Origin of the sequence: Thermoactinomyces sp. DSM 45891, assembly GCF_900119485.1 — a bacterium.
Classification (GTDB): Bacteria; Bacillota; Bacilli; order Thermoactinomycetales; family Thermoactinomycetaceae; genus Baia.
On record NZ_FPJZ01000008.1, the window covers coordinates 55,076 to 95,453 of the forward strand.

Genomic DNA, 40,378 nt, shown 5'->3' on the forward strand with positions numbered 1-40,378 from the left:
GCCGATGTCGATGGCTGTTGTTTATATTTGTCCTTCTTGTGCCCACCAAATACCGAACCAATCCAACCAATGTTCTACTTGTGGTCAAAGATTTTATTAGAAAAATAAATAATTGTAATAGTGTTAAATATTTCCTTTTTTTATGTAGTCATTTTTGCTACAATATGGAGGAAACTTGTAGAAAAAACGGAAATAAATATGAGATATGTCATCCTTCTAGTTGAATATGGAGAAAGGGGTGCTTGACATTGAACCATCGTTCTGTAGCAATAACGATTACCAGCGGAAAAGGTGGAGTAGGAAAGTCAACTACTGTTGCATCCGCTGGTTTAGGTTTGGCTCAGTTAGGCTATCGGGTTTGCTTGGTGGACACGGATATTGGTCTTCGTAAGTTAGATTTGATGCTAGGACTTGAAAACCGCATTGTGTATGATTTGGTAGATGTTGTAGAAGGGCAATGTAAGATCAGACAAGCTCTAGTGCGCCATAAGGAGTACCCAGATTTGGCATTGTTACCAGCGGCCCAAACCCGCTATAAAGAAGAAGTCGTTCCACAACAGATGGAGCAATTGATTCATGAGCTTCGAAAAGAATTTGATTATATTCTAATTGATTCACCAGCTGGAATTGAAGGTGGATTCCGTAATGCGATTGTTGCTGCTGATCGTGCCATTATTGTCGTAAATCCAGAAATCCCGTCTGTACGGGATTCAGATCGGGTTATTGGCCTTTTGGAATCAGCTAATATAGGAGAGATTGACCTTATTATTAATCGGGTCCAATCGGATATGGTAAAGGATGGTGATATGCTTAGTGTAGAACGAGTGCAAAACCATTTAGCCATCAACTTACTGGGAATCGTACCAGAAGACAAGCGGATTATCCGTTCGTCCAATACAGGGGAGCCAGTCATTTTAGACGAGAAATCAATGGCTGGAAAAGCATATGCCAACATTGCTCGTCGTCTCTCTGGTCATGACGTTCCATTCCTAGAGTTAGAGTCGGATACATTGATCTCAAAAATCAAACGCTTGTTTCATATAGCATAGGGGGCGCGAGTGGAATATGACATTTTTAAATATGTTTGGTAGTAAAGAAGAGCCGACCGCTACCAAGGCAGATGATCGTTTATCCTTAGTTTTAAGCTACCAGCGTTCTGATATAGATGAGAGAAAGCTAAAGTTCTTTCAAGCTAGATTGATTGAACTTTGCGACGAATTTGACTTTGATGTTGTGGGACAAGTTACGATAATTCCTCAATCCAAGGAACGAACGACGATTATTAACGCCAGTATTCCCGTTCGCAGAAAAGAAAATGGGTAAAAAGCACGATCCATTCTGGTTCGTGCTTCTGTCCTCCTTATAGAAAATGCCGATGTTGTAAACGACTGGACAAAAAATCTGCCACGATGTTGGGGAAATTTTTGTCCTCTTCTAATGTCAATAAGGCGATTGAAACGCGAGTGCATCCATACTGTCTCATTAATCTAACTAATTGATCTTTTGTTGCGGGAGTAGATCGACCGTATCGATCTTCGAACGTTTTTAAAATTAGTGATTCTTCAAACGAAGGATGTGCTTTTTGGAGTGTGGCTCGATTCAATTGCCAGTCTTGTAGTTGTCGTCGTTTGCGGGGACGTTGCTCTGGAACGAACGAGAACTTTTCTGGATTTTTTCGGCGTAATGTATAGATTCTTTGATAAATAGCACCTTGAGTCCGAGATAGTTTTGACTCTAATTCCGTAATGGCAGTGGAAAGAGACTTTCCTTCTTTCAAAAAACGATTTACTGTAGCGATTACTAGATCTTCTTCTTCCTCTTCCCAACTGTTTAAGCGAAATGTGGTAAGGTCCCCGTCGTTTTGGATAAATCGATGGGGATTTTCTGCACGTAGTTTTCGAACATGAGACATAATCCCAGCGTATCCTCTATTTAAATCCAATGAGATTTGCTTTAATAAATCTCGATCCCGCTTACCTGCTGCAGATCCTTTATTTATAGCCTCTATGATATAGGTATTTTCTTCCTCTGTATACTTCCCTTTTTTTGGATCATACATTTTCCGAACTCCTTTCTCCATAAAATCTGGATACTTTATATTTATTAATATAACAGAAAAGACAGTCATTTTTCTACGTAGGTATAAAAAGGGAGATTAATGACGATACACATTAATAGGTTTTATTTTTGGAAAAAGGAGGAAATGAAGATGAATTCTTTAACTATAAAAGAAATTAGCTCCTTCCTATCGACACGAAAACATTTTCCAAAGAAGTCCCCCACAGAATCACCACCACATAAAAACTGGGATTCTTCTGCGCGTGCTGCTATTGTCATTTTATGGGGGCTTCTTGTTTATCCTCAATTAGATAAAGATCTTCAACAAAGAAGACAGAAAAAAATCGTTACGATTGCTGAATTACAACGGCTATTTTTTGAATATCTTGGCAGTAAAGAACAATGTATGCAAATTTTATTATTGCTAAAGAATCATGATTACATACGAATGGATGAAGAACAAACATCGATTTCTGCGGGCACAGAACTTTATAAAGCAGTAGACGCATTAAAGATGTATCGATTGTTTCGTGATTCGATCATCTCTCGTTCCTTTTATCAACAAAATCAATGAAACCAGCTTGATATTTCGCTAAGCTGGTTTTTTATGTATTTATTCTTTATTCTCTGTATCAAGCAATAGATCAATTTCATGGCGAATTTTAATTAAATCTTCTGTTGAGAGTTTAGAAAGATCACGGATCATGATTTCTAGTTTCATGGATCGGAATTCTTCCAGAAAGGGTGGCATATAATGGTTCTTAACTGACATAGGAAAAACTCCTTTCGATTAAATAGTTATATTTAGCGTAGTTTCTATTTTATCAAAATCAAGAATGGATTGTGTGTGTGAATAAGAACGGTTGGTTAAGAGTTACTATTGTTATTCGCCCAAAAAAATGTACTTTGTGGTTTTGATTTCCGTAATTGGGGTATATAAGGTTTTAATCCCTTTTACTTGTCTCTAAAATAAAAGATAAGAGGTGCTGGAGATATGCAAGAAAAACTACATGCACTGGAAGAGCGGTTAAACCAATTGGAGCAAGAATACTTATTAGCAAAAGAGCGTCATGAGTTCTTGCAACAGTACGATTTGTACGAAGAGATGAAGCAGATTTGGAAAGAACGTCGTGACCTTAAAAAGCAAGCAAAGCTTTGCAGTTGAAGATAAAATAGCAAAAAGCAGATGTCTCCCAAATGAGATATCTGCTTTTTTATTTATTTGTTTACAAAATAAAAAGTACCAAAATTTCCTACACATGAAAAACTTATTTCGACACAATATAAGAGTACAAACAGCGAGGAGGTGAAACAAAATGGCTCGTAACTCTAACTCATTGGTTGTAAACGGTGCAACTCAAGCTCTTGATCAAATGAAGTATGAGATCGCTTCTGAGTTTGGTGTACAACTTGGCGGTGAAACTACTTCACGTGCTAACGGTAGCGTAGGTGGAGAAATCACTAAGCGTCTTGTTGCTTTGGCTGAATCACAACTTGGCGGATTCCGTGGTTAATTGAATACTTGGTTAGAAAGGCAGTGGTGATCCCACTGCCTTTCGTCATTTCTTTTGTTATAATGAGAGAAACCTTTCTTATGAAAAAAAGGAGTTTTTTATGAAAACATTCGGTCACGGTAGTAACCTCAATGGTCACATGTCCACTATTGAGATGATAGCTGATACATTTAGCCCTAGAGTAAATACATATTTAGAGATGTATGATGAAGTAATAATAGGTACTCTAGATTTTGATCAAAATAAGATTTATCAATACGGACTTTTAACATCATTTGCGATTAATGAAGAAGAAGACCAAGTGCAATTCTCTTTTGAGACCTTACATGAGAAGAGCTTCCAGTCCCTAACGGAGAACTATCAAGACTTATATCTGACCCATGAGGGAGTTTTCGATCTACTTTTTCCTACGGATGATCATACGGATCAGCAGGTAGAGTATAGAGTGTTATTTTTGACTTGGGTTGATTTTCATTCAGGAGAAGAGAAAACGTATTTTATCGCACCTAATCATATCGTCCCAGAACCCCTTGCCTGTGTAGCGGAATTTTGGCCATTGGTAAGTGAGATCGGGAGAGATGTTGATTTTCAGAAAACGGGATGTCATGCCAATGAGATGAAAGAAATCCTAAAGCGAGTCAAACAACAATCGGAAAAAGAATAGTTAGTAGAAGGGTAGAAGTCCAAAAACTTCTGCCCTTTTTCTGTGTGATTGGGTATTGACATAGACAAAGTGTAGCATGGACACATACTTCTAAGGTATCACGAGAGAAACTAATTACTTCTTTTTCTTGCGAGAGCTAAGCACTGTTTTCACTAAGTCGTTTAATCCAGGGGAGTTGATCAGGTTAAATAAAGAGTCAGTCTTGTCTATATCTTCTGAGATGGTCTGTTTCTCTTCTTCATCTGAAGCCTGTTTTGTGGGTTTGTCCTTTGGAGAGGGCTTTGGTTTTAGCTGCGATTGGTTTAGTTGTGATAAGGCCCCGATCATTTGTTTAAAAGCACCTTGATCTTTAAATGCCCGAGAAAAGGATTGAAATGCTTCGATCATTTGTTTTACATCACTTGATTTCTTAGAAAAGTTTCCTGCAAGTCCCTCCAGTTTCTTCATGGATTCCATAAAGTTAAGTCGAACCGATTTACTTTTAGTTTGGGGATGGGTAGAAATTGTTTTCCCTCTTGTGGATCGAGTGGATTTACGTGATGAAAAAGTCGTGTTGTTTATAAATGGACGTTTGTGGGACTTGGGCTTTCTTGATTTCATGATATAACACCTACCTACAAAGCCCAGTTTACCTATTTATATTCACTTACCATCCTGTTAGTGAAGGGGAGTGGCAAAATGACACAGAGCTGGTGGACCCCTTCGAATTCCTCTAGGCGTGTGAAGAGGTTGAGAAGAATTTATAATCTGAAAGAAGGCTCTCAACTTGATCGCTATATTAGGGAAATGCGCCAACTCGGGGTTCGGCCTGTTCGTTTTTTAGCTGAAATTGGAATTGTGATTGGCGAGTATACGCCTGACCATCAGTCAGAAATTAGATTAGGGAAGCATCCAGATGTAGAATTAGTGGAACCTGATCTTCGAATTACGATTACAGAGCCCTATTTAAATTCAAACTCTACTTCTTTTGCTTCTCCTTATGTGACCGTTCCATGGGGGGTACAACGCGTAGAAGCGGAGAAAGTTTGGAATAGGACTAGAGGGAAAGGGATTAAAATAGCTGTAATTGATACGGGAATCGATGGTGAACATCCAGCCATTAAGCCGAATTTTCGCGGTGGGGTGAATATCTTATCCCCTAATTCCACCCCGATGGACTACAATGGACACGGGACGCATGTAGCCGGAATTATCTCAGGAAGATCGAGTGAGATGGGGATTATTGGAGTAGCTCCAAAAGCGAGTATCTATGCAGTAAAGGCATTTAATCGGAAGGGAAGTGCTAATCTTTCTGATTTATTAACAGCTATTAACTGGTGTATCGAAAATAATATGAATGTTATTAATATGAGCTTCGGAATGGAAAAAGTAAGTGAATCATTGCGGCATGCCATTCAAGTTGCTCATAAAAAAGGGATTGTGATGATTGCAGCATCAGGAAATCAGGGACTGAATGGTAGAATTGATTATCCAGCCAGATTTCCAGAAACGATTGCGGTTATGTCGGTTTCGATGGATAATGACATTTCTTCCTTTAGTAATCGAGGCAAAGGGGTAGATATAGCAGCACCCGGGGAAAAAATCCCTTCTGCATGGCTGAATCAAACGAGGAAAGAAATGAGTGGAACATCTATGGCGGTGCCTCATGTATCTGGCATTGTAGCACTCATCCTTGGGTTAGATAATACGCTGAATCCTGAACAGATTCGGTACCTATTACTTCGTACATCGCGGAGAATAGATGCAGAAGAAATTGGGTTGGTGAATGCGGTTCAGGCTTGTAAGTCACTACAGAAGGTGACACGACGTTCTCTATAATAAAATTGGTTACTTAGAAATGGATGTTTCTAGGTAACCAATTGGGCTCGTTACATAAAATTATGGATTCAATCTGCTGATCATTTTGTGGTAAACTTAACGTTACATAATGAATAACACCCCACTCCGGTGTATTGGGTTGGAGTGGGGTTGAATCTGTCCAACTAGTTTTGTTGATTTTTGTTCATTTTAGCCCGTGCTTGCATGTTATTACCAGCACTGTTTTCAGAAGCAAACTCAGTGTCCATGCTTTGCATGTTGCTATCCGCAGAAGCGGCATTGGCAGCTACAGAATTAGCGGCACTAGATTCAGAAGCGAACTCAGTGTCCAAGCCTTGCATATTGCTATTAGCAGAAGCGGCATTGGCAGCTACAGAATTAGCGACACTAGATTCAGAAGCGAACTCAGTGTCCAAGCCTTGCATATTGCTATTAGCAGAAGCGGCATTGGCAGCTACAGAATTAGCGACACTAGATTCAGAAGCAAACTCGGTATCTCGCTCATTGTTCATTGCATTTGGACCTTGTGGCGCGTTCATTTTTGATTTTCCTTGTGAAGAGTTGTTATTATTCATGACTTCTTCACCTCCTGTGCTCATAGTCTGCCCCTATAGAGGCTAATTAATTACATGTAAACATTTCCTTTTTTAATAAAATTTTCGGAGGTTCAAATGAAAGATTCGTTATATCGTGTATTATGGAAAGCAATTCCTACGCGCGGCGTCTCAAGAATTACGGGAGCTTTTGCAAAGCATCCGATTAGTAAAAAAGTGATACCATCTTACATTAATCATTTTCAAATTGAATTAGAGCCAGTAAAGAAACCGTTAGATCAATTTGATAGCCTACTTGATTTTTTTGTAAGGGAATTAAAACCAGAAGCTCGTCCCATTGATACCAATTTAGATCAAGTTGTAAGTCCTGTAGATGGTGCCGTTTCCCAAATAGGTGTGATTCAAGAAGGATCTTGTGTCTATGCGAAGGGAGAAGAGTACTCTCTTGCTGAACTGCTCGGAAACGATCCCCAGTACGTGGAGAAATTCCAAGGTGGAAAATTTGTCACTTTATATCTAAGTCCCCGTGACTATCACCGAATTCACATGCCAGTAGAGGGTGATATTGAAGGGTACACGTACCTTCCAGGCCCACTCTATCCGGTCAATCCTTTGGGAATGAGGTTGTTTCCAGAGTTGTTTGCAGTGAATGAACGACTCGTGACCTACGTTCGCTCATCAGCTGGCCTTGTTGCAGTAGTAAAGGTTGGGGCAACGAACGTAGGAAGCATTAAGGTAACGTATGATGAAGTGAGCACAAACAAAGGACACAGAGAAAATAAGCAAGTTCGATATCGAGAGGAACCTCATTTGTCAAAAGGTGACGAACTGGGGAGATTTGAGTTTGGTTCCACTGTTATCCTATTATTTGAACCGAACCGTATCGAGTGGACGATTCCAGAGGAAATAGGAACACCAGTTACCATGGGTAAATCTATTGCTAAGATAGTGGAATAGAGAAGGAACCTTAGAAGTGAGCACAAAAACCTTTTTAGACGAAAAAGTACGCTTTTTCATCTAAAAAGGTTTTTCTCATAAGGAGTTGCTTTTTGGAGCAGGCTAATATTGGGTGAAGGCTATGAAGCAATTGATACATACCAAGCGTTTAGATCGAGAGGCTTGGTACCTCCTTACCATTAGCGCCTTACATGCAGTTTCGTTAGCGCTGTCCAATACATTTTTAAACGTATATTTATGGAAGTTAAAGCAAAATTTTCTGCTGATTGGTTGGTATAATTTAACCTATCATGTCTCTGTAGCGATAACGTTTATATTTGCTGGTTGGCTCACGAAAAAGGTCGATCGTGTGATTGCCATTCGATTAGGGGTGGCAATTCAGGCGTTGTTTTATTTGACTGTCTTATTTTTAGGAACGAGCGCGGCAGATTATGTGGTGTTGCTTGGTTTCTTTATCGGTGTGGGAAGTGGATTTTATTGGTTAGCTTTTAATGTTCTTTACTTTGAGATTACAGAACGTGAAAATCGAGATTATTTTAATGGGATTAGTGGACTTACGAATTCCTTAGCTGGGATTATAGCTCCTGTATTATCGGGATGGATTATTACACGAATCAATCATTTTACAGGTTATCGAATTATTTTTTGGATCTCGCTAGGGATTTTTATTGTGGCTGTTATTATGAGTTTCTTTTTGAAAGCACGAAGTTCACGAGGGAGTTATCGTCTAAAAGAAGTTCTTCGTATTGCAAGGAATAGAGGAACCAAATGGCACTGGATTAATCTGGCGATGTTGGTTCAGGGGGTACGAGAAGGTGTCTTTGTCTTTATTACAGGATTATTGGTTTATCTAACGGCACGTAGTGAATTTACACTAGGGACATTTTATACTGTCTGTAACCTAGTCTCGTTGATTGCTTATTATTTTGCAGGAAAATGGATGACTCCGGAACGTAGAATTAAGGCCATGTTTGTGGGGGCTATAGCGCTTGGATTATGCTTTTTGCCCTATTTGTTCTTGTTAAATACATGGTCGATGTTCGTATTTGGAATAGGCATCTTTTTGTTTTTCCCCTTTTACTACAATCCGATTTTATCCATCGTGTTTGATGTGATTGGAGAGAAGGATGAGAATGTAGCCTTACGGGTGGAATATGTTGTTTCAAGAGAGCTGGCTTTAAATATGGGTAGGATTATCAGTGTGCTTGGCTTTATCATATGGGTTTCATATTATCCAGATCTCATTCATCTTAGATGGTATTTGTTGCCGATTGCTTTTATGCAGGTGCTAACTTGGTGGTTAATCCGTAAGGCAGCAAATGAAAAAGGAGTGGCTTCCACATAAAAGGAGGTCACTCGTTTTTGGATGAAAAAGGGTAATGAGGGAATGGAACATAGTATACTAGAAACAGAGATTGATCCCAAAATTCGACTCACCAGTTGACTAGATGAATGGAGGAAATGGAGTGTCATACCGAGAGTTATTAGAAGCACAGCGAAAACATTATCATTCGGGAGTTACAAGAACCTTATCATTTCGCCTTGAAATGTTAGAACGTTTGCGCTTTACTGTCAAAGAGTTTGAATCGCGGTTGTTTACAGCTCTACAGAAGGATCTAGGGAAAAACGAATATGAAGCTTATCTGATGGAGATTGGGATGGTTTATAAAGAAATTAGCTTTGCTAAAAAGCATCTTAAATCGTGGATGAAACCAGTAAGGGTAGCAAATCCAATTACCCTATTCGGGGCCAAAAGCAGGATTTACTCAGAGCCGTTCGGGGTTTCCCTTATTATCGCTCCGTGGAATTATCCGGTACAGCTATTATTAAATCCTCTTATCGGTTCGATTAGTGCTGGAAACTGCTCCGTGTTAAAACCATCCGAGTATACACCTCATGTTTCACAAGTTCTATCTCACCTAATAGAAGGGGTGTTTCCTTCAGAATATATTGCTGTAGTTGAAGGAGGAGTGGAGACTAGTAAGGAGTTATTGGAATTGCCATTTGATCATATTTTCTTTACGGGAAGTACGTCTGTAGGGAAAGTCGTGATGAAAGCAGCTGCAGAGCATTTAACGCCTGTGGTGCTCGAGTTAGGGGGGAAAAGCCCTGTTATTGTCGAAAGAGATGCAAACCTAGACTTGGCGGCGCGCCGGATTGTATGGGGGAAATTTAGTAACTCAGGCCAAACGTGTGTAGCTCCAGACTATTTGTTGGTTCATGAAGAGGTGAAGTCTGAGCTAATTCAATTGATCCAGAAGCATATTTCGATTGTATATGGAGAGGATCCACTTGCGTCAGATAATTTCGGAAGCATTGTTAGTCAGCGTCATTTTGAAAGGCTAAGAGAGTTTCTTCGTGATGGTGAGGCTGTTGTAGGTGGGAAAGTAGCGGAGGGCCAGCTACGGATTTCGCCCACTATACTTGACCAAGTATCATGGGACTCGCCTATCATGGAGGATGAAATTTTTGGACCGATATTACCTGTTTTTACATATCAGTCTTTATCAGAATGCATAAAACGGATTCAGCAGTATACTAAGCCTCTAGCGCTCTATCTTTTTACTGAAGATAATGAGATAGTGGAAACCGTTTTGCATAACGTATCATTTGGTGGTGGATGCGTGAATGACACAGTGGTTCATTTGTCAAATATTCATCTTCCATTTGGAGGGGTCCAGCATAGTGGACAGGGAGCGTATCATGGTAAGTTTAGTTTTGATGCTTTCTCGCACAGAAAAGGAATTGTCCACCAAACAACACGATTTGATCCGAACATTCGTTACCCTTTAAAAGGGAATAAGATTTCTTTATTACGGTGGTTGTTTAGATAGAAAAAGCAGGATTTTTATGGCGGGGGAAGAATATTAAAAGCAGAAAATAATTTTATTCCCCCACTTGGATGATAGGACTCTTTGTGCTAATATAGTCGGCAGTGTAACTTGACATGAGTAAGATGGCGTGATATAAGAATACCATTGATATTTTAGAGAGCGTTTTCTAATGCTCTATAGTCCCTTGGATCAAAAATGGGTAAACTTAATACCTTTACATTTTGCATAAACAGTTAAAATGGAACATATGCATGGGACGTGAAAAAAATCCGGATCTATAAGCTAGAATAGAAAAACGATCATGATTTAGGAGGAATTAATCATGTCCATTCAAAAAGAGGTACTCCTGACTGAAGAAGGACTCGAAAAAACGAAACAAGAACTAGAATACTTTAAAACAGTGAAACGCCATGAAGTAGCAGAGCGTTTAAAAGAAGCGATTGCTCAAGGTGACTTAAGTGAGAACTCCGAGTATGATGCAGCGAAGGAAGAGCAAGCGTTTATCGAATCAAGAATTATTACGCTTGAAAATATGATTCGTAATGCCAAGATTATTAGTAGTGACCAAGTTACGAAAGATGTTGTGGGTGTAGGATCTAAAGTGACGATTCAAGAGGTTCCAGATGGGGACTTTGAAGAGTATGCGATCGTAGGGAGTGCTGAGACAGATCCAGATTCAGGTAAGATTTCGAATGAATCTCCAATCGGTGCTGAATTGATTGGTAAAAAGGTTGGCGATCTGCTAAACGTACCTGCTCCAGATGGAACGATTCAGTTTAAAATTGTAAAAATTTCTTAACACCTTTAACGGAGTAAAGATAAGAGCCGACGACTACGTAGTCATCGGCTCTTATCTTTACTAACGAGGTTGCATGGTATTCCAAGCAGTTAGTTGATTGACAAAAATACTAAGGGTTCGATGCGTTTTATATTCGATCCATTGATTTTGCTGGTTTTTAATTAATAGATGGTGTTCATCCCAAGCGTTGCTAGGTAATGTGACAATGATCTCATCGATAGGATGTCTTACGGGTGAGAAGAGAGATAAAACAACGGGAGTGGGAAAGTGAATATGGTAGTAAGAGGAAGGTAATTGTAGCGAATTGAGTCCAGATAGCTGATAAACCTCCGATAAAACCATACTTACTTCTTGTCTCATTGTGGAGCTAACCCGTAGGGGGGTGTCACCCTGTTCATGATGGTAAACGGCTTGCATCGAAGAAATGGGGATGGGCTCATGAGAGAGGGAAGAATCTCCAGTAACTTTATTACAAGGTAAAAGAAGGAAATAACAGAAAACCAAGAGAATTATTCTTCTTACGGGAACCATATTGATCTCCTCTTTCTAGGAATCTCCTATGATAGTTTCAGTTTGCCTAGCTTATACGGGATCTATTCAAGTAGGGAGTATAAATTTGACAAGGTGGACAAGTCTGTAAGGAGGATGAAATGAAGAAAATAGAGTGGTTGCATACGGCTGATTTGCATCTGGATCGACCTATAGCTGGATGGAAAGGGACTGCGGACCAGTTGATGGTGCGTTATGAGGAGCATCGTGATACGTTTCGTCGAATTATTTCTTTTGTAGAGGATCGCAAGCTCCCGCTCTTGTTTATAGCGGGTGACTTTATTGAGCATAGTGCTGCAACCAAGTCGACCATTCGATTTGTCATTGAGCAATTAGAGAGAATTCCTTCTACTCAGGTGTTTATTGCTCCAGGGAATCATGACCCTTATATGGAGGGGTCTTATTATTTGCGTTCTTCTATATGGCCAAAACATGTGCATATTTTTGGTGGTGAATGGGAGGAGCATGTGGACAGTTCGCGCAAGCTTTTAATTTCGGGGAGAGGCTTTACTAGTTTTTTAGAAACGCAATCGACTCTTCCTAGGTTACATAACAACATGGAATATAATATTTGTGTTTGTCATGGAGATCTTCAAGCACCGGGTCAGGGGAGTCAGTACTTTCCGTTGACTGAACAGGACTTCTTTGATCAAGCATTTGATTATGTCGCACTAGGTCATATCCATAAAGCAGGGCAAGTCCAATTAAAAAATAAGAAAAAGACGATCATTCGTTACGCGGGTTCTCCGGAGGCTCAAAATTGGAAAGAACTAGGCAGGCGCACGGTAACTTGGGGCAAGTTGCGCTCAAAAGGAGTTCAATTAGAGGAAGTTTCGTTACATAGTCGTACGTATGAAAAAGTGGAAATCGATATTACTTTCTGTCAAACCAGACAGGAAGTGCTGGAATGTATGTTGGCAGAGATTAAAAAGCTATCAAAAGAGTCCTATTACCGCATTCAGTGGGGTGGGAGAAGGGATTTGGAATTGTCACTTGAACATGAAAAAACTTGGTATAGTAACCTCTTAGCCGAACAGGGATTTCAAAATGTATGGTTGGAAGATGAAACGGTTCCCGATTTTGACTTAGAGCAATATCGGCAACAAAGCGGGCTAGTATCGTTATTCATTGAGCGGATGGAGCTAAATTTAAAGCAAGAACAGGATGAAGAGTGCCGTCAGCTTATCAAGCGGGCGATGTATAAAGGATTGGAAGCACTATTAGTAAAGGAGCTTGCGCATCTATGAAGATCAAACGGGTAAAATTTCGCGGTTTCGGTCGGTGGATTAACCAAGAATTTGAATTTCAAGATGGGATGAATCTCATAGAAGCTCCTAATGAGGCAGGAAAGTCTACCTTGCTTCATGGAATTTATGGATTGATGTTTGGTGAGAAAAAAGAAGGACTGAAAAAGCGAAAAGAAGCGGATTGGTATGATTCATTTAAGCCATGGCAAAGTAGCGAATACGGTGGGGAAATTGATTACGAGTACCAAGATCAACTTTTTCGGCTATATCGTTCCTTTGCATTCCCGGACTCAAAAGAACAGCTAGTTGATCTTAAAACAGGTGAAGATCTCTCTACCTTATATACGATGAATAAGCAGAAGGATCGGCAGTTTGTAGAGAAGCAGATTGGGCTAAGTGGTGAAACCTACCGGCGTGTTGGGATTTTTACATCAGGCATGTGGACGCAAATATCAAAGCGAAAAGAAGAGGATCATTCCTTTCATCGGAAGATGGTGGAACGAATGACTAAGTTGTTAAAAAATGGAGCGAATCCAGACGGTTTATCTGCCTTGCAGATTCTTGATCAACAGCTTGAAGCGATTGGAAAAAGTGAATATGCACGCCACAAGCCATACGGCATTGAATGTGAGAGGGAACGTACATTAAATCAAGAAGTGATTACTCTTCAAGAGATACGCCACCAGCTTGAAATCAATTACGGACAACGTAGTGATATCATCAAGCAACTTGAGGTAAGTCAGCATCAGGTGAATGAATGGGTTCATCAGATCGAACAGATTAGACAAAAAGTAGCGGATCTTCGTGTGATAGAAGCAGATGTTCAGCAACTCGAATATCTTCATCAATCGAAGGCGCAGCTAGAGCAACGATTAGATCAATGGAGGTTACTAGAGCAACAGATTTTAGATTGGCGTAAGGAACAGCAGGAGGTTGCTGCTACTCGCGAAATATCAACGGAGCTGTTTCATGAGATTCAACTTTTATATAAACAGAGTGAAGAACTACGTAAGAAATTGGCGCAAGCTCGTGATGAACTCAGTAAGGTAAATGAGCATTTGGAAGTTGCCCGTACAAGGAAGGAACAGGTGGAGTGTGTGGAGAAAGATCGCGCCTCTATTATGATTTCAAAGCTAGATGATTATGAGGCGGGAGAGCTGAGGTATCAAGCACTTCAATATGTAGTGGAAGAAGAGGAGCAACAAAAGTTTACCCAGATCAGTCATGATTTAGAGCAACTAGGCATTTTACAGGATGAGCAAAATCAATTGCACGAGAAGAAAACGATTGCTCATCAAGAGTTTTTGAAAATGAAGACCCAACATGCTCAGAAGAAAGGGAGTTCTGTACCTTGGTTGATCGCTTCGATTGTGACGATAGCGATTCCTGGAGGGTTTGCTTTTTTTCATTGGAGTTTAGGTCTTGGAGCTCTGGTGATCCCTTTCCTTTTATTGTGGCAATATAGACGGATCTTAGTTCAAGATCGATCGCGTAAGAAAACGGAACAACATCAAAAGAAGAGAATGCAAGTGGTATTAGAAGACCTAGATCATCAACTCCAAGTAAATACACAACAACAGAAGCAAATCACGCAAGTATGGCGTGTTAGGAGCCTGACAGATTTGCTATTAAAACGAGAAGAAATTCAGGGTGGATTGAATCAATCGATGGTTCAAACGATTGAGCGTCGTAATTTAGAGCTGCAACTAGAGGAACGAAAGAAAGAGATTGAAGAATGGATGAAGAAGCACATCCGCCCTGTTCCGGAGTTCTCCGTTACTTCTTGGAAAGAATCGATTCGTAATCTTCAAAAACAAGAGCAACGTGCGGAAGATCAATACCGCCTCTTCGAGATGAAATCAGAGGCTTTGAATCGGGAAATTACGGAGAAAAGTGAAGAGAGAGAACAGATTGAGCTTTTATTAGAAAAAAAGTATCTGGAGTTCGGAGTTAGTACCTTCGGAGAGCTAGAAAACTGGTATGAACGCCATAAGCATCTGATTCAATTACATTGGCAAATTCAAGAGGCTGAGAAACGTTATGAGGATTGGAGCAAGCAAATCCAAGAGGAAAATTGTCTCGACCAATTGAAGAATCAGCGGATTCAGATACGTGAGATACAGTCGAAATATTTAGGCGCAGTAAGTTACTTACAAGACCGTCATCGGGATTGGGAGTATGAATTGGCAAAAGCGGAAGAACATCTGAGGGATCGTGAACAGGTGAGAGAGTCTCAGCAAATGGAGTTGGTGAGACTTGATAAAACGTTAGAGGATTACGAAGAACAACATGCGAGGTTACCTCTTGTCGAGAGTGAGTGGGAATGTTCTAAGAATCGGATTTTGGAATTAGAGAAAGAGCGGACGATTCTTGAACTGGCTAGGCAGGCTTTGGAGGAGTCGTCTCGTCAGTTCCAAGAGGATTTATCTCCACGCCTAACCCCCTATGCTTCGAGATGGATTCGCACCATTACACAAAATCGCTATCAAGCTTTAAATATTGATCCGAAAGAAGGAATCCAATTAAGTGTATTTGTCCCCGAGACTGGGGAACGGAAGTCTGTGGAATATCTAAGTACAGGGACGATAGATCAGATGTACCTGGCGTTACGATTTGCTTTACTACAATTTTATTCTGAGATGACACAGACAAGACTCCCCTTAATTCTAGATGACTGCTTCGTTCATTTTGATCAAGACAGACTTTCGGAAACGATGCAATTATTACATCAGTTTTCACAGGAGCATCAGGTTATTCTCTGTACTTGTCAAACTCGCGAGCGAGAACTATTAAACACGTTTGAGCTTCCGCATCATTCCATTACATTATCGTTGTGATGAAATATATTAGATCCGGGCACTCATGTTTTCCATGACGATTTCCCTCCTGTGATTGACTATTAAGAAGCCTTTGGCTAATCTAGAACATGAATAGCGATTATCCAATCATTATTTTAATGTAGGATAATCATGGGAGGGAATTTTTTTGATGTCATTGGCATTATTTCTTCATTTGTTTGGTCTAGTGGTATGGATCGGAGCGAGTATTACCATCGGTGTTCTTTTGCTTTCGATTTGTAAGCTCGATTCTTCAGCTAGCCGAAACCAAGTATTGACAGGGATTTTAAAGAAGTCTTATATGTTGATTCACCCAGCTGGAACAGTGGTTCTTGCTTCAGGATTCTACATGCTGTTTGCTGGCTGGCAGAATCTAGTAAGCCAAGGTACACCAAAGCCGTTTTGGTTAACTTTTATGCAACACGGTGGTACGCTCGCGGCTGTATTATCCTTGGTTGTTGCATCCATTTTGAGTGGAAAAGCAATGAAACAACTTACGCAGAAGGATGCTCAAACAGGGATGTTAAAAGCATATGTAGGGGTTACTTTTGCTACGGTGTTATTTTCACTGGTGATTTTGTACTTCGCGGCAGCAAAACCGTTTTAATTTGGTTTATTAGTAGAATTTCGTACAAAAAGCCACTATCCTGTTTGCAATTCTTTCACTCAGGCTAGTGGCTTTCGTATATCGTGTTATCATTACTCTACTTTTTCTTGCTCTGCCCCATCTACATCGCCAGACTGGCTATACGCACGATTAATGGCTGCTTGTACAAAGTTTTCTCCCTCTGACTCTTGCATCCCAAGAAGTTCATTGGAGAATTCCGCTTCATACTTTGTTTGTTCTTTTTGATTTCTCGGTTGTTTCATAATAGACCACCTCCAGGATTTGAATATAACGTTTCACTAATTCGACTAGGCTATACTGGAATAATAAGGATGGAGGGATTTAGATGTCCGGAATGATTACTCTTCACCCCATCGAACGAACGGGACGTTTAGCGACCTTCGCAAAGGAATATATGGAAGCAAAGCGTATAACGTATGTGTTTCCTAGTAGTGAACTAGTATCTCGTTATCGTTCTGAGATTTTCTCTAGCTCCATTCAAGTAATGACCATGGATCAAATGGTGATGCGAATGGGTGAACATAGTCGGGAGATGAAGAGCTCACACTTTCGATATAAATGTATCGAAACCTGTATGAACGAAGGGATTCAGGAGGGCTGGTTTACACAGTGGCAAGAGCTTACCGTTGAATCCTTTTCTTGGATTATGAAATTGGAGAAATGGATTGGGGAAGTGAAGAGGGCGGGTGTACTTCCCGTACGCTTAAGGAGAATATTACCTCAGGAAAATCAGTTAGCTCAAGGACTCGTGAGCTTGTATGAACGATATCAGCAAAAATTGAAACAATATAACTGGTTAGATCAAGAACAAGCGTATTTGACATTATTAGAAGGACTAAAAGAATGCGACCTAACAAGAGAAGTCTTTATTTTTGAGCAATTCAATGATCTACACTATATCCAAGAAAGCTTGCTATCAGGGTTGGTTTCTTGTAATGCTACGGTTGAATTCCATCTCCTATATGACCGGAAACGAAAGGGCTTTCGATCGATAAAAGCTACGTTACAGCGTTTGAAGAATGTTGGTTTTCAGATCATTGACTACACAACCGGCAAGGCTTACGTCTTATCTACAGATATAAATGCAGAAACCGCACTACAACATCTAAAGAAATCACTCTTTGTCTCGAATCGAACGGTACAACCCTTCGTGAAATCTGATGACAGCGTACAAATCTGGCAGGCCAACCACAAGGTATTGGAGGTTCGACGGGCGATTCGACAAGTGAAGGAATGGATGCTTCGTAACCATATACCAGGGGATCAAATGGTACTCGTGACAGAGCAATGGGATCTATACGCACCTCTGGTAAGAAGGATAGCAACGGAAGCAGGAGTTCCGTTTCAGTTGCCACGTGTTCAATCTGGGATGGAACAATGTATGGGACAAGTAATACGTTCTGCTTTTGCTTGTAGAGATGGTGATGTAACGGTGATTCCTTTTTTATCACGTTCTGCTGGCATTGTGCTAACTTCTTTGGACGAATTTCAGCAATCTTGGAGGAAAACCTACTATACTGATGAAATGCTGCAATGTTGGCTAGAAGCAGCAGAACCACAATATGCAGAACAGGTCTTGGAGTTATGGAGATGGATCGGACAAATTCCGGAAGCAAATCGAGAGTTAGATTGGTATTCATGGTTCGGGTCATGGGCGGCTGTTCGTCTACGTCCGAACGTTACGGTTTTTCGAGATGATGAATCATTACAAGGTTGGATCGAAAATAAGCGCCTGTGGATGAAGATAGAGCAGTGGTGTCAGGAGATGAGTGAGGGTGAGACGAACAGCCGCCCATCCATCTGGAGTTTCCGTGATTTTGCCCAAGAGGTGACAAATTGGCTATCCAGTATTCAATTAGTGATTGATCCAGAAGAAAATGGTGGGGTACGTTTACTAGCGGCTAATATGATTTGTGGCCAGCCTTTTACCAAAGTTATTTTACTTGGATGTGAAGAGAAGAACTGGCCCGGAGCTTACCAAGATGATTGGTTATTTCCAGATCAATTACGTAGGGAGTTGAATACAGAATCAATCTGGCTACTCGCATCGGACCATATCAGAGAACGACAGAAATTATCGTTTCTTATGGCGGTTATGAGTGCTCAAGATCAGGTTGTTTTCTCTTATTCCGTACGTAGCGACACGGGTGATCTACTTAATCCATCTCCTTTTATTAAAGAAGTGATTCAATGCTTGCCAGAGTACGATGATGAATCGAAGTCAAATCAGCACATGTTATCTCCCTGTTGCTGGATTCGCTCCAAGGATATGGTGTGTGCCATCGCAAAAGAATCGGTCTACAAACCAATTGCATGGTTGGATCGAATCGGATCAGAATTGAAAGAGGAGATTCGAATTGCTCGATCAAGGAGTGCCCAGATGCCTTCACCATGGTTTGGATTGCTAGACAGCGATGAAGAGAATCTGCTTTCCCGTGTGCTGGCGACAAAAGTATGGAGCGCTTCTGAGCTCGATGTGTTGATGAGTTGCCGATTTCGATATCTGTCTCAGAGGGTCTGGAATGTGAAATCACGCGAGCAACAAGGTAGAGGATTGTCCAGAATGGTTGCGGGTAATGTGATACACACCTTTTTACATGCATTGTTCAAAAGATTCCAAGAACAAAGGGAGGGTTGGGAAGCCTTTGCCTTTTCAAAGGCTGATGTGGAGGTCTTATTCGATGAAATATTAAAGGACGAGCTTCAACACTATCCACCACTCGTCAGAGAAATCGAGAAGAGAAAAGAAATAAGGAGGCTTATGCAGTTTATTGGACTAGAAAAAAAAGGACGAAAGGGGGAAAGGGAGAAGCACCCGCTTCAACCCACATTCCTTGAATTGTCATTTGGCCTTCCCATGGATTCAATGGAACATGTGGATCCTCATTCAAAAAGGGAACCCGTTACACTCTCGTTGACTGAGGATATGAAGATACAGGTCAGAGGGAAGATGGATCGAGTGGATATGGACGAAGAACATCTTGTTGTATATGACTATAAATCGGGTAACAATCTCCCTACACTTCAAGAGCTGTATGAAGGAAAAGCAGTTCAGCTTCCACTCTATCTATGGGTATTGCAGGAGGGTTTTGGATATTCAGAGGAACAAATGATAGGAGGGGCGTTTTATACATCAGAAAGAAGGTCTTTGGGGATATGGAAAGCAGGTTTTGCCCAGCAGAAAGCAAACATTCATCGATCTGTTAAGGGATTAGATACACAGCGATGGTCAGAGGTGCATCATCATATAAAAAGTATGTTAGCTAAACAGATTCAGGCGTTACGCACCGGAGAAGTGGAGGTGAAGCCAACTTGGAGCTGTCCGTCATATTGCGCAGCAAAGCGATTTTGTCGATATCGAGACCCAAAATAGGAGAGTGGGAGGAGGATACGATTGGAAACGTGGATAGAGGAACTCATCTGTGAATCACTGTCAGAGGAACAGAAGGAAGCAGTGCTCAGCAAGCAGGATCGGTGTGTTGTCATGGCAGGGGCTGGTGCTGGGAAGACTCGTGTGCTGGTGAAACGCTTTGTGTATACTTTGTATCAATTTGGTATGAATCCATCTAATCTTCGTAAAATAGTGGCTATCACATTTACGAAAAAAGCGGCGACGGAGATGCGGGATCGCTTACGGAAAGAGATGGATCGGATCATCGAACGATTAGGTAAAAAAGAAGACGACGAAGAGGTTCAATCATGGAATGAAGTTCGTCAATGCTTAGATGAAGCTCACATTTACACCATTCATTCATTTTGCCAATTGATTTTGTCGGCAGAACCCGTTCAAGCAGGCGTAGATCCATTTTTTCAAGTGCTAGAAGAATGGGAAGCCAATCGACTTTTGGAACAAGCAGTTGTCCATGTTCTTTCCTCATCTGACTTGCTTCATCAGAGAAGTACGATCGAACGTGAGTGGTGGATATATTACCTCTCGTTAATGGGATGGACAAGGGCAGAAGCGATGCTAGTGGAGTTGTCTCGGAAGTGGAGGAATCAGGGATGGGCATTCTCTAAATTGGTAGACTGTACGACAGAGAGCCTCCAACGATTTAACCTTGATCACTCAGAAGAAAATGAATTAAGTAGGGAGTCGGAAGAAATGATTACTCGAATCCTACTGTTCTACTTGCAAGAGATTCATGTATATTATCAGCTCCTAAAAAAGCAGAAGGCACGATATGACTATCAAGACTTGGTCCAGATGGTGGTTGAAGCGCTAGAGAAAGACACATCATTTCGCATGCGTATAAAAAAACAGATTCAATCTTTAATGATTGATGAATATCAGGATACAGATGGTCTCCAGAAACGATTGGTGGATTTTATCATGGCGGAACCATTAGGTGCGAATAGGCATTTATTTGTAGTAGGAGATCCGAAGCAGTCTATTTATCGTTTTCGTGGTGCGGATGTCTCGATTTTTATCAAAACACAAAAAGAATGGTTGAGCCAAGGGGATCGGAATCTGTCCCTAACACATAACTACCGTTCTCAGTCTGGGATTGTTCAGTTTAGCAATCAATTATGTCAACATGCTTTTCCAGTTGATGAGTTCCGCTTGATTCAAGCTTCTAGATCCGACCAAGATAGAGACGATCCTGTTCAATTGATCTCCTTTTCTAGTAAGGATTTAGATAACGAGAAGCTAGTTGAGCGAGAGGCGATTCTCATAAGTCATCAGATTAAGAGATTGCGGTCTGATTTTCAGTATGGTGATATGGTACTTCTATTAAGGAAAATGAATGATGCGACTTTATATGAACAAATTCTTCGATCGCAAGGGCTCCCTGTCCGGATCGTAGGAGGAAGTGGTTTCTATGAGACTCAAGAGATTCAAGATTTTCTCTATCTTTTTGCTACTGTTTTAACGCCTGCTCATGCAGAAAATTGGGTAGGAGCTTTGCGTTCGCCTTTTGCCCATCTAAGTGATGAAGGGATTACCAGACTTGCCCTTAAAACAGGATGGAAGGGGGTGCCACAAAGTTGGCTTGATCAATCGATTTTAAGCGAAAATGATCAGTTGCGATTACAAACGTTTTGTTTTTTATATGAGTCTCTTAGGCGAATGAGTTTCCGGCGTACACCCGGCCAATTGATTCGATGGGTTATAGAGCATAGTAACTATACGACGATTCTCTGGGGATTACCAAACGGGGCACAGGCTGTTTTTAACTTAGAGAAATGGTGCCAAGTATGGGAGAAGGAATCCGATCCCACTCTCCTTACACTGGAAGGATTTCTAGAGAAAATGGAACAGTACCAATCTAAAACCAATCAAGAACCAGAGGAGGAGATTTGGGATGAAGGTGAAGATGTTATTCGAATTATGACGATTCATAAATCCAAAGGGTTAGAGTTTCCAATCGTTTTTCTGCCTAATCTATGGAACGCTTCGCCTGTCTCTGTTAGTCGTGACTCGTCGTTAATTCATCCTACGATGGGTTTAGTAATAAAAGGATTTAATCATCTTGAGCAGCAAAGTTACACGAAGACGAAAATCGAATTTCCTCGCTGGAAAGAAGCTGTCTTTTATGAAGATGAATTAGAATGGAAAGAGTTGATGCGCTTACTTTACGTAGCTGTAACTCGGGCAGAGGAATATTTATTCCTTAGTTTCCCAGAGCATCAGGGGAAGGCTACACCTAAAAAGGACTTAGCTTCTTGGCTTAAACGAATCCTCAAAATGGAGGAAGCTGAGCCGAGAGAGTTTGTTTTATTTGGCTGTGATTCTCTACCTATTCTTTATGAGGATACGCTTTCCGCTCCTCCTCCACTTGTAGAGGATTCTCGGAGATCAGATACCTTTGATCCATCAGAAACTCCATTTACTGTGCCGATCCCTCTCGGGAAATATAATCATATTCTAATTAGTGTGACGGATTGGAAAGAGTTGGTTCATTGTCCTAGGAAATATTATTATCATCGTATTTTGCAGGTGCCCACCCCCGATGTTGAAAGAGGAGAAGAGAAGCTAGCTGTTCCTTCCATCTCAGGAAATCGACGAGGTGAAATCGTTCATTATCTCTGTGAGAAAACAGTTTCTTCAACTGAGCGGCTCTGGCTACAACCAGATTGGTTTGATCAAATTGTCTACATATTTCGCCTGAATTCTCGTGAAATAGAAGGTTTAAAGCCAGATTTGGAGCAGATTCGAATCAGGTTTTTAGATAGCTATGTGGTTCAGAGGATTGCAGAGTCTAAAAAGGTATTAACAGAAGAATCGTTTCAATACGTGACACCTGGATTTCGGATAAGTGGCCAAATTGATTTGTTATTACAAGACCAGCATCGTGGTTGGGAGATTATTGACTTTAAAACGGATCGCATGAAAGTGGAGGATATTGCAGAGAAAAGAGCCTTTTATCTACCGCAATTACAACTTTACTCGTTAGCGTGGCGTGCGCGAGGGATGGAGATAAACGGCGTTACGCTCTATTTTCTCGATTGTAATCATGAAGAGAAGATAAAGATCGATACAAAGTGGTGGCATCATGCGGAGAGTCTCCTTGAAAATACACGTTCCTTTTTTCAATTAGAAAGAAAAATGTTTAATTGGCCGACGAAACCAAGCAAGAATTGTTCATACTGTGAATATAACGTGCTGTGCGATAAAATAAGCACAAATTCGTGAATAGTCGTCTCTTGCGTTGAAATATGCAAAAAAGTCACGGATAATGAATGGTATGTATGATTTAAAGGAGAGTCGTCGTTTTGTCAATGATTACCGATTTTTTTCAGAACTTACTAGCAGGATTCGCATGGATTATCATTTTTTCGCTCGTTGTTTGGATGGGCGGTTTAGTTGTACTATTAATCATGGAGTTGTTTTCTCCTAATGAATTATTCATAAAAGAGTACCTCTGGAAAGTATGGAAGATGTTCCGGACGATCTTCGAATGGTCTTCCTACGGAGGAATCATAGCGGGTCTAGTCATGACTCAAACGACTGATGAAGTTTATTCAAACGTTATGATTTCCTTGGCCGCAGTGATTTTAAGTGTATTCCACCTCTCATGGAGAAAGCAATCTAAGCCGATCCGAGATGTCACATAGATAGAATAAGGTTATAAAAAAGATCTGAAATATTCTCTCCAGATCTTTTTTATATACAAATATCACGAATCTTCAGCCATTAACCCTCCTTTACATTTACAAGTGGATATAAGATAATGATAAGCAAACTATTTCGGGAGCGTGGTGATGACTGGATGAACCTACTTAACCCGTTGATGGACCTAGGAAGAACCTATCTTGCTGAAGAAGACCTAGTCCATATAGAACGAGCGTATCGGTTTGCCGAGGAAGCGCATCGAGGTCAGATGCGAAAATCGGGAGACCCTTTTATCATCCATCCAGTCGCTGTAACAGAGATTTTAATGGGGCTGAAGATGGATCTGTCTACCCTCATCGCAGCGCTGTTGCATGATGTGGTGGAAGATACAGACGTAGAATTAGAAGAAATTCAAGAGCAGTTCGGTGATGCGGTTGCTCTTATTGTGGATGGGCTAACCAAATTAAAGCGTAGTTTTAAATATATGTCTAAATCAGAACATCAGGCTGAGAACTATCGCAAAATGTTTATTGCGATGGCGAAGGATGTTCGTGTAGTGATTATCAAGCTAGCGGATCGGTTGCATAATATGCGTACTGTTCAGCATATGTCGGAGAAGAAGCAGATCGAGTATGCAGAGGAAACGTTGGAGATATTTGCTCCTTTGTCCCATCGTCTCGGGATTTCTAAGATTAGATGGGAGTTAGAAGATCTTTCCCTACGCTATAAAGAGCCGCAAGCTTACTACCGAATTGCTTCTCTCATGAAGAAAAAGCGAACGGAGCGGGAACATTTTTTAAGCGAGATTATCGAAACGCTAAAAGGAAGATTCGAGAAGTACCAGATTCCTCTTGAGGATATCTCAGGCAGGCCTAAACATATTTATAGCATCTATCGTAAAATGACTCTCCAACATAAACCATTTAATGAGATCTATGATTTAATGGCTGTTCGAGTGATTGTGGAGTCACTGCGGGATTGTTATGCTGTACTCGGGATTGTTCATACAATGTGGCGCCCGATGCCAGGACGTTTTAAGGATTATATTGCGATGCCGAAAAACAACCTATATCAATCCCTTCACACTACGGTGCATGGCCCAAGGGGCGAGCCAATTGAGATTCAGATTCGAACGACAGAGATGCATAAGACAGCAGAGTTCGGGATCGCGGCTCACTGGGCATATAAAGAAGGGACAAGCGTTGAGAAAGAGCAAGATTTTAACGAAAAGTTAACTTGGTTCCGTGAAATGATGGAATTACAAAACGACTCCAATAATGCACAGGAGTTTGTGGAGAGCATTAAAGGAGATTGGTTTAAAGATACTGTTTTCGTCTTTACGCCTAAATCGGATGTCATTGAGCTACCGGCAGGTTCAGTGCCACTGGACTTCGCGTACCGAATTCATACTGAAATCGGTAATAAGTGTGTTGGCTCTAAGGTGAACGGCAAGATTGTTCCTCTCGATTATAAACTGCGAACTGGCGATCAAGTACAAATTATTACGAGTAAACATAGCTTTGGTCCAAGTAGAGACTGGCTCAAGTTAGTAAAATCTTCGCATGCACGAAATAAAATTCGCAGTTGGTTTAAGACACAGCGCAAAGAAGAAAGTATCGCCAAAGGGCGAGAGATGATCGAAGCGGTGCTGAAAAAGAATCACTTCGAATGTAATGAAGTATTAAAGAATGACCGTCTACTTGAAGTGAGTAAAAAGTTTAATATGAATGAATCAGATGATCTTTATGCTGCAGTGGGATATGGTGGTATTTCGGCTCATGAAGCATATAGGCGCCTCACACATGGATTACGGGAAGAGGAAGCTCCAACGATCGCGGAAGCCATCGCGAACCTACCCGAAATGAAGCCGAAAAAGTTTTATCGTTCGGGGCCGGGTGTAACCGTTGTAGGTGCTGACAATGTGATGATTCGGCTCTCTCGTTGCTGTAACCCAGTCCCAGGCGAAGAGATCACCGGCTTTATTACTCGGGGAAGAGGCGTATCGGTGCACCGTCTAGAGTGCCCGAATATCCAAACGATTGAACCAGAACGGGGGATTCAGGTTATCTGGGAGACGGATGATCCGAATCGAACGTATCAGGTGGACATTGAGATCTCAGGGTTTGATCGGAGTGGTCTTCTCAATGATGTCTTGCAAGCTGTTTCTGAGCAAAAAGCGGACTGTTTCGGAGTTGTGGCTAGGGTGCACCGCAAAGGCTTTGCCGCGATTCACCTAACCGTTTCCATTAAAAACAGCAAACACTTGCGAAACGTAGTGGAAAAAATCAAGCGTGTCCCAGATGTAATTAGCGTGCAGAGAATGTTCCAACAAGGGTGAGGGATTTTATGCGAGTTGTCATACAGCGTGTTTCAAAGGCGAGCGTTACTGTCGACGATCAAATAGTAGGGGCCATCGATCAGGGGCTCCTACTGCTTGTTGGTATTACTGAAAATGATGGTGAAGAAGAGATTCAAACGTTAGCAGAAAAAGTGGTTCGTATGAGAATCTTTGAAGACGAGAAAGGGAAGATGAATAGATCCTTACTCGATCTAGGTGGTGCCATCTTATCAGTGTCTCAATTTACTTTATACGGTGATTGTCGAAAAGGTCGGCGCCCTAGTTTCATGGCCGCGGCTAGACCTGAGTTAGCCAATCTCTTATACGAGAGATTTAATGAACAACTTCGTAGTTATGGAGCTGAAGTGAAGACAGGCATATTTGGTGCGATGATGGATGTATCGCTACATAATGACGGTCCTGTGACAATTTTATTAGATAGCCATGATCTTGTGAAAAAGAAATTAAGTTGATAATGGATATGGGAGCTTAGCGTGAGTTAAGCTAAGAGTAGAGTTTTAACAGTTACAAGGAGGTTGTCTGACTTGACAACAAATCATATTGATGTACATACGATTAATACCATTCGATTGCTTTCGATTGATCAAATTGAGAAAGCAAACTCAGGGCATCCCGGATTACCAATGGGAGCTGCCCCAATGGCATATGCTTTGTGGAATAACTATTTAAATCAAGATCCAAAAGATCCGAAGTGGATGAACCGAGATCGCTTTGTTTTATCAGCAGGTCATGGTTCTGCACTACTCTATAGTTTGCTACATCTTTATGGATTTGACGTATCGATCGAGGACTTAAAGCAATTCCGTCAATGGGGAAGTAAAACGCCCGGGCATCCTGAAGTCGGACATACTCCAGGCGTAGAAGCTACAACAGGACCACTGGGTCAAGGTATTTCGACCGCTGTGGGAATGGCGATGGCAGAGGCTCATCTAGCAGCACGTTTTAATCAAGATGGCTATCCAGTGATGGACCACTTTACCTATGTAATTTGTTCCGACGGTGATTTAATGGAAGGGGTTGCTTCCGAAGCATGCTCCATGGCTGGACATATGAATCTCGGTAAATTAATTTGTCTTTATGATTCCAATGACATTTCGTTAGATGGCGAACTAAATCATGCCTTCTCTGAAAAGACATTACAACGTTTCGAGGCATATGGTTGGCAAGTGATTCGTGTTGAGGATGGCAATGATACAGAAGCGATATCAAGGGCGATTGAAGAGGCGCAAGCGGACCTTAGACGTCCAACCATGATCGAAGTACGAACCGTGATTGGTTATGGTAGTCCCAATCGCGCAGGCACTTCCGAAGCACACGGGAAGCCACTCGGAAAAGAAGAGATTGCTGGGACTCGTAAATCGTACAATTGGGAGCATGAAGAAGATTTTCATGTGCCACAAGAGGTGCGGGCTCATCTGGCTGAAACGATGGAACGTTATACAGCAAAACATGCTGAATGGAAGAAGATGTACGCGAAGTATCAGTCGGAGTTTCCAGAGCTTGCTAGGGAATTAGAGGCAGCATTTGCAGGGACACTTCCTGCTGGATGGGACCAATCTCTCCCTACTTATCAGGTGGGGGATAAAGCACTTGCGACTCGGGTTGCTTCTGGAAATGCGCTACAAGGTCTTGCGAAATCTGTGCCTACCCTAATCGGTGGTTCTGCTGACTTGAAATCTTCCAATAATACCGAGATGAAAGGCGCTGGAGTGTTCCATGTTGAAGATTACGCAGGCCGTAATGTTTGGTTCGGCGTTCGTGAACATGCAATGGGAGCAGCTATGAATGGCTTAGCACTACATGGTGGTGTAAAAGCATTTGGGGCTACATTTCTTGTATTCTCTGACTATCTACGTCCAGCTATTCGTCTGGCCGCCCTTTCTAAGTTGCCGGTTACCTATGTATTTACACATGATAGCATCGCTGTTGGGGAAGATGGACCTACCCATGAGCCTGTGGAGCAAGTTCCATCCCTTCGTCTCATCCCAGGCCTAAAAGTGATTCGTCCTGCTGATGCTAACGAAACCTCGGCCGCATGGGCTTATGCCGTAAGCCAAACAGAACATCCAGTCGTTCTGGCTTTAACGCGCCAAAACCTCCCGATTTTAGAAGGATCTGTTGGAAAAGGTAAAGAACTGATTGAAAAAGGCGCTTATATCGTGTCAGAAGCAAAAAATGGAACACCAGAGGGAATTTTAATTGCAACAGGCTCAGAAGTAAGCCTTGCGATTGAAGCACAAGAGCAATTAGCACAAGAGGGTGTTCATGTACGGGTGGTCAGCATGCCTTGTCGTGAAAACTTTGATCTTCTATCTGCTGATGAGAAAGAAGCGATCTTACCATCAAACCTTCGTGCCCGTGTGGCGATTGAAGCAGCTCACACCATGGGTTGGCACAAGTACGTTGGCGATCAAGGTGAAGTGATCGGGATCGATACATTTGGTGCATCCGCACCAGGTAACCTTGTGATGGAACGTTTTGGGTTTAATGTAGGAAATGTTGTGGAGAAGTTCCATCGCATTCGTTCTCGATAAGGATCAATTTGTGAAGATGAGACAAAAGCGTATCTCCTTTAATGGGATGCGCTTTTTTGTACGGATCAGTCAACTTATACTAGATAACTATGGTATGCTTATTACCATATGAATGCGATTACAGAGAGGATCGGAGTAACTCAAGCAGATAGATGCTCCTGATCTTTAGAGGGGTTTAAAGGATGAGTGATCAATTAAAGGATTTCATTGGAATCGTATTCCGAATTGTAAAGTGGATGGTAACGGGGGTTATTTTAATCTTCGTCCCATTTCTTGTAGTTTGGCTGGGCTCTATGTGGATCGAGGGACTACTCTTTCATAACAGTACTGACCTATATTTCTATTATCGAAGTCCGACAGGGAATATTGTGACGATCCTTCTAGCACTCTTAATAATGGGATTAATTGTAACTGCCATCCCTACTCGTGAACAAAAACGATCTGGTCAGTCTCGGAACAAAAAGTATAAACGGAAAGTGGGAATTTATTTAGCTGTCTGTCTCCTGTTGTCAATATGGGATACCACTACCCATGTATCCGTGAACCAATCTGGAATCAATGTAGCTAGTCTTTTTGGTATTCAGACGGAGCAATATAAATGGACTGATATCAAAGAGGTTTATGCTGGGTTTCGATCCAACGAATCAAATGGCTTTCACCCAGAATATTATGTCACCTTTCAAGATGGGGAGAAAATAGATCTGTGGAGTTGGTCGCTTAGCAATAAAATTCAACAAAAAGAGACAGACGGTTTCATCACCGCCAATCGCCTAGAACGGGCTAAGGCAATCCTATACATGAACGAACAGATCAAGCAAAACATACCAGAACGATTGAAACCGGGAAAATGCCTAACTAAAAAGGCAAAAGAAGAGATTGAGAAGATGTACTCGGATGCGAAGGTAGAAAGTAGCGTGTTAGAGCTTTATACACTATGTCCAGGAAAGCTATAGGGTTTTATATGCTATGTCCAGAAAGCTAGATAACGGCTTATTGGGTGATCGGGGGGAGTCTTGTTCGATACTGCTTAGATACCGATCCGCAGAGAAATGGAGATGCCCGCCCCGTCATCCTCCGTCGGGGCAGGTGCACTCGCACAGAACGCTCAGACATGTTGCACCAAAAGCGCCCCATACTATGGATGACTACGCTAAGCAGGATCGCTAGGATCGAACAAACTCTCCTTTTCCTCGAACCTTCACTTTATCAATCCCTACTCTTTGATCACTGTTTTAAATTGTTCAAGATCATTTACATTCAATTTTTGGATATCATCATTAGTGATGATATATCTTAATAGCATATAGTTTCCGGGATCTTCCTTCTTCGATGTTGATTTAAGTTGGTCATCATATATGTAAATCGTTACAGCTACTTTATTAAAATACATCCTTTGTAACTCTTGAAGAAACTTCGTTACAGCGACTTGTGCTTGTCCACCTTGATTATAGACATGAAGCCCAACATCTAAACGTAAATCCTTATCGCCCCTTTTCAACACTTCAAATACAGAAGGAATCTCATGAGTATATTTTCTTTTGACACCATCACGATATCCAAATGAAAAATTATCTTCCATCGTTCTTAAATCAAATATCTTTGTTGCCAATTCTTTAATAGAAGGCCTTAATTCAGCAGTAAATAAATGGTCTACATACGTATCCGAAAATTTTTTAGGTGGTTCTAATCCGACGAAAACAGGTGTGTTTTTGCCATCTTTTATTGTACCATGGATATTGTAGTCACCTAAAATACGACCTTTTGTTACTTTTGTAATAACGAATTCTTTCCCATATTTTTCTTGAATGTATTGGACTGTAGATTCCTTCACCTTATGCTCTTCATCTGGGGTTATTTTAGATGTATCTTTCGCAAAAAGGCTACATCCACTTACCATTAGTAGGAATAGAATAGCTAAACCCCCATACAGTAACCCCTGTTTTTTCCATTTCCTCAACACAGTATCACATCCTCCACATTCTTATCTAGGAACGATATTCCCGTTATTCTTTCCATATAGGCTGGCGTATGGAGTATTGAGACACTGAGTATCTGATTCCCCTGTGAATACGGCAATCCCATGATCATTGATTCCTCTACTGATATCCCCACTTCGTATACCCTCCACAGAAACAACTTTTCCGCTTTCTATTGCATATGCTTCACCTGGTTTGAATCCAACTGAGCCTATGGCGTCGCGTTCATTCGTATAGTTTCGAACTAAACCCTTATGTTTAGTTTTCATCTTTACTATCTCTTCCTGTCTCAACTTTATAGAATTAGGATTCTGGCTGGTATGATTGTAGTTTCTTCCAGGTGCATTGAAAGTGATACCCGGAATCTTTTTCTCCATAGCAACTTCATTAGCTAAATATCCACCTAAGGAATGACCAGTAACAGAAAATTGAAATCCCTTATAATTTGGTTTGTTAAGTATACCATGAGCAAACTTGAGCGCAGGCCCTCTTTGTGGAACTAACTTATCAACTCCTAAACCAAGCACAACATCCGAATAGTAGTCCTTCATCTGTTGTGTCCCTCGGTAAGAAATGACTACTTCTCGAGTTTCTATATTAATAAAGGCTATAGCCTGCATATCATTACCCGTACTATACTTTTCACCAATTCTCCAATCTTTTCCTAGCTTATCTCGCACCATCTCATCAGTAAGTTCATCTTCATACACAAGCTGGTTCATCATTGCCATTTGTTGATCGCTTGTCTTCACGTTTTTTAGTTCTCCATAAGGTCGAGCAGCTATCGGTGAGCTACTAAACGCATCGCCGATTACTTCACGCTTCCACCATGCAACGGCTGTGAGAGCTCCCAACACGACTAATGTAAAATCTCCCATACGAATACTATCTATTATATTAGACAGCTTATCAAAGACATTCGATATAAAAGATGTGATTTCCGTCCATGCTTTTTTAACATGATCCCACTTGTTAGAGAGCCAATCTCCTGCTTTTTCCAAAAATCCTTTTTCTTTCGTTGTAGATGTACCTGCTAGATCCTCCCGAAATTCTCCATTTATAGGGGTTTGGTCTATAAACTCTGCATGTGCTACTCCGTTCCCCACAAATCCAAAGCTTAGTAAAATAATCATCTGGATTAGTGCAAGTCTAATTATCTTTCGCATAGGCATAGATGTTATCTTCTCCCTTCAACTCCAGTGAAAAAAGGACAGTATACTGCCCTCTGTTATTCAAATGAAATTATCCTAATATTTATCATGAAACTACAATTTTCCTATTATTGAAAACTGAATTAAAAAGGGAAAGGCTGGGAGACTAAGCAATTGATTATGTACTATCGAGTGAATCAAAAGATCTCCATCTTTCCCGCATATTTCTAGCTAAACTGCTTATAAGCCACAGCTGCCATTAATATCCACGCCATAATAAATGCAAGCCCACCAATCGGCGTAATCGCACCTAGCTTTGTTACACCCGTCACGGCCATCACATAAAGACTCCCCGAAAATAGAACAACACCCACTAACATAAGCCAGCCTGAAGTAGTCAACATCCCTGAATCCTGAACTTTAGACAGCAAAATCCCTACAATGAGCATCCCCAGAGCGTGAATCATGTGATAATGAGCGCCTGTATTCCAATTGGCAATCATTTTCTCAGCTACTTTTCCTTTTAAACCATGTGCACCAAATGCACCCAAAGCAATACTTAAAGCCATGTTAAGACTACCTAGGAGTAGAAAGAGTCGCATGAACTGCGCCTCCTTTCGTCTATGTATTCGTTTGAACCGAATATAACACACTTACTTATCAGAGAAAACCGAAAGATTTTGTATATCATCCTTGACATCACTTTTTGGCAATCCTATAATGGGTGTACTATTTTATTTTTGAATATCTGACCTATGAACGGAAAGTAATCTTCAAGTGAGCAGTTAGAGATGGGGACTCGTGGCTGAAAGGTTCCTTCTGTGATATGAAGATGAAAGACACCTGGAGGTTCTATGTTGAACGCAATTGGTTAGTAAGCATAGACGCGGTCCCGGCGATAACGGGTAAGAGGTGGAAAGAAGCTGTTTAGGGTTCTTTCAATTAGGGTGGTACCGCGGGAATAAAGAATCTCTCGTCCCTGACAAAGTTGTCTTTGTCAGGGACGAGAGATTCTTTATTGTTCCCAGATAAAGGCAAGGAATTGAATATGAAAAAGGTAAGGAGGCATTCACATGAGCAGAATCGTAAAAGGCATGTTTGATGTCATGCCAAAGGATGAAGAGAAATGGCGACAAGTGGAGTGGTGGCGTTTTGTAGAATCCACAGCTCGCAATGTCGCGGAACGTTTTCATTTTCAAGAAGTTCGTACCCCGATCGTGGAGTATACGGAGCTATTTGAACGGGGTGTAGGAGATACCACTGATATCGTAGAGAAAGAGATGTATACCTTTACTGATCGTGCGGGGCGCTCGATTTCATTACGTCCAGAAGGAACAGCAGGGATTGTGCGCTCGTTTGTGGGACATAAGGTATACGCACAGCCACAACCAACCAAATGGTTCTATATGGGGCCTATGTATCGTTATGAACGGCAACAGGTAGGAAGATATCGTCAGTTTCATCAACTAGGTGTAGAGGCCTTTGGAAGTTTTGATCCTGCGCTTGATGCGGAAGTGATTGCACTCGGAATGCAATTCTTTGAAGAGCTAGGCCTAAAAGGAGTTCAAGTTGAGATCAATAACGTAGGTGATCCAGAGAGCCGTGCTCGTTATTTTGAAGCCTTAATTGCTTACTTTGAACCCTATAAAGAAGAATTAGCTGAAGATGCACAAAGCCGTTTGTATCGAAATCCGATGCGAATTTTAGATAGCAAAGATCCACGTACCAAAGAGATTGCGAAGGGTGCACCATCCATCTTAGATTATCTCAGCGAGGAAAGCCTTGCGAATCTGGAGGCTGTAAAACAATATCTAGACATACTTGGTGTAAACTACGTGCAAAATGACCGTCTGGTTCGTGGATTAGACTATTATACACAAATCGCTTTTGAATACATGGTAGATATCCCTGGGGCACAGGCGAGCACAATTGGAGGCGGCGGCCGTTACAATGGACTCGTACAGGAAGTGGGCGGACCCGATATGCCGGGTGTAGGCTTCGGGATCGGGCTTGAGCGAGTTCTATTAGCATTAGAAGAGCAACAAGTGGAGGTTCCCGAACTCAGTCGTCTTGACTGTTACATGGTTACATTGGATCAAGCTACGAAAACGAAATCTATGCAGTTACTTGCTGAGCTTAGAAGAGCGGGGCTTTCTGCCGAACGAGATTACTTGGATCGGAAGATGAAAGCACAGATGAAAGCGGCCGATCGTGAACAAGCCCGCTTTGTGGCCATTTTAGGTGGAGACGAACTCGCGCAAAATCTGATTCAAGTGAAGAATATGGAAACGGGAATGCAAGAAGCCGTTTCTCTCGATCAACTCGTTACGTACATTCAAACAGGGAAGGGAAGATGATCGATGTCAAAGCCCGTACTACGAACACATAAAGCAACCGAACTCACAACACAGCATGTAGAGCAGGTGATTACCCTTAATGGCTGGGTACACTCACGCCGTGACCTGGGTGGACTCATCTTTCTAAATATCCGTGATATATCCGGGCAGGTCCAAGTAGTAGTCCATCCTGAGACGGCACCAGAAGCGTTTCAAGTCGCGGATCAAGTACGTAGCGAATACGTATTATCTGTAACAGGCCAAGTTGCATTGCGTGCCCCTGGGACGATTAATAAAAACATGGCAACAGGAGAAATTGAAATAAAAGCCTCTGCTATTCAAGTATTTAGCACAGCAAAGACGCCTCCTTTTCAAATCCTAGATAACATTGATGTCGATGAAACGATCCGTTTAAAACATCGTTATGTGGATCTTCGTCGTCCAAAGATACAAGAAAACCTCGTTCTACGTCATAAAGCGATGCAATCCGTACGTCGCTTCCTTGATCGCCATGCGTTTCTTGAAATCGAGACTCCGATCATGACGAAGAGTACGCCAGAAGGGGCTAGGGATTATTTAGTACCAAGTCGTGTACACGCGGGTCAATTTTATGCACTACCTCAATCGCCACAGATATTTAAGCAATTGTGTATGGTGGGTGGACTCGATCGTTACTTCCAGTTTGCACGTTGTTTTCGTGACGAGGATTTGCGTGCAGACCGTCAACCTGAATTTACACAGATCGACTTAGAGTTCTCCTTCTTAGAGCTAGAGGAATTTTATCAAATGATGGAAGAAATGTTTGTTACTCTTCTGCGTGAGGTGAAGGGAGTCGAAGTAGCCGCTCCATTTGAACGAATTCCGTATGCAGAGTCAATGGAGCGTTTTGGGAGTGACAAGCCGGATCTTCGCTTTGGTATGGAGTTAATTAATGTGGGAGAAGTGCTTGCTGGCACGGAGTTTAAAGTGTTTGCAAGTACGCTTAGAAGCGGTGGACAGGTGAAGGCGATCAATGTAAAAGGGCAAGCGCATTGGAGCCGAAAAGAAGTGGATAGCTGGGGCAAAGTGGCTGAATCATTGGGTGCAAAAGGACTGGCATGGTTAGCATGGAAGCCAGACGGCATAAAAGGCTCCATTGCAAAAGCACTAAAAGAAGAAGAGATTGCTTCCATTGCACAAATAGCAGGGGTGGAAGAAGGAGATTTACTATTTTTCGTTGCAGATAAATCAAGTGTAGTAGCCGCCACATTAGGTGGAATCCGCGCTCGTTTAGGTCGTGAGCTAGGACTCATTGATGAAAGTAAGTATCATTTTGCTTGGATTACCGAATTCCCTATGTATGAGTATGATGAGAATACAGGTCAATTTATGCCGATGCACCATCCCTTTACTCGCCCGATGGAAGAGGATATTTCCTTGATGGAGACAGACCCAGGAAAAGTACGTGCAGTCTGCTATGACTTGGTGCTGAATGGATATGAATTAGGAAGTGGTAGCTTGCGGATCTATGAACGGGAGCTACAAGAGAAAATCTTTGCATCATTAGGGCTGACTCTAGAGGAATCTAGAGAGAAGTTTGGCTTCCTATTAGAGGCATTTGAATACGGTGTACCGCCTCATGGTGGAATTGGGCTCGGCTTTGATCGGATTGTGATGATTCTAGCAGGTGAGACCAACCTTCGTGAAATTATTGCTTTCCCAAAGACTTCTAGTGCTTCCTGCTTGATGACAAACGCTCCTTCCGATGTAGATGAGCAACAATTGGATGATCTTCATATTGCGGTTAAGATGAAGGAAAAAGGGTCACAATAACTTGTAGCTAGATGCGTTTGTACTTGTTCTCTTATTTGTAGATGTGGTAATATAGATTTAATAAAGAATCCCTGAGATGTTCGTGTGTAAACCGTAATTTTGAGCCAACATTTTTACTGCGGGAGCTTGTGTCAGTGTTTGGAAAGGAAGCCATCATCTAGGTGGAACCTTGAGACTCACTGCAGAGCACCCACCTGCTAGAGAGCAGGTTCAAAATTGCGGTGCCACGGCATAATGGGGCTTTTTTTGTACATATGTATCAGAAATGCTTGTTAACTAGGATTCGGAGTGAGTATAGATGAAATTGGGTGTCGATATTGATGGTACGATAAAAGACACGAAGCAAGCTGCAGTCACCGTTTATAATGAAGAGTTTCATAAAAAGATACGAGCTGAGGATCTTACTGAATTTTATCTAGATCGAGCATATGGATTAACGCCAGAGGAAGGTCGTAAGACTTGGAGACGACTGGAGGAAAAAATTTATCGACTAGGCGTTCCGCTACCTCATGCTAGGGAAGTGCTGCAGCAGTTATCGAAGGAAGGGCATGAGATTTACTATATCACCGCCAGACCCGGTCTCCCAAACATTCAAGAGGTAACAAAGAATTGGTTACGTGAGAATGAGTTTCCCTATCAAAGCGATCGCCTGATCATGAGTTCGATAGATAAGGCAAAGGTAGCTTTAAAACTAGGAATCGATTTATTCTTTGAAGATGCTCCTAATCATCTAGATCGACTGATAGAACAGAACGTTCATACGATGATTGTAGATGCACCTTATAACCGCCAATATTCGAAGGAAATTCCTCGGGTTACCGATTGGCGCCAAGTCTATGAATACATAACACAGCTCTAATATCGAAGAACCAAGCGGAGAGCATGCGGGACAACAAATGAAATGACAGGACTCGTATGCTTTCATGAATATACGCATTGTTTCATAAATTATAAAATATTCATTTTCAAATTAAAATAGAAACTTTTAAGCATTTTTGGTAAAATAAACATAAGGTAAATTTTCATATTTCATATTGATTTTTATCTATTATCGCTTTAATGTAAGGATGTATAGTTAATCATGAAAGGAGGCCATATATTATGGCTGAAAAATCATTGGATGAGAGGATAGAAGAATTTACACAACAAACTTCTCTCGCCACAGATCTAGCAAAACCACCCCCATACAATGTGGGAGACTATATTGATGCCACGATTACGTTTATTGCTTCCTATGGAGCTTTTGTGGAGTTAGAGGGTGGGAAATACTCAGGGTTGATTCATATAAAGAATATAGCAAATCAATATATTGAGGATATACATGATTTTCTTGAAGTCGGGATGACTATTAATGCGAAAATTATTAGAATTCACAGTGATTTCCGAATTGAGCTTAGTACACTTCATCTTAATTTAAAAAAGACACCGCAAGTCAATGAGAATCGTTTTTATCTTTCTCCTCTGGAGAAGTTAAAAAATGGACTGCCTACGGGTGATGATATTATAGAAAGTAGTAGTGCAAAACCGCCAGAGGAAATACAGAGAATTTTCAATTATTTATCTAAGGTGGTCGGGATTTTATCCCCAGAAAGTAAGGAGAAAGTACAAAGTTTAGTGAATGAAAAGGGTGTGTTTGCCTTTACGATGAGTTTGGTGGAGGCGTTAAAAGTTTTCGAGGCAGATCTATCTTTGTATCTAGTGAAGGAAATAGAGAAACAAATGAGGGATGATCTTTAGCCTAGACCAGTCAGAGTTTATAACTACGTACCACGCAGCAGAGCGCACAGATCGATTAAAAAAGGAGTTAACTCCTGAAGACATTATTCAACTGGCCAAAGGAGGAAGAGTTATTCTAGATACTAGAGATCATCGATATATACAAAGTGGCGACTTGCGGTTCCCTTGCGTAAAAGAAAACGGGAAATTTATTATTAAATCGATAATAAGTAAGGATATGTATATGACTGCAAAAGATTAACAAAAAAACAAGCGCCAGAAACGCTTGTTTTTTTGTTTCCTTAGGAGTCGCTAGATTGTTTCATCCAACGCATAAACTCAACCAATTTCTGCTCGTATCCATGATTGCTCGGTTGATAGAACGACTTGCCGAGATGTTCGTTCGGTAGATATTGTTGCGGGGTGTATCCCCTAGGGAAGTCATGTGGATACTGATACCCTGTCCCGCGATTTTGTGACTTTGCACCTGGGAAGTGACTGTCACGTAGATGATGAGGGACTTCTGCACGTATTTCTTTCTTTACCGCTTCAAGAGCTTGCTTGATTCCTGTATAGGCTGAGTTACTTTTAGGAGCTGTAGCGAGATAGATGACGGCTTCGGCTAGCGGGATTTGGGCTTCAGGGAGCCCAACTAGTTCCACGGCATGGGCGGCGGCTGAGGCGATGAGTAGAGCTCTGGGGTCAGCCATCCCCACGTCTTCTGCGGCGTGAATCATGATTCTTCTCGCGATAAAACGAGGATCCTCCCCTCCTAGGATCATTTTGGCAAGATAGTAGAGGGATGCATCTGGATCCGAACCACGCATACTCTTGATCCAGGCAGAGATGGTATCATAATGCTGATCCCCCGATTGATCGTAGCGAACATGCTTGCGCTGAATCGACTCTTCTGCTATTTCTAAGGTGACATGGCGTATTCCATCTTCATTCGGTGTTGTGGTCATAACTGCCATCTCTAGCGCATTTAGCACACGGCGGCTATCCCCATCTGCCATCCGTACAAGGTGACTACAGGCATCTGCATCGATCTGTACATGAACATTTCCTAGGCCTCGTTCTTTGTCCTGTAAGGCTTGATGGATGATTTGGCTAAGTTCTTCTTCATTAAGAAGTTCTAATTGAAATATGAGGGAGCGTGATAGTAGAGCGGCATTTACCTGAAAAGAAGGATTTTCTGTAGTCGCCCCGACCAAAATAAGCGTACCTTCCTCGACATCAGGCAGGAGTGCATCTTGCTGGGAACGATTAAAACGATGGATTTCATCTACAAATAAAATCGTCCTCGTCCCATACATTCCTAGGCGTTCTTTTGCAGACCTTACCACTTGGCGTAAGTCATTTACCCCTGCTGTAACGGCATTTAGCTGTTCAAAATGAGCTTGTGTAGATTCGGCGATGATTTTAGCAATTGTTGTTTTTCCAGTTCCTGGTGGACCGTGTAAAATAATCGAAGATAGTTGATCGGCTTCGATGGCGCGACGTAGTAATCTTCCTTCTCCAACGATCTGGGCTTGTCCAACAAATTCGTAAAAATTTCGAGGTCTCATACGAGCAGCAAGAGGTCCCTGTTGCTTGGATGTTAAAGCCTGCTGATAATCAAATAGATCCATGTAGAGATTCCCCTCCAGCTTTTCTCCGTTTTGGTTCTAATATAACATAGATCCTCGAGCAAACTGTTTAATCAAGAGTGGATTCGAAAACATAATAATGAAAACACTCCCAAAGAGAGCTTATTGGGAGTGTTTATACGAAACTATTTCTTTTAAGGAAATTTACTGGTCGTTTTACAAACTTTGACCAAAAGGATTTACGCCACTCCACTGTGCTCCAGCAAGGGGAATCGTGCCCACAACGGTATCTATCATTTGATCGATAACAAAGACCTGATTCGCAACTGGGGATGGAGAATAAACCAGATTAGCCGCAAATGAATTTTGATACGGTGTAAGGAATTGGTTGAGTGAAATACCATCGGAACTTTGCCCAGTTGGGATAAGGGTCGTTACCGTAGTCGGAAAGCTTGATACATCCGCCACTCCAACGCCTACGGTAGTGTTCCATCTTTGAATATATAATTTTTTCGTCATCGGATTTACAGCTACTTCCGTAACATTAGTTCCAACCGGGATGGTTGAATAGATAGCGCCTGCCCCTGTTGCAGTACTAATTACAGTAACGTTCATAGATCGGAAGTTGCCAATGTAAACAAACTTATTTTGCGCATCGACACTAACTCCTTGTGCTTGAACATTGGTTCCAATGGTAATAGTTGAAACAATCGTTCCACCATTCATAGCTGTCGTATCAATAACAGATACTGAACTTGTGGCTGAGGCTGATGAAGGGCCATTGGCAACGTAGAGTAGATTCGTTAAAGGATTGAATCCCATCTTTAATGGATTAGTTCCAACCGGGATTGAGGCTATGAATGTACTAGGGAAACTAGAAACATCATAAACATTCACCCGGTTGTTATTCCAATCGCCTACGTATAAAGCATTTTTGTTTGTCGTCGTTAATCCACGTATGGTGGGAGTGGTACCTGAGAGGGTTATAGTATCAATAATGGTATTATTTATTCCGTCAATGACATAAACATTTGCCCCTCCACTAACGTAAACCAAATTATTAATGGTATCTACTTCTCCGTCTGCGTTTCCGAGAGGCGATCCTAAGGTAATCGTAGCTATGATTTGATTCGTCCTAGCATCGCTAGTAATTACGGTGCTCCCACCTGCGGCATAAACCAATGGGATAGGAGTTGTATTTGTTCCAGTGGGTCCTGTGTTCCCTTGAGGTCCCGTGTTCCCTTGAGGTCCTGTGTCCCCTTGAGGTCCCGTGTTCCCTTGAGGTCCCGTGTTCCCTTGAGGTCCTGTGTCTCCTTGAGGTCCCGTGCCTCCTTGAGGTCCCGTGTCTCCTTGAGGCCCTGTGTCTCCTTGAGGCCCTGTGTCTCCTTGAGG

Annotated in this window: 38 protein-coding genes, 1 other RNA gene and 1 other annotated feature (1 of these 40 only partly in view); of the genes, 28 read left to right on the forward strand and 11 right to left on the reverse strand. The window is 41.6% G+C overall.

Translation table 11 applies throughout. From position 1 onward, the window contains the following. From BT147_RS08455 to BT147_RS08465, 3 genes are all read left to right on the forward strand, one after another. Nucleotides 1-100: the end of a zinc ribbon domain-containing protein gene (locus BT147_RS08455; RefSeq protein ID WP_072333618.1), read on the forward strand. It extends 362 nt beyond the left edge of the window; only the last 100 of its 462 coding nucleotides appear in the window; its start codon lies off the left edge, out of view; its stop codon occupies nucleotides 98-100. Between the two features lie 148 nt (nucleotides 101-248). After that, nucleotides 249-1,049 carry a septum site-determining protein MinD gene (gene minD, locus BT147_RS08460; RefSeq protein ID WP_072333621.1) on the forward strand — a complete coding sequence of 267 codons (801 nt, stop codon included), beginning with the start codon at nucleotides 249-251 and terminating at the stop codon, nucleotides 1,047-1,049. 16 nt (nucleotides 1,050-1,065) lie between these two features. Then, nucleotides 1,066-1,323 carry a cell division topological specificity factor MinE gene (locus tag BT147_RS08465; protein ID WP_072333624.1) on the forward strand — a complete coding sequence of 86 codons (258 nt, stop codon included), beginning with the start codon at nucleotides 1,066-1,068 and terminating at the stop codon, nucleotides 1,321-1,323. Between the two features lie 37 nt (nucleotides 1,324-1,360). Here the strand turns inward: BT147_RS08465 and BT147_RS08470 are convergent, their stop codons facing one another. Then, nucleotides 1,361-2,059 (reverse strand): hypothetical protein, encoded by a 699-nt coding sequence (locus tag BT147_RS08470; RefSeq protein WP_072333628.1) that lies wholly within the window; start codon nucleotides 2,057-2,059, stop codon nucleotides 1,361-1,363. A 150-nt stretch (nucleotides 2,060-2,209) separates the two neighbouring features. Between BT147_RS08470 and BT147_RS08475 the strand changes: the two genes are divergently transcribed. After that, entirely contained in the window at nucleotides 2,210-2,632 is a 423-nt protein-coding gene (locus tag BT147_RS08475) for a hypothetical protein (protein WP_072333631.1), read from the forward strand. Nucleotides 2,633-2,671: 39 nt separating this feature from the next. On the opposite strand, the gene BT147_RS15485 is transcribed toward BT147_RS08475, so the two are convergent. After that, nucleotides 2,672-2,830, reverse strand: a complete 159-nt coding sequence (locus BT147_RS15485) for a hypothetical protein (protein WP_177239746.1) — start codon at nucleotides 2,828-2,830, stop codon at nucleotides 2,672-2,674. A gap of 222 nt (nucleotides 2,831-3,052) precedes the next feature. On the opposite strand from BT147_RS15485, the gene BT147_RS15490 reads away from it, so the two are divergent. From BT147_RS15490 to BT147_RS08485, 3 genes are all read left to right on the forward strand, one after another. Next, a complete protein-coding gene (locus BT147_RS15490) occupies nucleotides 3,053-3,223 on the forward strand; it encodes a hypothetical protein (protein WP_165873857.1) in 171 nt (56 codons plus the stop codon). Between the two features lie 151 nt (nucleotides 3,224-3,374). After that, nucleotides 3,375-3,572: an alpha/beta-type small acid-soluble spore protein gene (locus BT147_RS08480; protein ID WP_072333634.1), complete on the forward strand. Its 198-nt coding sequence runs from the start codon at nucleotides 3,375-3,377 to the stop codon at nucleotides 3,570-3,572. A 100-nt stretch (nucleotides 3,573-3,672) separates the two neighbouring features. Continuing rightward, nucleotides 3,673-4,236, forward strand: coding sequence for a hypothetical protein (locus BT147_RS08485; protein WP_072333636.1), 564 nt, complete (start codon nucleotides 3,673-3,675; stop codon nucleotides 4,234-4,236). A gap of 114 nt (nucleotides 4,237-4,350) precedes the next feature. Here BT147_RS08485 and BT147_RS08490 read toward each other — a convergent pair whose 3' ends face one another. Beyond that, a complete protein-coding gene (locus tag BT147_RS08490; RefSeq protein ID WP_072333639.1) occupies nucleotides 4,351-4,836 on the reverse strand; it encodes a hypothetical protein in 486 nt (161 codons plus the stop codon). Between the two features lie 78 nt (nucleotides 4,837-4,914). On the opposite strand from BT147_RS08490, the gene BT147_RS08495 reads away from it, so the two are divergent. Next, a complete protein-coding gene (locus BT147_RS08495; protein WP_072333641.1) occupies nucleotides 4,915-6,054 on the forward strand; it encodes a S8 family peptidase in 1,140 nt (379 codons plus the stop codon). A gap of 164 nt (nucleotides 6,055-6,218) precedes the next feature. Here the strand turns inward: BT147_RS08495 and BT147_RS08500 are convergent, their stop codons facing one another. Beyond that, entirely contained in the window at nucleotides 6,219-6,629 is a 411-nt protein-coding gene (locus tag BT147_RS08500) for a hypothetical protein (protein ID WP_072333644.1), read from the reverse strand. A gap of 96 nt (nucleotides 6,630-6,725) precedes the next feature. On the opposite strand from BT147_RS08500, the gene asd reads away from it, so the two are divergent. The 4 genes from asd (at nucleotide 6,726) to greA (ending at nucleotide 11,198) form a co-directional block, all read left to right on the forward strand. Then, nucleotides 6,726-7,565, forward strand: coding sequence for an archaetidylserine decarboxylase (gene asd / locus BT147_RS08505; RefSeq protein WP_072333647.1), 840 nt, complete (start codon nucleotides 6,726-6,728; stop codon nucleotides 7,563-7,565). 121 nt (nucleotides 7,566-7,686) lie between these two features. Then, on the forward strand, nucleotides 7,687-8,910 hold the full coding sequence (locus BT147_RS08510; protein ID WP_072333650.1) for an MFS transporter: 1,224 nt from the start codon (nucleotides 7,687-7,689) through the stop codon (nucleotides 8,908-8,910). Nucleotides 8,911-9,031: 121 nt separating this feature from the next. Next, a complete protein-coding gene (locus tag BT147_RS08515) occupies nucleotides 9,032-10,399 on the forward strand; it encodes an aldehyde dehydrogenase (RefSeq protein WP_286119266.1) in 1,368 nt (455 codons plus the stop codon). 322 nt (nucleotides 10,400-10,721) lie between these two features. Next, on the forward strand, nucleotides 10,722-11,198 hold the full coding sequence (gene greA / locus BT147_RS08520; protein WP_072333655.1) for a transcription elongation factor GreA: 477 nt from the start codon (nucleotides 10,722-10,724) through the stop codon (nucleotides 11,196-11,198). A 60-nt stretch (nucleotides 11,199-11,258) separates the two neighbouring features. On the opposite strand, the gene BT147_RS08525 is transcribed toward greA, so the two are convergent. Next, nucleotides 11,259-11,729, reverse strand: coding sequence for a hypothetical protein (locus tag BT147_RS08525; protein ID WP_072333657.1), 471 nt, complete (start codon nucleotides 11,727-11,729; stop codon nucleotides 11,259-11,261). Nucleotides 11,730-11,848: 119 nt separating this feature from the next. Here BT147_RS08525 and BT147_RS08530 point away from each other — a divergent pair, with 119 nt between their 5' ends. From BT147_RS08530 to BT147_RS08540, 3 genes are all read left to right on the forward strand, one after another. Continuing rightward, nucleotides 11,849-12,994 (forward strand): metallophosphoesterase family protein, encoded by a 1,146-nt coding sequence (locus tag BT147_RS08530; protein WP_072333659.1) that lies wholly within the window; start codon nucleotides 11,849-11,851, stop codon nucleotides 12,992-12,994. Next, complete coding sequence (locus BT147_RS08535) at nucleotides 12,991-15,831, forward strand: AAA family ATPase (RefSeq protein WP_072333661.1); 2,841 nt, start codon at nucleotides 12,991-12,993, stop codon at nucleotides 15,829-15,831. The genes BT147_RS08530 and BT147_RS08535 overlap by 4 nt, the downstream gene beginning before the upstream one ends. A 151-nt stretch (nucleotides 15,832-15,982) precedes the next feature. After that, a complete protein-coding gene (locus BT147_RS08540; protein WP_072333663.1) occupies nucleotides 15,983-16,438 on the forward strand; it encodes a hypothetical protein in 456 nt (151 codons plus the stop codon). 92 nt (nucleotides 16,439-16,530) lie between these two features. Here BT147_RS08540 and BT147_RS15495 read toward each other — a convergent pair whose 3' ends face one another. Next, nucleotides 16,531-16,701 (reverse strand): hypothetical protein, encoded by a 171-nt coding sequence (locus BT147_RS15495; RefSeq protein WP_177239749.1) that lies wholly within the window; start codon nucleotides 16,699-16,701, stop codon nucleotides 16,531-16,533. Between the two features lie 83 nt (nucleotides 16,702-16,784). Between BT147_RS15495 and BT147_RS08545 the strand changes: the two genes are divergently transcribed. The 7 genes from BT147_RS08545 to BT147_RS08575 all read left to right on the forward strand — a co-directional run bounded on the left by BT147_RS08545 (nucleotide 16,785) and on the right by BT147_RS08575 (nucleotide 29,359). After that, nucleotides 16,785-19,832, forward strand: a complete 3,048-nt coding sequence (locus BT147_RS08545; protein WP_072333665.1) for a PD-(D/E)XK nuclease family protein — start codon at nucleotides 16,785-16,787, stop codon at nucleotides 19,830-19,832. A gap of 21 nt (nucleotides 19,833-19,853) precedes the next feature. Further along, nucleotides 19,854-23,093: a UvrD-helicase domain-containing protein gene (locus BT147_RS08550; protein ID WP_072333668.1), complete on the forward strand. Its 3,240-nt coding sequence runs from the start codon at nucleotides 19,854-19,856 to the stop codon at nucleotides 23,091-23,093. Nucleotides 23,094-23,173: 80 nt separating this feature from the next. Further along, nucleotides 23,174-23,515: a hypothetical protein gene (locus BT147_RS08555; RefSeq protein ID WP_072333671.1), complete on the forward strand. Its 342-nt coding sequence runs from the start codon at nucleotides 23,174-23,176 to the stop codon at nucleotides 23,513-23,515. Nucleotides 23,516-23,670: 155 nt separating this feature from the next. Then, complete coding sequence (locus BT147_RS08560) at nucleotides 23,671-25,851, forward strand: RelA/SpoT family protein (protein ID WP_072333755.1); 2,181 nt, start codon at nucleotides 23,671-23,673, stop codon at nucleotides 25,849-25,851. Nucleotides 25,852-25,859: 8 nt separating this feature from the next. Further along, on the forward strand, nucleotides 25,860-26,324 hold the full coding sequence (gene dtd / locus BT147_RS08565) for a D-aminoacyl-tRNA deacylase (RefSeq protein ID WP_072333674.1): 465 nt from the start codon (nucleotides 25,860-25,862) through the stop codon (nucleotides 26,322-26,324). A gap of 72 nt (nucleotides 26,325-26,396) precedes the next feature. After that, nucleotides 26,397-28,406, forward strand: coding sequence for a transketolase (gene tkt / locus BT147_RS08570; protein ID WP_072333676.1), 2,010 nt, complete (start codon nucleotides 26,397-26,399; stop codon nucleotides 28,404-28,406). A gap of 182 nt (nucleotides 28,407-28,588) precedes the next feature. After that, nucleotides 28,589-29,359, forward strand: a complete 771-nt coding sequence (locus tag BT147_RS08575; RefSeq protein WP_072333679.1) for a hypothetical protein — start codon at nucleotides 28,589-28,591, stop codon at nucleotides 29,357-29,359. Between the two features lie 260 nt (nucleotides 29,360-29,619). On the opposite strand, the gene BT147_RS08580 is transcribed toward BT147_RS08575, so the two are convergent. The 3 genes from BT147_RS08580 to BT147_RS08590 all read right to left on the reverse strand — a co-directional run bounded on the left by BT147_RS08580 (nucleotide 29,620) and on the right by BT147_RS08590 (nucleotide 32,135). Continuing rightward, on the reverse strand, nucleotides 29,620-30,366 hold the full coding sequence (locus BT147_RS08580; RefSeq protein WP_072333682.1) for a hypothetical protein: 747 nt from the start codon (nucleotides 30,364-30,366) through the stop codon (nucleotides 29,620-29,622). Nucleotides 30,367-30,387: 21 nt separating this feature from the next. Next, on the reverse strand, nucleotides 30,388-31,554 hold the full coding sequence (locus BT147_RS08585; RefSeq protein ID WP_072333684.1) for a Tle-like phospholipase domain-containing protein: 1,167 nt from the start codon (nucleotides 31,552-31,554) through the stop codon (nucleotides 30,388-30,390). A 206-nt stretch (nucleotides 31,555-31,760) separates the two neighbouring features. Continuing rightward, nucleotides 31,761-32,135 carry a DUF423 domain-containing protein gene (locus tag BT147_RS08590; RefSeq protein ID WP_072333687.1) on the reverse strand — a complete coding sequence of 125 codons (375 nt, stop codon included), beginning with the start codon at nucleotides 32,133-32,135 and terminating at the stop codon, nucleotides 31,761-31,763. A 144-nt stretch (nucleotides 32,136-32,279) separates the two neighbouring features. Next, nucleotides 32,280-32,517 (forward strand) — a binding site (T-box leader). Nucleotides 32,518-32,606: 89 nt separating this feature from the next. Between BT147_RS08590 and hisS the strand changes: the two genes are divergently transcribed. The 6 genes from hisS (at nucleotide 32,607) to BT147_RS08620 (ending at nucleotide 37,659) form a co-directional block, all read left to right on the forward strand. Further along, on the forward strand, nucleotides 32,607-33,890 hold the full coding sequence (gene hisS / locus BT147_RS08595) for a histidine--tRNA ligase (protein ID WP_072333690.1): 1,284 nt from the start codon (nucleotides 32,607-32,609) through the stop codon (nucleotides 33,888-33,890). Nucleotides 33,891-33,893: 3 nt separating this feature from the next. Further along, nucleotides 33,894-35,681, forward strand: a complete 1,788-nt coding sequence (aspS, locus tag BT147_RS08600; protein WP_072333693.1) for an aspartate--tRNA ligase — start codon at nucleotides 33,894-33,896, stop codon at nucleotides 35,679-35,681. Nucleotides 35,682-35,746: 65 nt separating this feature from the next. Further along, a non-coding RNA gene (gene ssrS / locus BT147_RS08605) (6S RNA) lies at nucleotides 35,747-35,926 on the forward strand. 53 nt (nucleotides 35,927-35,979) lie between these two features. Beyond that, the gene (locus BT147_RS08610) at nucleotides 35,980-36,540 is read left to right on the forward strand and encodes a 5' nucleotidase, NT5C type (protein WP_072333696.1); all 561 of its coding nucleotides are present in this window, start codon (nucleotides 35,980-35,982) and stop codon (nucleotides 36,538-36,540) included. A gap of 242 nt (nucleotides 36,541-36,782) precedes the next feature. Further along, a complete protein-coding gene (locus BT147_RS08615) occupies nucleotides 36,783-37,418 on the forward strand; it encodes a S1 RNA-binding domain-containing protein (protein WP_072333699.1) in 636 nt (211 codons plus the stop codon). After that, nucleotides 37,408-37,659, forward strand: a complete 252-nt coding sequence (locus BT147_RS08620) for a hypothetical protein (RefSeq protein WP_072333702.1) — start codon at nucleotides 37,408-37,410, stop codon at nucleotides 37,657-37,659. The genes BT147_RS08615 and BT147_RS08620 overlap by 11 nt, the downstream gene beginning before the upstream one ends. Before the next feature lie 40 nt (nucleotides 37,660-37,699). Here BT147_RS08620 and BT147_RS08625 read toward each other — a convergent pair whose 3' ends face one another. Then, nucleotides 37,700-39,028: a replication-associated recombination protein A gene (locus BT147_RS08625; protein ID WP_072333704.1), complete on the reverse strand. Its 1,329-nt coding sequence runs from the start codon at nucleotides 39,026-39,028 to the stop codon at nucleotides 37,700-37,702. Between the two features lie 174 nt (nucleotides 39,029-39,202). Then, nucleotides 39,203-40,378 (reverse strand): YncE family protein (locus BT147_RS08630; RefSeq protein WP_072333707.1); only part of this gene is annotated, 1,176 nt, incomplete at its 5' end.

Bases quoted from the DNA above. Each gene is read 5' to 3' on its own strand.
- BT147_RS08465 (WP_072333624.1), top strand. From the start codon at position 1,066: ATGACATTTTTAAATATGTTTGGTAGTAAAGAAGAGCCGACCGCTACC.
- BT147_RS08470 (WP_072333628.1), bottom strand. From the start codon at position 2,059: ATGTATGATCCAAAAAAAGGGAAGTATACAGAGGAAGAAAATACCTAT.
- BT147_RS08475 (WP_072333631.1), top strand. From the start codon at position 2,210: ATGAATTCTTTAACTATAAAAGAAATTAGCTCCTTCCTATCGACACGA.
- BT147_RS15485 (WP_177239746.1), bottom strand. From the start codon at position 2,830: ATGTCAGTTAAGAACCATTATATGCCACCCTTTCTGGAAGAATTCCGA.
- BT147_RS15490 (WP_165873857.1), top strand. From the start codon at position 3,053: ATGCAAGAAAAACTACATGCACTGGAAGAGCGGTTAAACCAATTGGAG.
- BT147_RS08480 (WP_072333634.1), top strand. From the start codon at position 3,375: ATGGCTCGTAACTCTAACTCATTGGTTGTAAACGGTGCAACTCAAGCT.
- BT147_RS08485 (WP_072333636.1), top strand. From the start codon at position 3,673: ATGAAAACATTCGGTCACGGTAGTAACCTCAATGGTCACATGTCCACT.
- BT147_RS08490 (WP_072333639.1), bottom strand. From the start codon at position 4,836: ATGAAATCAAGAAAGCCCAAGTCCCACAAACGTCCATTTATAAACAAC.
- BT147_RS08495 (WP_072333641.1), top strand. From the start codon at position 4,915: ATGACACAGAGCTGGTGGACCCCTTCGAATTCCTCTAGGCGTGTGAAG.
- BT147_RS08500 (WP_072333644.1), bottom strand. From the start codon at position 6,629: ATGAATAATAACAACTCTTCACAAGGAAAATCAAAAATGAACGCGCCA.
- asd (WP_072333647.1), top strand. From the start codon at position 6,726: ATGAAAGATTCGTTATATCGTGTATTATGGAAAGCAATTCCTACGCGC.
- BT147_RS08510 (WP_072333650.1), top strand. From the start codon at position 7,687: ATGAAGCAATTGATACATACCAAGCGTTTAGATCGAGAGGCTTGGTAC.
- greA (WP_072333655.1), top strand. From the start codon at position 10,722: ATGTCCATTCAAAAAGAGGTACTCCTGACTGAAGAAGGACTCGAAAAA.
- BT147_RS08525 (WP_072333657.1), bottom strand. From the start codon at position 11,729: ATGGTTCCCGTAAGAAGAATAATTCTCTTGGTTTTCTGTTATTTCCTT.
- BT147_RS08530 (WP_072333659.1), top strand. From the start codon at position 11,849: ATGAAGAAAATAGAGTGGTTGCATACGGCTGATTTGCATCTGGATCGA.
- BT147_RS08535 (WP_072333661.1), top strand. From the start codon at position 12,991: ATGAAGATCAAACGGGTAAAATTTCGCGGTTTCGGTCGGTGGATTAAC.
- BT147_RS08540 (WP_072333663.1), top strand. From the start codon at position 15,983: ATGTCATTGGCATTATTTCTTCATTTGTTTGGTCTAGTGGTATGGATC.
- BT147_RS15495 (WP_177239749.1), bottom strand. From the start codon at position 16,701: ATGAAACAACCGAGAAATCAAAAAGAACAAACAAAGTATGAAGCGGAA.
- BT147_RS08545 (WP_072333665.1), top strand. From the start codon at position 16,785: ATGTCCGGAATGATTACTCTTCACCCCATCGAACGAACGGGACGTTTA.
- BT147_RS08560 (WP_072333755.1), top strand. From the start codon at position 23,671: ATGAACCTACTTAACCCGTTGATGGACCTAGGAAGAACCTATCTTGCT.
- dtd (WP_072333674.1), top strand. From the start codon at position 25,860: ATGCGAGTTGTCATACAGCGTGTTTCAAAGGCGAGCGTTACTGTCGAC.
- BT147_RS08575 (WP_072333679.1), top strand. From the start codon at position 28,589: ATGAGTGATCAATTAAAGGATTTCATTGGAATCGTATTCCGAATTGTA.
- BT147_RS08585 (WP_072333684.1), bottom strand. From the start codon at position 31,554: ATGCCTATGCGAAAGATAATTAGACTTGCACTAATCCAGATGATTATT.
- BT147_RS08590 (WP_072333687.1), bottom strand. From the start codon at position 32,135: ATGCGACTCTTTCTACTCCTAGGTAGTCTTAACATGGCTTTAAGTATT.
- hisS (WP_072333690.1), top strand. From the start codon at position 32,607: ATGAGCAGAATCGTAAAAGGCATGTTTGATGTCATGCCAAAGGATGAA.
- aspS (WP_072333693.1), top strand. From the start codon at position 33,894: ATGTCAAAGCCCGTACTACGAACACATAAAGCAACCGAACTCACAACA.
- BT147_RS08610 (WP_072333696.1), top strand. From the start codon at position 35,980: ATGAAATTGGGTGTCGATATTGATGGTACGATAAAAGACACGAAGCAA.
- BT147_RS08615 (WP_072333699.1), top strand. From the start codon at position 36,783: ATGGCTGAAAAATCATTGGATGAGAGGATAGAAGAATTTACACAACAA.
- BT147_RS08620 (WP_072333702.1), top strand. From the start codon at position 37,408: ATGATCTTTAGCCTAGACCAGTCAGAGTTTATAACTACGTACCACGCA.
- BT147_RS08625 (WP_072333704.1), bottom strand. From the start codon at position 39,028: ATGGATCTATTTGATTATCAGCAGGCTTTAACATCCAAGCAACAGGGA.